The 57,671-nt window shown below is 71.3% G+C and carries 48 protein-coding genes (2 of these 48 only partly in view); 22 read left to right on the forward strand and 26 right to left on the reverse strand.

All coding sequences use genetic code 11. The annotated features are described in order from the left end of the window. The 5 genes from KZX17_RS05415 to KZX17_RS05435 all read right to left on the reverse strand — a co-directional run. A protein-coding gene (locus tag KZX17_RS05415; RefSeq protein WP_248170235.1) for an exodeoxyribonuclease III crosses the window boundary here: on the reverse strand, positions 1-741 show its 5' portion. It extends 99 nt beyond the left edge of the window; only the first 741 of its 840 coding nucleotides appear in the window; it begins with the start codon at positions 739-741; the stop codon falls past the left edge of the window. A 79-nt stretch (positions 742-820) separates the two neighbouring features. Continuing rightward, positions 821-1,801 carry an ABC transporter permease gene (locus tag KZX17_RS05420; protein WP_248170234.1) on the reverse strand — a complete coding sequence of 327 codons (981 nt, stop codon included), beginning with the start codon at positions 1,799-1,801 and terminating at the stop codon, positions 821-823. Then, positions 1,798-2,820 (reverse strand): ABC transporter permease, encoded by a 1,023-nt coding sequence (locus KZX17_RS05425; RefSeq protein ID WP_248170233.1) that lies wholly within the window; start codon positions 2,818-2,820, stop codon positions 1,798-1,800. The genes KZX17_RS05420 and KZX17_RS05425 overlap by 4 nt, the downstream gene beginning before the upstream one ends. Beyond that, entirely contained in the window at positions 2,817-4,370 is a 1,554-nt protein-coding gene (locus KZX17_RS05430; protein WP_248170232.1) for a sugar ABC transporter ATP-binding protein, read from the reverse strand. The genes KZX17_RS05425 and KZX17_RS05430 overlap by 4 nt, the downstream gene beginning before the upstream one ends. 18 nt (positions 4,371-4,388) lie before the next feature. Then, positions 4,389-5,480 carry a substrate-binding domain-containing protein gene (locus KZX17_RS05435; RefSeq protein ID WP_248170231.1) on the reverse strand — a complete coding sequence of 364 codons (1,092 nt, stop codon included), beginning with the start codon at positions 5,478-5,480 and terminating at the stop codon, positions 4,389-4,391. 215 nt (positions 5,481-5,695) lie between these two features. On the opposite strand from KZX17_RS05435, the gene KZX17_RS15175 reads away from it, so the two are divergent. The 11 genes from KZX17_RS15175 to pyrE are packed head-to-tail and all read left to right on the forward strand — an operon-like array spanning position 5,696 to position 17,164. Further along, entirely contained in the window at positions 5,696-6,826 is a 1,131-nt protein-coding gene (locus KZX17_RS15175; RefSeq protein WP_248177332.1) for a Gfo/Idh/MocA family protein, read from the forward strand. Positions 6,827-6,866: 40 nt separating this feature from the next. Further along, positions 6,867-7,781 (forward strand): sugar phosphate isomerase/epimerase, encoded by a 915-nt coding sequence (locus KZX17_RS05445; protein ID WP_248170229.1) that lies wholly within the window; start codon positions 6,867-6,869, stop codon positions 7,779-7,781. Positions 7,782-7,785: 4 nt separating this feature from the next. Then, positions 7,786-8,547 (forward strand): SDR family NAD(P)-dependent oxidoreductase, encoded by a 762-nt coding sequence (locus KZX17_RS05450; protein ID WP_248170228.1) that lies wholly within the window; start codon positions 7,786-7,788, stop codon positions 8,545-8,547. Next, positions 8,544-9,668: an aldose 1-epimerase family protein gene (locus tag KZX17_RS05455; RefSeq protein WP_248170227.1), complete on the forward strand. Its 1,125-nt coding sequence runs from the start codon at positions 8,544-8,546 to the stop codon at positions 9,666-9,668. Before KZX17_RS05450 ends, KZX17_RS05455 begins: the two co-directional genes overlap by 4 nt. Further along, the gene (locus tag KZX17_RS05460) at positions 9,665-10,906 is read left to right on the forward strand and encodes a CaiB/BaiF CoA-transferase family protein (protein WP_248170226.1); all 1,242 of its coding nucleotides are present in this window, start codon (positions 9,665-9,667) and stop codon (positions 10,904-10,906) included. Before KZX17_RS05455 ends, KZX17_RS05460 begins: the two co-directional genes overlap by 4 nt. Further along, positions 10,903-12,015, forward strand: a complete 1,113-nt coding sequence (locus KZX17_RS05465) for a hypothetical protein (protein ID WP_248170225.1) — start codon at positions 10,903-10,905, stop codon at positions 12,013-12,015. The genes KZX17_RS05460 and KZX17_RS05465 overlap by 4 nt, the downstream gene beginning before the upstream one ends. Beyond that, complete coding sequence (locus tag KZX17_RS05470) at positions 12,012-12,800, forward strand: enoyl-CoA hydratase/isomerase family protein (protein ID WP_248170224.1); 789 nt, start codon at positions 12,012-12,014, stop codon at positions 12,798-12,800. The genes KZX17_RS05465 and KZX17_RS05470 overlap by 4 nt, the downstream gene beginning before the upstream one ends. 14 nt (positions 12,801-12,814) lie before the next feature. Next, complete coding sequence (locus KZX17_RS05475) at positions 12,815-13,996, forward strand: fumarylacetoacetate hydrolase family protein (RefSeq protein WP_248170223.1); 1,182 nt, start codon at positions 12,815-12,817, stop codon at positions 13,994-13,996. Next, on the forward strand, positions 13,993-15,069 hold the full coding sequence (locus KZX17_RS05480; RefSeq protein WP_248170222.1) for a LacI family DNA-binding transcriptional regulator: 1,077 nt from the start codon (positions 13,993-13,995) through the stop codon (positions 15,067-15,069). Before KZX17_RS05475 ends, KZX17_RS05480 begins: the two co-directional genes overlap by 4 nt. Continuing rightward, on the forward strand, positions 15,066-16,589 hold the full coding sequence (locus KZX17_RS05485; RefSeq protein WP_248170221.1) for an aldehyde dehydrogenase (NADP(+)): 1,524 nt from the start codon (positions 15,066-15,068) through the stop codon (positions 16,587-16,589). The genes KZX17_RS05480 and KZX17_RS05485 overlap by 4 nt, the downstream gene beginning before the upstream one ends. Next, on the forward strand, positions 16,586-17,164 hold the full coding sequence (gene pyrE / locus KZX17_RS05490; RefSeq protein ID WP_248170220.1) for an orotate phosphoribosyltransferase: 579 nt from the start codon (positions 16,586-16,588) through the stop codon (positions 17,162-17,164). The genes KZX17_RS05485 and pyrE overlap by 4 nt, the downstream gene beginning before the upstream one ends. On the opposite strand, the gene KZX17_RS05495 is transcribed toward pyrE, so the two are convergent. After that, entirely contained in the window at positions 17,165-17,311 is a 147-nt protein-coding gene (locus KZX17_RS05495; protein WP_165971326.1) for a hypothetical protein, read from the reverse strand. 75 nt (positions 17,312-17,386) lie between these two features. Between KZX17_RS05495 and KZX17_RS05500 the strand changes: the two genes are divergently transcribed. The 4 genes from KZX17_RS05500 to KZX17_RS05515 all read left to right on the forward strand — a co-directional run bounded on the left by KZX17_RS05500 (position 17,387) and on the right by KZX17_RS05515 (position 25,451). After that, positions 17,387-18,340, forward strand: coding sequence for an SDR family NAD(P)-dependent oxidoreductase (locus KZX17_RS05500; protein ID WP_248170219.1), 954 nt, complete (start codon positions 17,387-17,389; stop codon positions 18,338-18,340). A gap of 205 nt (positions 18,341-18,545) precedes the next feature. Next, positions 18,546-22,937: an LPXTG cell wall anchor domain-containing protein gene (locus KZX17_RS05505; RefSeq protein ID WP_248170218.1), complete on the forward strand. Its 4,392-nt coding sequence runs from the start codon at positions 18,546-18,548 to the stop codon at positions 22,935-22,937. A gap of 74 nt (positions 22,938-23,011) precedes the next feature. Beyond that, positions 23,012-24,502 carry a SpaH/EbpB family LPXTG-anchored major pilin gene (locus tag KZX17_RS05510; protein ID WP_248170217.1) on the forward strand — a complete coding sequence of 497 codons (1,491 nt, stop codon included), beginning with the start codon at positions 23,012-23,014 and terminating at the stop codon, positions 24,500-24,502. A gap of 13 nt (positions 24,503-24,515) precedes the next feature. After that, on the forward strand, positions 24,516-25,451 hold the full coding sequence (locus KZX17_RS05515) for a class C sortase (RefSeq protein WP_248170216.1): 936 nt from the start codon (positions 24,516-24,518) through the stop codon (positions 25,449-25,451). On the opposite strand, the gene KZX17_RS05520 is transcribed toward KZX17_RS05515, so the two are convergent. The 3 genes from KZX17_RS05520 to KZX17_RS05530 are packed head-to-tail and all read right to left on the reverse strand — an operon-like array spanning position 25,441 to position 27,784. Next, entirely contained in the window at positions 25,441-26,085 is a 645-nt protein-coding gene (locus KZX17_RS05520; RefSeq protein ID WP_374206642.1) for a metal-dependent transcriptional regulator, read from the reverse strand. The two genes, KZX17_RS05515 and KZX17_RS05520, sit on opposite strands and share 11 nt — an antisense overlap. Positions 26,086-26,128: 43 nt before the next feature. Next, positions 26,129-27,415, reverse strand: a complete 1,287-nt coding sequence (locus tag KZX17_RS05525; protein ID WP_248170214.1) for an Nramp family divalent metal transporter — start codon at positions 27,413-27,415, stop codon at positions 26,129-26,131. A 42-nt stretch (positions 27,416-27,457) separates the two neighbouring features. After that, complete coding sequence (locus tag KZX17_RS05530) at positions 27,458-27,784, reverse strand: hypothetical protein (protein ID WP_248170213.1); 327 nt, start codon at positions 27,782-27,784, stop codon at positions 27,458-27,460. Between the two features lie 60 nt (positions 27,785-27,844). On the opposite strand from KZX17_RS05530, the gene KZX17_RS05535 reads away from it, so the two are divergent. Next, a complete protein-coding gene (locus KZX17_RS05535) occupies positions 27,845-28,483 on the forward strand; it encodes a TrmH family RNA methyltransferase (RefSeq protein ID WP_248170212.1) in 639 nt (212 codons plus the stop codon). Positions 28,484-28,605: 122 nt separating this feature from the next. On the opposite strand, the gene KZX17_RS05540 is transcribed toward KZX17_RS05535, so the two are convergent. The 7 genes from KZX17_RS05540 to KZX17_RS05570 all read right to left on the reverse strand — a co-directional run bounded on the left by KZX17_RS05540 (position 28,606) and on the right by KZX17_RS05570 (position 37,510). Continuing rightward, positions 28,606-29,925, reverse strand: coding sequence for an MATE family efflux transporter (locus tag KZX17_RS05540; protein WP_248170211.1), 1,320 nt, complete (start codon positions 29,923-29,925; stop codon positions 28,606-28,608). 214 nt (positions 29,926-30,139) lie between these two features. Continuing rightward, positions 30,140-31,384 carry an alpha-hydroxy acid oxidase gene (locus KZX17_RS05545; RefSeq protein WP_248170210.1) on the reverse strand — a complete coding sequence of 415 codons (1,245 nt, stop codon included), beginning with the start codon at positions 31,382-31,384 and terminating at the stop codon, positions 30,140-30,142. A 13-nt stretch (positions 31,385-31,397) separates the two neighbouring features. Continuing rightward, positions 31,398-32,849 carry a rhamnulokinase family protein gene (locus KZX17_RS05550; RefSeq protein ID WP_248170209.1) on the reverse strand — a complete coding sequence of 484 codons (1,452 nt, stop codon included), beginning with the start codon at positions 32,847-32,849 and terminating at the stop codon, positions 31,398-31,400. A 130-nt stretch (positions 32,850-32,979) separates the two neighbouring features. Beyond that, positions 32,980-35,016 carry a bifunctional aldolase/short-chain dehydrogenase gene (locus KZX17_RS05555; RefSeq protein ID WP_248170208.1) on the reverse strand — a complete coding sequence of 679 codons (2,037 nt, stop codon included), beginning with the start codon at positions 35,014-35,016 and terminating at the stop codon, positions 32,980-32,982. A 26-nt stretch (positions 35,017-35,042) separates the two neighbouring features. Continuing rightward, positions 35,043-35,891, reverse strand: coding sequence for an alpha/beta hydrolase fold domain-containing protein (locus tag KZX17_RS05560; protein WP_248170207.1), 849 nt, complete (start codon positions 35,889-35,891; stop codon positions 35,043-35,045). A 90-nt stretch (positions 35,892-35,981) separates the two neighbouring features. Continuing rightward, on the reverse strand, positions 35,982-37,148 hold the full coding sequence (rhaI, locus tag KZX17_RS05565; protein WP_248170206.1) for an L-rhamnose isomerase: 1,167 nt from the start codon (positions 37,146-37,148) through the stop codon (positions 35,982-35,984). After that, positions 37,145-37,510, reverse strand: a complete 366-nt coding sequence (locus tag KZX17_RS05570) for an L-rhamnose mutarotase (protein ID WP_248170205.1) — start codon at positions 37,508-37,510, stop codon at positions 37,145-37,147. Before KZX17_RS05570 ends, rhaI begins: the two co-directional genes overlap by 4 nt. A gap of 133 nt (positions 37,511-37,643) precedes the next feature. On the opposite strand from KZX17_RS05570, the gene KZX17_RS05575 reads away from it, so the two are divergent. Continuing rightward, complete coding sequence (locus tag KZX17_RS05575) at positions 37,644-38,645, forward strand: LacI family DNA-binding transcriptional regulator (protein WP_248170204.1); 1,002 nt, start codon at positions 37,644-37,646, stop codon at positions 38,643-38,645. Between the two features lie 260 nt (positions 38,646-38,905). Here the strand turns inward: KZX17_RS05575 and KZX17_RS05580 are convergent, their stop codons facing one another. The 7 genes from KZX17_RS05580 to KZX17_RS05610 form a co-directional block, all read right to left on the reverse strand. Next, positions 38,906-39,928, reverse strand: coding sequence for a hypothetical protein (locus KZX17_RS05580; RefSeq protein WP_248170203.1), 1,023 nt, complete (start codon positions 39,926-39,928; stop codon positions 38,906-38,908). Beyond that, on the reverse strand, positions 39,925-41,007 hold the full coding sequence (locus KZX17_RS05585; RefSeq protein WP_248170202.1) for a phosphotransferase family protein: 1,083 nt from the start codon (positions 41,005-41,007) through the stop codon (positions 39,925-39,927). Before KZX17_RS05585 ends, KZX17_RS05580 begins: the two co-directional genes overlap by 4 nt. Continuing rightward, positions 41,004-42,839 carry an ABC transporter ATP-binding protein gene (locus KZX17_RS05590; RefSeq protein WP_248170201.1) on the reverse strand — a complete coding sequence of 612 codons (1,836 nt, stop codon included), beginning with the start codon at positions 42,837-42,839 and terminating at the stop codon, positions 41,004-41,006. The genes KZX17_RS05585 and KZX17_RS05590 overlap by 4 nt, the downstream gene beginning before the upstream one ends. Beyond that, complete coding sequence (locus KZX17_RS05595; RefSeq protein ID WP_248171649.1) at positions 42,836-43,966, reverse strand: glycosyltransferase family 4 protein; 1,131 nt, start codon at positions 43,964-43,966, stop codon at positions 42,836-42,838. Before KZX17_RS05595 ends, KZX17_RS05590 begins: the two co-directional genes overlap by 4 nt. Then, positions 43,966-45,204 carry a glycosyltransferase gene (locus KZX17_RS05600; protein ID WP_248170200.1) on the reverse strand — a complete coding sequence of 413 codons (1,239 nt, stop codon included), beginning with the start codon at positions 45,202-45,204 and terminating at the stop codon, positions 43,966-43,968. The genes KZX17_RS05595 and KZX17_RS05600 overlap by 1 nt, the downstream gene beginning before the upstream one ends. Then, the gene (locus KZX17_RS05605) at positions 45,194-46,375 is read right to left on the reverse strand and encodes a glycosyltransferase family protein (protein ID WP_248170199.1); all 1,182 of its coding nucleotides are present in this window, start codon (positions 46,373-46,375) and stop codon (positions 45,194-45,196) included. The genes KZX17_RS05600 and KZX17_RS05605 overlap by 11 nt, the downstream gene beginning before the upstream one ends. A 134-nt stretch (positions 46,376-46,509) precedes the next feature. After that, on the reverse strand, positions 46,510-46,944 hold the full coding sequence (locus KZX17_RS05610; RefSeq protein WP_248170198.1) for an RbsD/FucU family protein: 435 nt from the start codon (positions 46,942-46,944) through the stop codon (positions 46,510-46,512). Between the two features lie 153 nt (positions 46,945-47,097). Between KZX17_RS05610 and KZX17_RS05615 the strand changes: the two genes are divergently transcribed. From KZX17_RS05615 to KZX17_RS05630, 4 genes are read left to right on the forward strand one after another with little or no spacing between them, the layout of a single operon-like run. Beyond that, positions 47,098-47,748 carry a DUF2291 family protein gene (locus tag KZX17_RS05615; protein ID WP_248170197.1) on the forward strand — a complete coding sequence of 217 codons (651 nt, stop codon included), beginning with the start codon at positions 47,098-47,100 and terminating at the stop codon, positions 47,746-47,748. Then, complete coding sequence (locus tag KZX17_RS05620; protein ID WP_248170196.1) at positions 47,745-49,301, forward strand: sugar ABC transporter ATP-binding protein; 1,557 nt, start codon at positions 47,745-47,747, stop codon at positions 49,299-49,301. Before KZX17_RS05615 ends, KZX17_RS05620 begins: the two co-directional genes overlap by 4 nt. Continuing rightward, positions 49,298-50,437, forward strand: a complete 1,140-nt coding sequence (locus tag KZX17_RS05625) for an ABC transporter permease (protein ID WP_248170195.1) — start codon at positions 49,298-49,300, stop codon at positions 50,435-50,437. The genes KZX17_RS05620 and KZX17_RS05625 overlap by 4 nt, the downstream gene beginning before the upstream one ends. A 57-nt stretch (positions 50,438-50,494) precedes the next feature. After that, positions 50,495-51,475 (forward strand): D-ribose ABC transporter substrate-binding protein, encoded by a 981-nt coding sequence (locus KZX17_RS05630; protein ID WP_248170194.1) that lies wholly within the window; start codon positions 50,495-50,497, stop codon positions 51,473-51,475. 59 nt (positions 51,476-51,534) lie between these two features. On the opposite strand, the gene KZX17_RS05635 is transcribed toward KZX17_RS05630, so the two are convergent. Further along, positions 51,535-52,503: a PfkB family carbohydrate kinase gene (locus KZX17_RS05635; RefSeq protein ID WP_308194686.1), complete on the reverse strand. Its 969-nt coding sequence runs from the start codon at positions 52,501-52,503 to the stop codon at positions 51,535-51,537. A gap of 73 nt (positions 52,504-52,576) precedes the next feature. Here KZX17_RS05635 and KZX17_RS05640 point away from each other — a divergent pair, with 73 nt between their 5' ends. Further along, positions 52,577-54,880 carry a rhamnogalacturonan lyase gene (locus KZX17_RS05640; protein ID WP_248170192.1) on the forward strand — a complete coding sequence of 768 codons (2,304 nt, stop codon included), beginning with the start codon at positions 52,577-52,579 and terminating at the stop codon, positions 54,878-54,880. 191 nt (positions 54,881-55,071) lie between these two features. Here the strand turns inward: KZX17_RS05640 and KZX17_RS05645 are convergent, their stop codons facing one another. Both KZX17_RS05645 and KZX17_RS05650 read right to left on the reverse strand, forming a co-directional pair. Then, complete coding sequence (locus KZX17_RS05645) at positions 55,072-56,376, reverse strand: cellulase-like family protein (RefSeq protein WP_248170191.1); 1,305 nt, start codon at positions 56,374-56,376, stop codon at positions 55,072-55,074. Next, a protein-coding gene (locus KZX17_RS05650) for a DUF5107 domain-containing protein (RefSeq protein ID WP_248170190.1) crosses the window boundary here: on the reverse strand, positions 56,373-57,671 show its 3' end. Its footprint extends 1,926 nt past the window's final position; only the last 1,299 of its 3,225 coding nucleotides appear in the window; its start codon lies beyond the right edge, outside the window; the stop codon is at positions 56,373-56,375. Before KZX17_RS05650 ends, KZX17_RS05645 begins: the two co-directional genes overlap by 4 nt.

Below are 57,671 nucleotides of genomic sequence, written 5' to 3' on the forward strand. Positions count from 1 at the left end.
GCGGTGGATGGATGCCCCGACCACCCCGTCCGCGAGGGCCGGTGAGCCCAGGATGAAGTCGATGCGGAGGCCCTCGTTGCGAGGGAAGCGGAGCTGCTTGTAGTCCCAGTAGGTGTAGCCGGTCGGGACGAGCGGACGGACGGTGTCGACGAGCCCGGCGTCGAGCAGCGACTGGAACGCTGCGCGCTCCTCGGGCGAGACGTGGGTCGTCGCGCCCTCGACCACCGTCGGGTCGCCGTTGTCGGCATCCGTCGGGGCGATGTTGAAGTCGCCGACCAGGGCGAGGGGCAGGCCCGGCTGCGCGGCGAGCGTGTGCTGGGTGTAGGCGCGCAGCGCCTCGAGCCAGTGCAGTTTGTAGGTGAAATGCGGGTCGTCGAGGCCGCGCCCGTTGGGGACGTACAGGCTCCACACCTTGACGCCCCCGATGGTGGCGCCGATCGCCCGCGCCTCCTGCGGGGCATCCGGACCCTCGTGGCCCTTCAAGAACCCGGGCATGTCGGGGAAGGCGTACTCGACCTCGGTGATCGGCTCACGGCTGGCGATCGCGACGCCGTTCCACTGATTCAGCCCGTGCGCCTCGACGCGGTACCCGGCCGCTTCGAACGCCTCGTACGGGAACTGCTCGGGCTTGCACTTGATCTCCTGCATCGCGAGCACATCGATGTTCTCGCGCACGGCGAAGTCGACGGTGCGCACGACCCGTGCGCGGATCGAGTTGACGTTCCAGGTGGCAAGGCGCATGGGTGCAAGCCTATTTGCGAGCGCGGACACAGCAGAGCGCCCCGTCCGGATCCCTCGGACGGGGCGCTCCAGGTCACGATCAGGCGCGTCGTGCGCGGCCGTAGATCGCGACGACCAGCAGGATGATCGCGCCGTACACGATGTCCTGCACGCTCGACCCCAGGTTGAAGACCACCACGAGTGTCGAGACTTGCCCGAGCACCAGCGCGCCGGCGAACGTCCCGACGACGGATCCGCTGCCGCCGAAGATCGACGCCCCTCCCACGACGACCGCCGCGACGGATGCCAGGAGGTACGGCGACCCCATCATCGCCTCCGCCTGCTGGTAGTAGCCGACGATGACGATGCCCGCGAACGCCGCCAGCGCTCCGCTGGCCATGTAGCCCCGGATCCGGATCCACGCCACGGGCTGGCCGGCCAGGCGAGCGGTGTCCTCGGAGGATCCGACAAGGTAGAGGGAGCGGCCCCACCCCGTCGTGCTGAGGACCAGTTGCAGCACGATCATCAGACCCACCGCGAGCGGGAGCACCGCGGCGAAGGAGACGCCGAGGACGGTGATCTTCGCCGACGTGATGGCGGTGACGAAATCGGGGACGACGGTGAGCTCGGCGAGGCTGAAGTTCAGCAGCACCAAGCCGAACAGGAGTCCGTTCATGGCGATCGTCGTCACGATGGGCGTCAGACCGATGCGAGCGACGACGACGCCGTTGACGAAGCCGATCACCGTGCCGGCCAGCAGCGCTGCGATGAATGCGCCGACCGGTCCGAGCGCGGCGTTCCACGTGAGGAAGGCGAGCGCGGAGAACGCGATCGTGTTCGGGACGGAGAGGTCGATGCCGCCTTGGATCACCGCGAGGGTCTGTCCGAACGACGCGATGGCGAGGATGGCCGCGAACGTCGCGGTGCTGATGAAGCCCTCGATCGTGAACAGTGAGGGTCGGATCGCACCCCCGATGACGAACAGTGCGATGAACGCGAGGAACACCCAGGCGCTCGTGGGCACCGCGGACAGGCGGGCGAGTGGGCTGCGCGTCCGCGGTGCGTCGACGACGGCGGTCATGGCCGTCCTCCCTTCGAGAGAGCGCTGCGTGCGGCGATGACGCGCACGAGCACGGGGATGGCCACGACGGCGAAGATGATGAGAGCGTTCACGACGTACTGCCAATACGAGTTGACGCCGGCGAAGAACAGCAGGTTGCCGACGAGCCCCAGGGTGCACGCTGCGACGACGGTGCCGAGGACGCTGCCTCGGCCGCCGGCGAAGCTCGCCCCGGAGAGCGCGACCGCGGCGATCGACGTCAAGAGGTAGGGGTCGCCGCTTCGAGGATCGCCGGTGACGGTGGAGCCGGCGAGCAGCATCGCTCCGAATGAGACGAGGATGCCCGAGAAGACGAACGTGCCGAGGATCGTGGCCCGCGAGTTCAACCCGGCGGCCTGCACGGCATCCCGGTTGGAGCCCACGCCGTAGATCTGACGGCCGAATCCCGTGCGCTGGAGGACGAACCACACGGCGACGGCGATGAGGAGGAGCCAGACGACCGACATCGGGACGAACGGGATCAGCTCGCCGCTCGTGATGAGGAAGACGGACTGGTCGAGTGCGCCGCCCGGTCGGTCGAGGATGGTCCGGGCGATCGCTCCGATGATGAACGCGCTCGCCAGGGTGACCGCGATCGCCGGCAGCCGCCCGAAGGCGACGAGGAAGCCGTTGAACAGGCCGCACGCAGCTCCGGTCGCGATGCCGACGAGGAGGGCCGCCCACCCCGGCAGGTTCGCCAGCTGCGTCGCGAAGACGACGTTGCACAGGCTCGCGATCGCGCCGATGGAGATGTCGATTCCGCCGATGAGGACGATCAGCAGCTGTCCGAGGGCGATGACGGCCAGCGGAACGACGAGGTTCGCGGCCGTCTGCAGCTGGAAGCGGGTCAACAGCCCGGGATTGATGGCGAGGTAGATCGCGATGAAGGCGACGAAGGCCACCACCGGTGGGAGTGCCCCTTCGTGCAGCGACCGCCGGGTCCACTGCGGGAGCCGTTCGGGCGCCCGCGAACGGGTGGGGGTGAAGATGGTTCCGGTCATTCCGAGGACCTCATTCCGACAGCTGCGCCGACGACGGCGTCGGCGGTGATCTCGGAGCCTTCGAGCTCCTGGGTGACGGTGCCGCGGTACAGCACGGCGACCCGGTGGCACATGTGGACCAGTTCCTCGACCTCGGTCGAGAACCAGACGATGCCCACGCCCTGACGCGCGAGCGCCACCATCGCGGCGTACAGCTCCTGCTTGGCACGGACGTCGATGCCCCGCGTCGGGTCATGGAGGATGAGGAGCGTGCGGTCGCGATCCAGCCACCGTCCGAAGACGAGCTTCTGCTGGTTGCCGCCGGAGAGGTTGCCGGCGGGCTCAAGCGGACCACGAGTCCGGACGCTGAGCGAGTCGAGGACGGCTCGGATCCAGCCGCGGTCACGTGCGAGCAGGGCCCGGCCACCGAGACCGAACGCGCGGGTCCAGGGCGCCTCGAGGTTCTCCCCGACGCCGAGCTCGAGCGCGAGCCCTTCCCGCTTCCGGTCTTCCGGCACGTAGCCGACGCCGGCTTTGACGGCGCGGAGAGGCGTCAGGGATCGGATGTCCCGACCCCCGATCCGCCATGTGTCGGCGGACGCGGGCGCAGCGCCGAACAGTGCCCGCAGAAGCTCCGTCTGGCCGTGCCCCTGCAAGCCGCCGATGCCCAGGATCTCGCCCGCCCGCACCCGAAGAGTGACATCGGAGAGCCGCGCGGACCGGAGCCCCACGACCGTGAGCACATCCTCGGCGTCGCTCTCGACCGGAGAGACGTCGGGGAACTGCTTCGCGGCGGCGCGACCCGCCATCATCGAGATGAGCTCGTCATCGGTCCAGCCGCCCTTCTCGAACGTGCCGACGGCGGTCCCGTCGCGGAGGACCGTGCCGCGATCCGCGATCTCCCGGATCTCACGGAGCCGGTGCGACACGTAGATGACCGCGCCGCCGCGAGCGGTGATCTCGCGGATCCGGTCGAAGAGCCACTCCACGCCGGGAGGCGTGAGCGCGCTCGACGCCTCGTCGAGGATCAACAGCTTCGGCTCGGCGGCGATGGCTCTCGCGATTTCGACGAGTTGACGGTCGGCGAGCAGCAGCGTCCCCACGCGAGCCTGCGGGTCGATGTGCGTCAGTCCGAGCCTGGACAGGAGCGCTGTCGCCCCCGCCACCGCTGTGCGGGGCGCGAAGGGCCGTGCACTCGGAAGATCGGGGAGCGCCAGGTTCTCGGCGACGGTCCACTCGGGCACGAGCGCGATCTCCTGGTAGGCGCAAGCGATCCCCAGGGCGCGGGAGCGCGCGATGCTCCCGCCCCGAAGCGCCTCGCCGTCGATGAGCACGTCGCCGGTCGTGGCTGCGACAGCGCCCGACAGGATCTTCGACACGGTGCTCTTGCCTGCCCCGTTCTCACCGACGAGGGCATGGACCTCGCCCGGGCGGCACTCGAAGCTCACGTCGGCGACGGCGCGCACCGGGCCGTACGACTTGTGGAGGTCGCGGGCCACCAGGAGTGGGGCGACCTCCGCGGAGGCCGCCGTAGGGGCGACCTCCGCGGGAAGTGCGGTCTGCTCGTTCATTCGATGCTGTCCGCGTCGTCAGTTCTGGTAGAAGGCGAGGACCTCGTCGAGCGTGAGGTCGAGCCCGGGGAAGTCGTAGCCGAGCTGGAAGTTGTCGGGCATGTCGGGCAAGCAGAAGTCCTCGGCGTTGTCGGCGGTGATCTCCAGCGGCGCGTAGAACTGCTCCTTCTCGATGTCCTCGCCTTCGAGGAGCAGCACCGCCTGCTCGAGGCCCTTCGCATAGATCGCGGGCTGGCCGAAGATCATGTTGCCCACGAGTCCCTCGGGGGCGTACTCGACCAGCGCGCACGCTTCGCCGTTGTAGCCCGAGCCACCCACGACCGGGACGAACGGGATGCCGGCGTCCGCGAACGCGGCCGGCACTCCCTGGCCGCCGGTGAGGAAGGAGTAGACGCCGCCGACTCCCGGCTCGGACTGGAGGATCTGCGACATGGCCTGCTGCGCGTCCGCCTCGTTCCAGCCGTTCGTGCCCTGCGCGACGATGCTCGCACCGCCTCCTGTCAGGACTTCCTCGACGGCGGGCATGGAGGAATCGTTGAGGGGGACCCCGGCGAGGCCCTCCAGCACGGCGACCTCCTTGTCATCGCCGAGCTGCTCGAGCAGCCACTCCGCGCCGATGGTCCCGGCGTTGGCCCAGTCCGTCGACACCGTGTAGACGTAGTCGTTCGAGTAGGGCCCGCCGTTCGCGATGACGGGGATGTCTGCGGCCTGTGCCTGAGCGATGGCGGCGTCCGCGCCGGTCGCCGATGCCGGATCGAACAGGATGGCGTCGACGCCCTCGGCGATGAGATTCTGGATGGCCGCGTTCTGCTGGGCGGCGTCGTTGTCGTTCGTGCGGACGATCTTGACCTCGACCTTGTCCTTGTACTCCGGTCGCTCGGCGAGTGCCTGCAGTGCGGCGAGACCCATCTCCCGCCAGGCCTGGCCGCCGAGAGGCTGCTGGAAGCCGATGACGAACTTCTCGTTCGAGGTGCCGTCCCCGCCGGCATTGCCCGCGGAGTTGCCCGTGTCGGCGGGCGCGGAGGTGCAGGCGCTCAGTGCGAGTGCGGTGGCGCCGACGACCGCGAACAGCATGGTCGAGCGCCGGATGGTGGCAGTGCGTCGTTGCATGTGATCTCTCCCTTGAAATCGGATTGCGAGCCTCGTTCGGGGCTGATCCCTCGGCGTCTTCGCCATCCCCGGACCGTTCCGAGAATTCGAGTTGACGAATCGAGAACGAGGTCGTTACCGTGTGGATGGTAGCGCTGCCAGTAGCGCTAACACAATGCAAAGATGCAAGAACATCCCGAAGGGCCGCGACGATGCGGCAGTGAGGAGAACGAGCCGTGATCGCGAGAAGCGTGACCCGGGAGCGATTCGCTCCCGACGTCGAGATCCGGGTGCGCTCGCACCGGATCGGCGTCATCGGTGCGGGCATGATCGTCGCCGATGTGCACCTCGAGGCCTACCGGCTGGCGGGCTTCCCGGTGCACGCCATCGCCTCGCGGACGCCCGAGAACGCTCGTGCGGTCGCCGAGCGGTACGGCATCGCGACGGTGCATGACACCCCGCGAGACCTCATCGAGGACGCGGATGTGGAGATCGTCGACATCGCCTTCCCCCCCGACCAGCAGCCGGCGCTGATCCGCCATGCGCTGGCACAGCCCCACGTCAAGGCGGTCCTCGCGCAGAAGCCGCTGAGTCTGGACCTCGACGAGGCGCTCGCCCTCCGGGACGAGGCTGCCGCCGCCGGGAAGATCCTCTCGGTAAACCAGAACATGCGGTACGACCAGTCCATCCGGGTGCTCTCGCAGATCCTCGAACGGGGCGAGCTCGGAGATCCGGTGTTCGCCTCCATCGACATGCGGGCCATCCCGCACTGGCAGAGCTTCCTCGAGGGATACGACCGTCTCACGATCGCGAACATGAGCGTCCACCACTTGGATGCCCTGCGGTTCCTCTTCGGGGACCCGGAGCAGATCTACACGGCCGCTCGATCGGACCCGCGCACAGGGTTCGACCACCGAGACGGCGTCGTGGTCTCGACCCTCACATTCCCGAGCGGCGTGCTCGCCGTCTCGGTCGAGGACGTCTGGTCCGGTCCGCGCGAAGAAGGTTTCGAATCGGACATCTGGATCCGGTGGCGGGTGGAGGGCACCCGGGGTGTGGCGCAGGGGACGATCGGCTGGCCCACGGGAGAGCCGTCGACCCTGACGTACGCGTCCGCCCTCACCACCGACGGCGCGTGGGTGACCCCCGAGTGGGACACGCACTGGTTCCCGCACGCCTTCATCGGCGTCATGGAGCAGGTGCAGTACGCCGTCGAGATCGGCACGGAGTCCGAGCTCACCGTCGCCGACAACGTCCGCACCATGGCCCTCGTCGAAGCGGCGTACCGCTCGCTCGATGAACAGCGACCCGTCCGACTCGACGAATTCGACCTCAGCTCACCCGACGCCGCGGAACGCCGCGGCTGATTCCCGAACCCCGACACACGTCACGCAAAGGAGCACGACCATGATCCAGATCGGCATCTTCAGCGGGTACTTCCCGTACGACCTCGAGACCACCGCGCGGAAGATCCGCGACCTCGGCTTCAACACGGTGCAGCTCGACCTGCACTTCAAGGACATCGACCTGTCGGCCGGGCAGATCACAGCAGAGAAGGCGAAGCGGGTCCGGGACACCTTCCGCGACCACGACCTCCCGATCTGCGCGATCTCGGGCTACACGAACATCGTCCACCCGGACCCCGATCATCGCCGGAAGAACGTCGAGTACCTGAAGGAGATCATCCGCAACGCGCGGAGCTTCGGCACCCCGTACGTCATCAGCGAGTCGGGCACCTTCAACCCGGACAGCGAGTGGGACAGCGACCCGCACAACCGCTCCGAGGACGCGTACGACCAGGTGCGCAGCGTCCTCTCGGAGCTCGCGCAGGAGGCGTACGACCACGGCGCCACCTTCCTTCTCGAGACGTACGTCAACAACGTCATCGGCTCGGTGCGCGAGACCGTGCGGGTGTTCAACGACATCCGCACCCCGGGTCTGGAGCTGCTCATGGACCCGACCAACTACTTCGACGCGCACAACATCGACGACATGGACTCCGTGCTCAACGAAGTGTTCGACACCCTGGGTGACCGGGTGCGGATCGCGCACGCGAAGGACGTCGCACGTGCTGGCGCAGACAAGAGCGAGAAGCACGCCGACATCGGCGACGATGACGCCCTCGCGTCGCACACGTTCCGCGGGGTGGGTGAGATCGAGCTGCCGGCAGCGGGTCTCGGTGCGCTGAACTACGACCTGTACGTTCAGCGTCTCGCCGAGCGGAACCCGAACGTCCCGCTCATCATCGAGCACCTCGACGAGTCGGACGTCCCGCGCGCCAAGCAGTTCATCACCGACGTCCTCAAGCGGCACGGGGTGTGAGCGGATGACCTCGAGCACCTCACCCGGCCGTCGGTCGGCGATCGTCACCGGTGCGGGCGGCGCCCTCGGGCGCGGCATCGCGCTTCGTCTCGGCGCGGACGGCTATGCCGTCGGCGTGATCGGCCGCGACCGGCAGACCCTGGACGAGACGGCGCGAGAGCTGGCCGCCGCCGGTATCGAGCACGAGGTGCTCGAGGTCGATCTGCGCGACGCCGCGGCGATCTCCGCCGCGGTGGACGCCGCGGAGCAGCGGCTCGGCCCGCTGCACGCGATGATCAACAACGCAGCGATCTACCCTGCGACGCCGTTCCTCGAGATCCCGCTCGCGGAGTACGAGGACGTCGTCCGGGTCAATCAGACCGCCTACTTCGTCGGGGCGCAGGCCGCCGCGAGAACGATGTCGCCGCGAGGAACGGGGTCGATCGTCAGCATCGGGTCGATCACCTTCCACGGCGGCTGGGCGAACCTCGCGAGCTACGTGTCCACGAAGGGCGCGACGGTCGGACTGACGCGCGCCCTGGCCCGTGAACTCGGACCCTCCGGCATCCGTGTCAACGCTGTCTCGCCGGGCGCCTTCCCGACGAAGGCGGAGGAGATCAACGGGGATGCCGAGGCGTACAGCGCCTCGGTCATCGAGAAGCAATCGATCAAGCGCCGTGGGACCGCCGCGGAGCTGGCCGCGGTGGTGTCGTTCCTCGTGAGCGACGACGCCGCATTCGTGACCGGGCAGACGATCAACGTCGACGGTGGATGGGTGATGGAGTGAGCGACAACGATCCGACGCGGGGACTGCCCCGACTGTCGCACCATGAGCTGGCCCGCCGTACCGGCGATCTCGCCGCCATCGCGGGCGTCCGCGAAGTCGTCCTGGCCAACGGCCCGGAGGCGGGCGTGCGAGCGCTGCAGCTCCGCAATGCCAGCGGGCTCGAGGTCGAGATCCTCATCGACCGCGCATTCGACATCGGCGATGTGCGTCTGGCAGGCGTCCCCATCTCATGGCGGTCCGGGAATCAGTACCGGCACCCGGCGCTCCACGAGGTGGAGTCGGAGGACGGGCTGTCGTGGCTGCGCACGCTCGACGGGTTCCTCGTGAGCGGTGGCCTCGACCACACCCTCTTCGGGGGCGAGTACGACGCGACCCACTACAACTACCCGCCGAAGGAGACCGTCCGTCACGGGCTCCACGGTCGCCTGAGCTCGCTCCCGGCGCGGCTGCTGTCCGTCGAGGAGGACTGGAACGAGGACGGCGGTGAGCTGCGCGTCACCGGTGAGGTGGTGCAGGCGACCGCATTCGGCGAGCACCTGCGTCTGCGTCGGACCGTGGCCATCGGCATCCACGGCACCTCGATCGGCATCGATGACACGGTCGAGAACCTCGGATTCGAGCGGACACCGCACATGTTCCTCTACCACCTCAACGTCGGCTGGCCGGTCGTGGACGAGGGGACTCGGTTCCTCGGCCGCGTCGAGGGGCACCGGTGGTCGTCGGACTCGACCGCCGACCAGGGTGTCCCGTACGACGTGCTGCCGGAGCCGCAGCGCGGGTTCGTGGAGCAGGTGTGGGAGCACGATCTCACCCCGGGAGCCGACGGCCTGCACCGCGTCGGCCTCGTGCGCGCGGACGGCGCGCTCGGCGTCGAAGTCGCTTGGGATGCCACGACGATGCCCGCGTTCTTCGAATGGCAGAACCTGCGCGACGGCCAGTACGCGGTCGGGCTCGAGCCGTCCAGCCACCATGTCGCCGGTGAACAGGCGGCCCGGGACGACGGATCGATGACGTGGCTCGAGCACGGCGAGACGCGTGAGTATCGCACGGAGATCACGATCCTCCGCGGTTCGGCTGAGGTCGCCGCAGCCGAGGCGCGCATCCAGGGCGGTGCGCGATGACCGGGGGCGTGCTGAGCGGCATCCGCGTCGTCGACTGCTCGATCGCGATGGCCGGTCCGTTCGCCGCGCAGCGCCTCGGGGATCTCGGAGCGGACGTGGTGAAGGTCGAGCCGATCACGGGGGAGTGGCAGCGACACGCATCGGCGGGAGGCGCCAACGGCAACCGCATCAACGTCTCGTTCCTGTCCCTCAACCGCAACAAGCGTTCGCTCGCGCTGAACCTGAAAGACGACGACGGCCGGGCCGTCATCCATCGACTCGTGGCCGAGTCGGACGTCTTCCTGCAGAACTACCGGCCCGGCGTCGCAGCTCGCCTCGGGGTCGATTACGAGACGCTGAGTGCCATCAACCCGTCCCTCGTCTACGTGTCGATCTCGGGGTACGGCGAGGACGGACCCTACCGGGATCGGCCAGGTCAGGACTTGCTGCTGCAGGCGATGTCGGGCGCCATGCTGTCGACGGGCGCCGCGGGGCAACCGCCCCAACCCGCCGGTCAGTACATCGCCGACGCCGTCACCGCCTCGACGGCGTTCGAGGCTGTGCTCGCCGCGCTCCTGCACCGCGAGCGGACGGGCGAGGGGCAGTTGGTCACGGTCAACATGCTCGACGCCCTCACGACCCTGCAGATGCAGGAGCTGTCCGTCTTCACGGTGGGCGGGGTCCCGCAGGAGCGCAGCGCGCAACCGCACGCACACATCTACATCCGATCGCCGTACGGCACCTTCCGAACCTCGGACGGCTGGATGGTGATCGCGTTCCCGCCTCTCGACGTGCTGAGCGCGATCATCGACGATCCGGCTCTCGCGGGCCTCGACGACGAGAAGGCCGGATGGGAGATGCGCGACGAGCTCTTCGCCCGGACCGCCGAGCGCATCGCCACCAGGCCGACGGCGCACTGGATGGAGCAGTTCGACAGGGCCGGGGTGTGGGCAGGGCCGGTGTACTCGTACCAGGACCTGGTCGACGACCCGCAGATCGCCCACAACGGCACCTTCATCGAGTACGACCACCCCACTGAAGGGCGGGTGAAGACGCCCGGCTTCCCCTACCGGTTCGCCAAGACCCCTCCCGCGATCCAGCGCGGAGCGCCACAGACGGGCGAGCACTCCCGCGAAGTGCTGACCGCGATCGGCTACGAGGGTGACGACGTCGACCGTCTCGTGCGGTCGGGTGTGGTCGGGCAGCTCGACGAGCCGCGAGGCGCGACGAACCACTCCGACGGTGGCGAGCACCGATGACCGCCTACCGCGGTCTCACCTGGGACCACCCGCGAGGACGCCGCGCGCTCGAGCAGACGGCCGAGCAGTGGCGCGCGCGCGGCGTCGACATCACGTGGGACGCGCAGCCGCTCGAGGGGTTCGAGGGGCATCCCATCGACGACCTCGCCGCACGCTACGACCTGATCGTCCTCGATCACCCCCACCTCGGTGACGCGGTCGCGTCGGGATCGCTGCAGCCCCTGGGGCATCTGCTCACGGGTGAGCAGTTCATCGGTCCATCGATCGACTCCTACACGCTGCACGACGAGGTGTGGGCGCTGCCCCTGGATGCCGCGACCCAGGTCTCGGCCAGGGACGCGGCCCGCGTCGACACGGCGCCGCGGACCTGGGATGACGTGGCGGACCTCGCTCGCGGCGGCGGTGTTGCGCTGTCGCTCGCCGGCCCCCACGCACTGCTCAGCCTGTTCTCCGTCGCGTCGGCGCTCGGGAGGGCGCCGAGGGACGTGCCCGGGCTCCCTTGGCTCGACCATGACGTCGTCGCCGAGGCATTCGAGGTGCTGGCGAAGGTGCACCGCTCGACGGAGCCCGACACCGAGGAGCTCAATCCGATCGCCATGCTCGCCCGCATCGCCGACCGGTCCGATCCGCTGTCGTACGTCCCCCTCGTCTACGGGTACGTCACCTTCTCCGGCGGATCGGCACCCGTCAGCTTCGGGGACGCCCCGCGCATGACGGCGCACGGTGTTCCCGGCTCGATCATCGGGGGCACGGGGGTGGCGGTCAGCGCCCGCACCGCGATCGATGCGCCGCTGGCGGGGTACCTCCGGTGGCTCATCTCGGACGACACCCAGCGCCGCATCATCCCCGTCCGTTCAGGCCAGCCGGCGTCGCGCGCCGCCTGGACCGACCCACTCGTGGACGCTGCGGCATCCGGCTTCTATTCGCGCACCATCGCGACGATCGAGCATTCGAGCGTGCGACCCCGTGCGGTTGGATTCCCTGCGGCGCAGCACCGTGCCTCGGCAGCGGTGCGTGACGCGCTCGCCGGCCGGACGTCGGTGGAAACGCTGCAGGAGCGGCTCCGCAGCGAGAGTCACGTCGTGGACATCGAAAGGACCCCCTCATGAGCGTCACCGACCTCGGCATCGACACCGTGACCGTCTCGTTGGAGGGGGCCGTGCTCGAGATCACCCTCAATCGCCCCGAGAAGCTGAACGCGGTCACCCCGGAGATGTCGTACGCCCTCGAGGCCATCGCCCACGCGGCCAACGATGACGATCGCGTCCGGGTGGTCATCCTGACCGGCGCCGGGGAGCGCGCGTTCTGCGCGGGCAGCGACATCCGGACGCTCGACGGGTATGCGACCCCGTGGGAGTTCCGCAACCGAACCGACTACTGCGACGCGCTGCGAGAGCTCCGAAAGCCCGTCATCGCGGCCGTCAACGGGTATGCGTTCGGCGGCGGGCTCGAGACCGCGCTGACGTGCGACATCCGACTCGCCGCGGAGACCGCCGTCTTCGGCGCCCCGGAGATCAAGCTCGGGTGGATCGGCGGGGGCGGCATGAGCGCCTTCCTCGCCGCGTCCGCCGGTCCGAGCAACGCAGCGGTCATGCTGCTCACGGGCGACCCGATCGACGCGACGACCGCACTCCGATGGGGGCTCGTCAGCGAGGTGGTCGCGCCGGCCGATCTGCTGCCCCGGGCTCGCGCGCTCGCCGCCGTCGTCGCGTCGCGCCCGCCGTTGGCCGCGCAGACGGCCAAGGCCAACCTCCGAGCGGCGTACAACATGCCGCAGGATGCCGCGATCGCCTACGAGCGCGATCTGCAGACCGTCACCTTCGCCACCGCCGACGCCGCGGAGGGCCGTCGCGCCTTCGCAGAGAAGCGACCCGGCGTCTTCACCGGCCGCTGAACACACGAGGAATCATGACCGTCTCCACCCATCTCGCCGACGTCGCAGACTCGCTCCCGACCGACCACGAGCACGCCCTGCTCATCGGACGCGTGTGGGACCCCGCCGCCCAGGGTCCGTCGCCGGTCCTCGTCACCGCCGGCGAGGTCCGCGACCTCTCCGGAACGTTCGCCACCGTCAGTGAGATCACCGCGCTCGAGGACCCTGCCGCATCCGTGCGAGCGGTGGACGCACCGGTGATCGGTCGGACCGCCGCCGTCCTCGCAGCGTCGGCGGCAGCGGCATCCGACGTGCTGCGATTCCTGTCGCCCGTCGATCTGCACTGCGTGAAGGCTGCCGGCGTCACCTTCGCGGTCTCGATGATCGAACGTGTCATCGAGGAGAAGGCGAGGGGGGATGCCGCCGCGGCCGACGGCCTGCGCGACACGATCGTCGAGCTCCTCGGTGGGGACCTGCGAAGCATCGTCCCGGGCTCGCGGGCGGCTGAGGACCTGAAGGCCTACCTCGTCGGACGAGGGTTGTGGAGCCAGTACCTCGAGGTCGGCATCGGGCCCGACGCGGAGATCTTCACGAAGACGCCGGTCCTCGCCTCGGTCGGCACCGGCGTCCAGGTGGGCGTGCACCGATCCTCGACCTGGAACAACCCCGAGCCGGAGGTCGTCCTCATCGTCGCTCCCGACGGGCGAGTGGTCGGCGCCGCCCTCGGCAATGACGTGAACCTGCGCGACATCGAAGGCCGGAGCGCCCTCCTGCTTCCGAAGGCGAAGGACAACAACGCCTCGGGGTCGCTCGGACCGTTCATCCGATTGTTCGACGAGGGCTTCGGCATCGACGACGTGCGCACGGCGCGGGTGGAGGTGACCGTCGACGGCCTCGACGGGTTCCGGCTGCAGGCCGAGAGCGACATGACGCAGATCAGCCGGGACCCCCTCGACCTGGCGCGCCAGCTCGTCGGCCCGCATCACCAGTACCCCGACGGCGCCGCCCTCTATCTGGGGACGCTCTTCGCGCCCGTCCAGGACCGAGACGAACCGGGCCGCGGGTTCACGCATCATCCGGGCGACATCGTCCGGATCAGTTCGCCCCGGCTCGGTACCCTGGTCAACGAGGTGGCCTACAGCGACGAGTGCGCGCCGTGGACCTTCGGCATCGCGCAGCTCATGGTGAATCTCCACCGGCGGGGGCTGCTGCGGTGACCGACGAGAGGATCATCACGACGACCGGACGACCTACGCGCCGCTCGACGCAGAGCGTCACGCTGAACGAGGTCGCCATGCACGCGGGGGTCTCCCCCCAGACGGTCAGTCGCGCGATCCGCCGCCCCGATCTCGTGTCGCAGGACACCCTCGAGCGGGTGCTCGCGTCGATCTCGGCGACCGGGTACGTGCCGAACCTCGCAGCCAGCAACCTCGCGTCCAATCGCAGCTACACCGTCGCCGCCATCATCCCGGCGATCAACGCATCCGTCTTCGCCGACGCGCTGCAGGGTCTCGACGAGGTCCTCGCCGAGCAGGGCTACCACCTCTTCATCGGCTCGACCGAGTACGACCCGACGACGGAGGAGGCGCTCATCCGCGCCTTCCTCGGGAGGCGCCCGGACGGGATTTTCATCGTCGGCACGGTGCACACGCCGGCCGCGCGGGATCTGCTGGCCCGTGCGCGGGTACCCATCGTCGAGACATGGAACTGGACGGACGACCCGATCGACGGCCTCGTCGGGTTCTCGAACGCCGACGCCGTCCGCGCCGTCGTCGAGTACGCGCACGAGCAGGGGTATCGGCATCCCACCTTCGCGGGTCGCTTCGCAGACGGCGACTCCCGTGCGATCGATCGGCGTGACGCGTTCACCTCCGTCGCGTCGCACCTGTACCCCGGGGAGACGCCCAGAGTCCTCGATTCCGGCGACCTCGGGGTCAGCATGGACGCCGGCAAATGGCTGCTCGACCAGGCGCTCACCCGCCATCCGGAGACGGATGTCCTCATCTGCGCGAGCGACGTCTTCGCAGCCGGCGCCGTGTTGGAGTGCCAACGGCGCGGCATCCGGGTGCCCGAGGACTTCGGCATCACCGGGTTCGGCGGGTTCGAGATCGCTCGCCACCTCGTCCCCACCCTCACCACCGTCGCCATCCCGAACCGACGGATCGGCACCGTCGCGGGCGAGATGCTGCTCGCCCGCATGGCCGACGGCTCGACGCCCGCGCCGCGCATCGATCTCGGATTCGAGATCGTGGCGGGGGAGAGCACGCGAACTCGAACGGAAGACGCATGATCACCACCACCGACCCGCGCACAGGACGTGAAATCGACACGGCGCTGCAGCCGACGAGCGAGGAGGACGTCGCTGTCGCAACCCGCGCGGCGGCGGCCGTGGCAGCCGACCTCGCCGACCATCCGCGCGACTGGCGGGCGGACCTGCTCGACCGGATCGCCGACGCGCTCGACGCCGACCGCACCGGTCTCGTCGCAACGGCGGACCGCGAGACGGGCCTGGGCGATGCGCGCCTGAGCGGGGAGCTCACCCGCAGCGTCGTGCAATTCCGCATGTTCGCGGATGCGGTGCGGGAGGGGTCCTACCTCGAAGCCATCATCGACCACGCGGCCACGACCGAGCTGGGCCCCGCCCCCGACGTCCGACGAATGCTCGTGCCGCTCGGTCCCGTCGCCGTCTTCGGCTCGAGCAACTTCCCGTTCGCATTCTCCGTGGCGGGCGGCGACACCGCGTCTGCGTTGGCGGCCGGCTGTCCCGTCATCGTGAAGGCCCACTCGGCGCACCCGCTGACGTCGGCTCGGTCGTTCGACGCGATCTCGCGGGCGATCGCCGACGCCGGAGCGCCGGAGGGGACGTTCGGCATCGTCTACGGTCAGCGCGCGGGGGCCGCGCTCGTCGCCGATCCGCGGATCACCGCGGTCGGCTTCACGGGCTCGTTGAGCGGGGGGATGGCGCTCCAGCGCATCATCGATGCGCGGGAGCAGCCGATCCCGCTCTTCGGCGAACTGTCGAGTCTCAATCCGCTCTTCATCACACCGGGTGCAGCCGCGGCGCGGGCCGACGCGATCGCGGGTGATCTCTTCGGATCGGTCACCGGTTCGGCCGGGCAGCTGTGCACGAAGCCGGGCGTCGCCTTCGTCCCGAGCGGACCAGCCGGTGACGACCTCGTCGACGAGCTGGCACGGCGGGTGGCGGAGTCCTCCTCGCAGGTGCTGCTGAACCGCCGCATCCACGACTCGTTCCGTGAGATCCGCGACCGTGTCCTCGCGGTGCCCGGCGCCCGCGAACGCGCCAGAGGTTCGGAGCACGAGGCGGACGGGTTCGCCGTGGCGCCGACGCTCGTCGAGACGACAGCCGGCGACCTGAGCGCCGAGCTCGTCGAAGAGGCCTTCGGCCCGCTGGTCGTGGTCGTGCGCTACCCGGATCCCGACGGGCTCGTCCAGGCCGCATCCGTCGTCCCGAAGTCGCTGACCGCGACGCTGCATCACGAGCCCGACGAGATCGAGCTCGCGCGTCGGCTCTCGGCCGACCTCGCACCGTGGGCCGGGCGACTCGTGTTCAACGGCTACCCCACCGGCGTCCGCGTGGCCTGGGCGCAGCAGCACGGCGGCCCGTGGCCCGCGACCAACTCGCAGCACACGTCTGTCGGGATGACGGCGATGCGTCGCTTCCTCCGTCCGCTCGCATGGCAGAACGCAGCTGCCGAGCTGCTCCCGGCGGAGCTGCAGGACGGTCCTGTCGGTATCCCGCGTCGGGTCGACGGCGTGCTGACACTCCCCGCCGTAGACTCGACCCCGTGACCGTCGCCTCCACGCCCGAGCTCGAAGCCGACCGCCAGCGCCTCATCTCGCTGATCCAGGAGGAGGCCGTCTTCCACGGCGACTTCACCCTGTCGAGCGGCAAGAAGGCCTCGTACTACGTCGACATGCGCAAGCTCACGCTCGACCACCGCGCGGCCCCCGCGATCGGGCGCATCATGCTCGACCTCATCCGCGACGTCGACGGCATCGTCGCGGTCGGCGGGCTCACACTCGGCGCCGACCCGATCGCGAACGCAGTGATGCACGAGTCGTCGCGCACCGACGCTCCGCTCGACGCCTTCGTCGTCCGCAAGGAGCCGAAGGACCACGGTCGCGGTCGTCAGGTCGAGGGAGCGGATGTCGCGGGTACGCGCGTCGTCGTCGTCGAAGACACCTCGACCACCGGACAGTCGGCCCTGAAGGCCGTCGAAGCCCTGCGCCGTGAGGGCGCGGAGCCCGTGGCCGTCGCGGTCATCGTCGACCGGAAGACCGGCGCGCAGGCCGCCGTCGAGGCCGAGGGCCTCACCTGGCTCGCCGCGATCGACCTCGACGACCTCGGGCTGCAGCCGCAGTAGTCATTTGGGTTCGAGGTCGTCCCACGGGTTGCGGTCGTCCTCGTCGTCGCGTCGGCGGCGCACCATCTGCACCACCACGATCACCAGCGACGTCACCATCGTCAGCCCGACGACGGCGAACAGCAGGTTCTGCTCGAGTCCGCTCATGAATCCACTGTGTCATGCCCCGCAGGGGCGTCGGCGGGATGCCGCGGAAGCCCCTGCCCGCGTAGGGTCGACGGTGTGGCGCGCGACGACTGGGACCCCGAGCATCTCCCCGACCTGAGCGGGCGCCGCTACCTGGTCACCGGCTCGAACGCGGGCGTTGGCTTCTTCTCCTGCTTGCAGCTCGCCGGTGCCGGCGCGCATGTGATCATGACGGCGCGGAACCCTTCGAGGCTGTCCCGTGCGCGCGCCGCGGTGCTGGCGCAGGTGCCGGATGCCGACCTCGAGACGCTGGCCCTCGACACCAGCAATCTGGGTTCGGTGCGCGCCGCCGCCGCGACCGTGCGGGGACGGGTCGGGCTGCACGGCGTGCTCTTCAACGCCGGCATCGTCCACCCCCCGAAGACCCGAGAGCTCACGCGAGACGGTCACGAGCTCGTCATCGCGACGAACGCTCTCGGCCACTACGCGCTCGCCGGGGCGCTCCTGCCCGCCCTCGCCGCCGCGCGCGGCCGGATGGTCTGGCTCGGCTCGGTCTCGACCACGCTCTTCCCCTACGACCCCGTCGACCCCGAACTCGTCCACGGGTACACCGCCTGGCGTGCCTACGTGCAGTCCAAGGTCGCGACGAGCGCGCTCGGCTACGAGGCTGACCGCAGGCTGCGCGCGGCATCCGTCCCCGTGGCGAGCCTCGTCGCCCACCCCGGATACTCGCTCGGCGGACGCACCCGCCGCATCGCCGGGGTCAGCGCGCCGTCCAGGCGCAAGCGCTTCGTGGGCGGCTTGCAGGCCATCGTGGCGCAGTCGAAGGAACGCGGCGCGTGGGCGCCCGTGCGAGCCCTCGTCGACCCCGACGCCGAGGGCGGCCAGTTCTGGGGTCCGTCGCACACATACACCGGGATGCCTGCGCTCGCCACGCCGTCCCGGGTGACCACCGACCCCGACGTGGGCGCCCGGATGTGGCACTACGCCGAGCACGCGACACGCACGGAATGGCCCTATCTCAAGGGGCGCCGGCTGCGCGTGCGCTGACCGTCCCCTCTCGGGAGGGAGGCGGGTAAACGCTGTCCTCCGAAGAGGGGACAGTGCCGCGCGGGGTCGTCTGGTTAGGCTCGAAGCGTTCGGCAAGGTGATGGACGAAGTCCGGCATCCGGCCGAGCATTCCTCAGTCTCGACCTAGTCCTCGTGGACCGCTGCTCGGTCCTCGCTTCGCCCCGACTCCGGATACGGCCACCACATGACCGACGTTCGTCGCGCCCGCGCATCGCGGGCGAACGCACCCCGCCGCGTGCGGGTGCCGGTCGCGCTCGCGCTCAGTGCGGTCCTCGCACTGTGCGCGCTGGGGACCCCGGCGGGCGCGGCGGCGGCGTCACCCCCTGCGGAGCCGCCGTCCACCCCTGCGGAGCAGCCGTCCACGCCTCCGGAGCAGCCGGACGGAACGGTCGCCGAGCAGGACGTTCCCGCCGCGCCCAGTCCGACGCCGAGTGCGACCCCTGCGCCGAGCCCGACGGCGGAGACCGAACCCGCCGAGGACGCGGTCGACCGGGCCCCGACCCCGGAGGCATCCGAAGACCTGGGCGAGGCCGCGGATGACGGAGCCGCCGATGCCGTGAAGAAGGACGGGGAGCGGCCCGACGCCGCCGTCGAGGACGAGCGGGACGCCCCGCCCTCGGCAGGGGCGGAAGGGGATGCCGCGGCGGACGCGCCGCCGGCGGCCCCGTCCGCCCGCGCGCCGCCGGCTGGACGCGTCGGCATCCTCGCCGCCGGCGTGCCGGAGGCGCCCCGACAGGTCTGGGGCGAGTCGTTCGAGCAGGGCCTCGCGACGACGGCTCCGAGCGGGCTGACCGCGTACGCGTCCGGCCGCTACACCGCCTCGAGCGGCTGGTCGTCGGGCACCAGCTGCACGGGCGTGCTGGTGAACTTCACGGCCGCGTACCCCAACGCATCCTTCTGCCCCACCCAGACCGTCGGCGTCGTGGGACAGTCCTCCCTCGCAGCCCGGGAGACCCGCCGCATCGCCGACGTCCTCGGTCAGCTCGCCGCCGGTGTCCCCGGCGGCACCACGAACAGCCCCGCGAACGGCTCGACCACCGGCGCATCGGGTTCTCAGTCGAATCACGCCCTCGTCGGAATGCCCGCCACGACGGTGTCGGGCGGCACGACCGTCGCCCAATCGGCGTCACCGATCGGTGCCACCGCGTCGGGGTCCCGGTTCTACGCCCTCCGCTTCGACGCGGCGGGCGCGCAGTGCACGTCGGCGACCGCGGCGCTCAGCATGTCGTTGTTCTCGGGGTCGACCACCCTGCTCGCCGGCTTCCCCTCCGCGGTGGTTCCCTGTGCGGCGAGCGGGAGCGTCTTCTACACGTCGCCCGCCCAGGCGACCCTCCCGACGCTCGGCGGCGTCCTCGACCCCGCGATCTCCGCCTCGGCACGGGCCGCGACCTACACCGGCACGACCACCGCGCTGCTGACGCCCGCGCAGATCGCGGCAGCCCAGGTCCGCGTGACGAACGCGACCACCGGCAGCGGGGGCGCATTCGGCGTCGACAACCTCCGCGTGCTCGACGTGTCGCCCGCGCTGGATGCCTCGTTCTCGCCGTCACCCGCGATCGCCACCACGCCGACGACGCTCACGTACACCGTCACCAACACGTCCGACCTGCTCGCGAAGACCGACTGGAGCTTCTCCGCGAACCTGCCGACCGGCCTGGTCGTCGCGCCGGCACCGGGCGTCGGCGGCACCTGCACCAACGTCGCGGGAACCGCCTTCGCCGTCACGGTGGCCGCGGGCTCGGGCTCGATCGGCGTCGCCGGCGGCGACCTCGCTTCGGGGAGCGCGTCGTGCACCGTGACCGTGAACGTCGTCGCGGCGGCAGCGGGTACGTTCTCGAGCGGCACCGTGACGTCGAACGGACTCGTCGTCTCGCCGGCGGCGTCGCTGACCGTCCAGCCGGCGACCACGATCACGGTGCGGAAGGACATCACCGCCCGGAACGCCCCGGGCGACCAGTTCACGCTGTCGGTGCGGAACGGCTCGACGGTCCTGGGGTCGGCGACCACCTCGGGGACCGCGGTCGGAATTCAGCCGGCGCAGGTCGGACCCCTCACGGTCACCGCGGGAGGCACCGTCACGATCCACGAGACGCCGACCACCGGTGCAGGACTCGGATACTCCGCGAGCTACGAGTGCGTGCGCGACGGCACCGTGATCGCCGCGGGCACCTCGCCCTCGGGCTCGCTGACGCTGCCGACCGAGCAGGGCGCCCAGGTGGTCTGCACGTTCGTGAACACCCCGCAGGCGACGCAGCTCCAGTGCGACACCAACCACTACTACGCCCTCACGGGCGACGGCGCGCTGGTGCAGGGCGACATCGTGACGGGTGCGTCGGCGACGGTCGGGACCTGGAACACCGGCACCAACGCGAACGGCCTGGGCATCTCGCCGGGCGGCACGGTCGCGTACGCACTGCAGCGGTCGACGGATGCCACCGATGTGTCGGCGATCCTCAAGTGGACGCCGACCGCGGGGTTCCAGACGCTCGCGGGCACGGCGTACACGACCGTCGTGGCGGGGGCGGAGACGACCGGCTCGCTCGTCGCGGGGGCGGTCGACCCGCGCACCGGTCGGTACGTCTTCGGCAAGTACAGCGGCTCGGCATTCCACCTGTGGAGTTTCACCGAGTCGGCTCCCACCGCGTCGCGCTTCTCGTACCTCGGCAGCTTCGCCACGACGGGGTCGCCCGACGGCAACGGCGATCTCGCATTCGACTCGCGCGGCAACCTGTACGTCCTGGGGGCGGCCGTCGACGCCAACGGCCAGAGCTCGGCCGTGATCTTCACGATCACCGCCGAGAGCATCGCCGCGGCGAACGGCGGCACCTTCGCCGTCGGGTCGACGAACTCGCGGACACTGACCGGGCTCGACGCCACGCCCGCCTTCGGCGCAGCGAACGGCCTCGCATTCTCGCCGCGGGGGACGGCGTACGTGTCGAGCGCCACTGTCGCCTACGAATTCGACGCCACGACGTGGGCGCGCATCCCCGGTTCGTCCCGAACCACCGTCGCCCACACCGACCTCGCGTCGTGCACGTCTCCGTCATCCATCACCGTGCTGAAGAACGTCATCGGACGCGCCGCCGCCGCCGACCAGTTCACCCTCTCGCTCGCGAACGGCGGGGTCGCGGTGGCGAGCACGACGACGGCAGGCTCCGCGACCGGACGGCAGGGCCGGCAGATCGGCCCACTCCCGGCGAGCGTGGGTGCGGCGTTCACGTTCACCGAGACGATGGCGACCGGGTCGACCTCGACGATCGGCGTGTACACCGTGGTCAACGAGTGCTGGGCGGACGGCGTCCGGCTGAGCAACGCCGCATCCCCCTCGGGGCAGGTCACCATCCCCAACCGGCAGAGCGTCAACGTCGTGTGCACCATCTTCAACTCGCCGCGCCCCGCGACGAGCGTCACCCTCACCAAACTGGTCGCGGATCCCGTCTCGGGAGCGACCTCGGCGGCAGCCGACTGGACGCTGGGCACCTCGGCGCTCGCGACCGTCGGCACGGCGACGGTGCTCCCCTCCGAGGCTCCGCGCCAGCAGACGGATGCCTCGGGGCGGGCGGTGTGGAGCGTCCTGTTCGGCTCGACAGCGTCCCGCGCGACGCTCACCGTCAGCGAGGAGCAGCGGACGGGGTACGTCTTCGACCGCGGCTCCTGCACCGTGAACGGCACGGCGACGCCGGTGACCTTCACCACGGCCGGCAGCGTCGTCTCGGCTAGCCTCCCCGGCATCGCGTCGGGCGGTGCCGTCGCGTGCACGATCGTCAACCGTCCTGCGGCGAACCTCACCCTCACCAAAGTTGTGTCGTTCGGATCCGCGCTCCCGAGCGATTGGGTCCTCTCCGCGACCGCCCCCACAGGATCGACCGCCCTGGCCGGTCCACGCGGCCGGAGCGGAACGGGGGCGGTGTCGTCCGTTCCGGTGACACCAGGAATCGCGTATCGGCTCTCCGAGACTGGGCCGCGGGCGACCTACGTCCAAACCGGCGCCTGGCGCTGCGTCGACCAGACGGGCTCGGCGATCGCGGTGACGTCGTCCTCGGACGTCACCCTGCCCGCTGGGGCGAACGCCACCTGCACCGTCACCAACGCGACAGCGGCGATCACGGTGGTCAAAGAAGTGGAGGGGGCAGCCGACGGCTTCCGCCCCGCGGACTGGACGATCACCGCGACCCCGGACGTCCTGACCGGTTCCTCGCTGCCGACCGAGACCCGCGTCGGCGCGGCCTTCGCCGCGGGAGGGAACCCGGCGAGCACCTTCGATGTCCGCCCCGGCCATCGCTACACCCTGAGCGAAGACCCCACCCGTCCCGGCTCTCGCCTCGCCTACCAGACCCTCCGACTCGAGCGCCTGACCGGATCGACGTGGACACCCGTGACATCGCCCTCGATCGTGGCGCCCGCGCCCGGACAGAGTGCGGTGTACCGCTTCGTCAACGCGCCGGTGCAGCCGACCACCCTGCCGCTGACCGGAGGCGCCGGGGCCGACGCCTTCACGCTGGCCGGCGGCGGCATGCTCGCGCTGCTCGTGATCTTCGCCTTCCTCCGCGCGAAGCGAAGGAGGGAGCCGATGTGACCCTGCCCACCCATCGCCGCCGTCCGGCGGCAAACCATCCCCGCACCACCTCGCCATCTCAGACAGGAGAACCCATGTCCAGCATCCGCAAGCGGGTGAGCGCCGCGCTCGGCGCCCTCGCCATCGGGGCAGCCGCGGCACTCGTCGCGGTCACCCCCGCCCACGCCGAACCCGGCAACATCGACCCCGACATCCCGCGGTCGCTCACGGTGCACAAGTACGCGCTCAGCCCGTCGAGTCCGCAGCAGATCGGCACGGGACAGGAGCTCGCCACGCCGCCGGCAGGCACGCCGCTCGCCGGCGCCGAGTTCACCGCCGCACTCGTCGCCGACGTCGACCTCGGGACGCCTGCCGGCTGGTCGACGGCGTCGAACCTGACGCCGGCCGCGGCGGCAGGCCGCCTCTCGGGGACGACCTTCACGTCGACGCCGTCGGCGCCGGGAACGGGCATCGCGACCTTCCCGAGCGACATGCCGATCGGTCTGTACCTCGTCACCGAGACGGTCCTTCCCGACGAGGCGACCAACCCGTCGGCGCCGTTCCTCGTGACGCTGCCGTTCCCGACGGGCCCGGGCGGTGCGCCCGCGAACGAGTGGATCTACGACGTCCACGTCTACCCGAAGAACGCCGTCACCGACGTGACCAAGACGCGGATCCCGGCCCCGGCGAACTCCGCCGAGGCGCGAAACCCCGACCTCATCCGATGGGCGATCGCATCGGCCATCCCGACGCTCGCCGCGGGCGACAGCATCGATGTCTTCGAGTTGGCGGACACCATCCCGTCTCAGCTCGAGTACGTCGATGCCCCGCCCACCGGTGTCGCTCCGACGAACGTCGTCGTCACCAACCCGGCGGGTCTCCCGCAGACCTTCACCGAGGGCACCGACTACAACCTGGTCGAGGAGGGCAGCACGCTGACCCTGGAGTTCACGTCCGCGGGCCTCACCCGGCTCACCGGGTTGCAGGGCGGGGTCGTGACCTTCAACGTGCTGACGCGTGCGGTGGCCATCCCGGCCGACGGTCGCATCGTCAACACCGCGACCGGCACGATCAACGGGGCGACCGAGACGGTCACCGGCGTCACGCCGATCGGCCAGCTCACGGTCTTTGCGTTCGAGGGCCCGGCGAACGACCGCGTGCCGCTCGCCGGCGCGGTCTACCAGGTCTTCCTGAACGAGCAGGACGCGATCCGCGGGGTGAACCCGATCCTCATCGACGGGATCTCGGAGTGGTCGACGGGCGCCGACGGGTACGTCGAGATCCCGATCATCACCCCGGGAAACTACTGGGTGCGCGAGATCACGCCGCCCGCCGGTTTCCAGCTGCCCTCGCCCGACCGCATCCTCACGCAGGTCGTCGCAGGCGAGACGTCGACCGTGCCGCCGATCGTCAACTACGTCGAGTTCGCCCACAGCCAGGTGCCCGCATGGGCGCTGCCGCTGACGGGTGGCGACGGTGCCCGCTGGTTCGGGATCGGCGGCGGGGCGCTGCTGGTGACGATGCTCGGCGCGGCGCTGCTGCTCTCGCGTCGTCGCGCGGCCGCCGCGCGCGCCACCGCGGCCTAGGTCGACACCGGTGATGACGGCGACGGAGCTCCCCACACGGGGGGAGCTCCGTCGTCGTGCGCGGTGGCGGTTCTCGGTGGTGTCGCTCCTGATCGGCGTCGGCGCGCTGGTCGCTGCAGGACTCCTGCTCTACCCGTCGGCTGCGGCCTGGTTCAGCCAGTACGAGCAGTCGCAGCGCATCGACGGGTATGCGGACCAGGTCGAGGATCTCGGCGCGGCCACGATCGAGCAGAAGCTCCAGGACGCGCGCGAGTACAACGCCGGACTGGCGCAGTCGGGTGCCGAGATCGGAGCGAACGAGCGACTGCCGATCGCCGATGCACCCGACCAGGGGGAGGCGTACGCCTCCCAGCTGAGAGGTGCGGACGGTGGTCTCATGGCGCGGCTGCGCATCCCCGCGATCGACCTCGATCTGCCGATCTATCACGGGACGAGCGAGCCGGTCCTCCATGCCGGCGTGGGTCACCTCGAGGGCACGGCGCTGCCCGTGGGCGGCGACACGACGCATTCCGTCCTGACCGCGCACCGCGGACTCGCCTCGGCGGAGCTGTTCACCCACCTCGACCGCGTCGGCCTCGACGACACCTTCACCGTCGAGGTGTTCGGCGAAGTCCTGTCCTATCGGGTCGTCGAGACGCAGGTCGTCGAGCCCGAGGACACGCAGTCGCTGCTGCCGCGGGTCGGCGAGGACCTGATGACCCTCGTGACGTGCACGCCGCTCGGGGTCAACAGCCACCGCATCCTCGTCACGGGTGAACGCATCATCCCGACCCCGCAGAAGGACATCGACGGGGCAGGCGAGCGCCCCGACATCCCCCGATTCCCCTGGTGGGCCGTGGCGGCGGGCGGTGCGATCCTCGTCGTCGGCGCCTACGTCTGGTGGTCCGGGCGTCCGGTCCGTCCGCGGGTCGACGCGACTCCGTCCGGCGGCGAGTCGCTCAGGCGGTGAGCCAGACCGCGCGCGCCGCCGCGGGCGGCAGGTCGACGGTCGGGCCCCCGTCGATCCGCACCGCGTCGCGCCCGGTCGCCGTGACGGTGTGTCCGACGTCGATGCCGAGCTCCTCGAACGAGCGCAGCAGTGCAGGGTCGCGGTCCGAGATGCGGAGCACCCGCCCGGTGTGCCCGATCGAGGCCTCGGCGAGGAGCACGAACGGCTCGCGTTCGACGCTGCCGTCGGGTCCCGGGATCGCATCCCCGTGCGGGTCGAAGCGGGGGTGTCCGAGGCGTGCGTCGATGCCGGCGAGCAGCCGGTCGCTGATCGTGTGCTCGAGGACCTCGGCCTCATCGTGCACCTCGTCCCAGGCGTACCCGAACTCCCGCACGAGCCACGTCTCGATGAGTCGGTGTCGGCGGATGACCGCGGTGGCGCGGGACGCACCGGCATCCGTCAGCGAGATCGGACCGTACGGACGGTGCGACACCAGGCCCTGCGCGGCGAGCTTCTTCACCATCTCGGTGACCGACGACGGCGCGAGCCCCAGCTCGGCCGCGAGCACCGACGGGGTGACGGGATCGGTCTGCCACTCGGTGTGGTGGTAGATCGTCTTCAGGTAGTCGTCGACCGTGGACGCGGAGGCGGGCACGGAGCCCAGGGTATCCGCCTGCCGGATCATCCGCCGAACAGGGTCATCCGCCGAAGAGGGTCAGCCACAGCAGCAGCCCGTTGAGGGTGACGAGGAACACCGATGCGAGGATGCCGGCTGCCGTCGTCCACGCCCGGTTGCGGTACGCGCCGAGCAGCCCGCGGTTCGCGGTCAGCGCGACGAGCGGGATGAGCGCGAACGGGATGCCGAAGCTCAGGATCACCTGGCTGAGGATCAGCGCGAACGTCGGGTCGACGCCGATGGCGAGGATCGCGAGGGCCGGCACGAGCGTCACGAGGCGACGGGCGAGCAGGGGGATGCGGATGCGCAGCAGTCCCTGCATGATCTCCGCGCCGGCGTACGCGCCGACGGCGCTGCTCGCGAGGCCGCTCGCGAGCAGACCGACCGCGAAGAGCGTCGCGACGACCGGCCCGATCCCGCCCTGCAGTGCGGCGTAGGCACCCTCGAGGCTGTCGGTGCCGGGGACGCCGGCGAGGTTCGCCGCCGCGAGCAGCAGGATGCAGAGGTTCACCGTCCCGGCGATCGCGAGGGCGATCGTGACGTCCCAGCGGGTGGCGCGCAGCACCCGTCGGGTGTCGATCGCGGCGTCGGCGGCCGCGGCGTCCGTCTGCGTCCGTCCGTCCGCGGGGCGGAAGCGGTCGCGGGCCAGTGAGCTGTGCGCATAGATCGCGTGCGGCATGATCGTCGCGCCGAGGATGGATGCCGCCAGCAGCACCGAGTCCGCGCCGTCGAAGCGGGGAAGGAGTCCGAGGGCGACGCCGGCGGCCTCGGGCGGGCCGATGAAGACGCCGTAGGTGAAGCCGAGGGCGATGATCGCCATGAGGCCGATGATGACGAACTCGAAGCTGCGGGCCCCGCGGCGCGACTGGATGAGCAGCAGTGCGATCGACACGGCACCCGTGATGAGGCCGCCCCAGACGAGCGGTACGCCGAAGAGCAGCCACAGGGCGACGGCGCCGCCGATGATCTCGGCCACGTCGGTCGCCATCGCGACGAGCTCGGCCTGCAGCCAGTACGCGCGCCGCGCGGTGTTGCTTCGGATGCGGGTGCCGATGACTTCGGGGAGGCTCTGTCCGGTGACGATCCCGAGCTTCGCCGACAGGTACTGGATGAGCCACGCCATGACGTTGCCGACGACGACCACCCAGACCAGCAGATAGCCGTACCGGGCCCCTGCGGTCATGTTGCTCGCGACGTTGCCGGGGTCGAGGTAGGCCACGCCGGCGACGAGGGCCGGTCCCAGCAGCCACGCGACGCGGCGTCCCGTCCGGGCGGGCGTCGCGATCGGCGGTGCGGCTGTTTTCGGCATACCGAAAACGCTAGCAGTGTTTTTCGGTATGCCGAAAGATCCTCAGGGGCGTGGTGGGAGGCGCAGCGGGTCGTCGGGGAGCGGGGGACCGTACTGCGCTGTCGGGCGGGTCTCGATGGACGGATGCGTCGGAGCGGACCGGCCGAGCTCGATGTCCGAGTACGGGTCGGAGGCGTACAACTCCGGAGCGCTCCGCCGAATGCGCCGGGGCCGCGGCGCGAGGATGGCGATGAGGCCGAGGGTCGCGACGAGTCCGGCGGGCACCGCCCAGGCCGGGAGCGACCACTCGAGCAGGATCGAGGCGAGATACAGGACGAAGGCGCCGACCGCCACGACGAGGGGCGCGAACCTTCGGAGCCAGATCGCCATGGCTGACCGTACCGCCGCCCGCTCGCGTCGTCCAGAGATCCGCACGGCTAGCCTGGTCCGGTGCCCGATCCGATCGACCCCGAGCCCGAGCCGCAGCTTCCGGTCGGCGTCGGGCCGTGGCCGGGAGGCCCGGAGGCCTGGCCGGACGACCCGCGGTACGACCGCGACCTGCTCGAGCACGGGGACCGGCGCAACGTCGTGGACCGCTACCGCTACTGGACGATGACGGCGATCGTCGCAGATCTCGACGAGCACCGGCATCCGTTCCACGTCGCCATCGAGAACTGGCAGCACGACATGAACATCGGCTCGATCGTCCGGAGCGCGAACGCGTTCGGCGCCGCCGAGGTGCACATCATCGGCAAGCGGCGATGGAACCGCCGCGGAGCAATGGTCACCGACCGCTACCAGCACGTCCGCCACCACGAGGACGTCGCAGCGTTCGTCGCGTGGGCGGATGCCGCCGGTCTGCCGGTGCTCGCGATCGACAACGTCGACGGCTCGGTGCCGGTCGACCGGGCCGACCTGCCCGAGCACTGCGTGCTGCTGTTCGGGCAGGAGGGGCCGGGGCTGTCGCCAGAAGCGCTCGCCGCGGCATCCGGCGTCGTCGAGATCACCCAGTACGGGTCGACCCGGTCGATCAACGCGTCGGCCGCGGCCGCCGTCGTCATGTTCGAATGGTGCCGCCGCTACGCGTGAGCTTTGCGCGGTCGCGCGCGGATCTGCGTTCGAGCGGACGTACCCGCCCGAAACCGTCCGCGTGACGGCGGATCTCCGCGCGGAGGCTGATCCGCCGCCGCGGTGAGGCGCGGGTGCGTCGGTCAGACGGCGACGCGGAGCCACTCCGATCGACGGACGCGCCAGCCGAGCGTGCCGAGGCGGGCGAGCATGAACACGCCGAAGAAGCAGACGGCGAGCCATGCGAGTCCCGCGGCGCCGCCCGGATGCAGCGCGCCGACGAGCAGGAGCGCGGGGACGTACGGCGCGAGCGTGAGGCCGCCCGCGATCGCGAGGTACTTCGCGTCGCCCGCCCCCATGAGCACCCCGTCGAGGACGAAGACGATGCCGCAGACCGGCTGGGCCACAGCCAGCACGAGCAGGGCCGGTTGGATGAGCGCCGCGAGACCGGCATCCCCCGTGAATGCGAGACCGATGACGCCCGACAAGGCCGCGATCACGGCACCGACGAGCACCCCGAACCATGCGCCCCACGCGACCGTGCGCCCGAGGACCTGCCGGACGAACGGCTCGTCGGCCGCTCCGAGACCGCGCCCGATGAGCGCCTGCGCGGCGATCGCGAGGGCGTCGAGGGCGAACGCGGCGGTCGAGAAGATGGTGAAGGCGACCTGCCAGCCGGCGAGCTCCTCGGTGCCGAGGGCGGTCGCGACCGCCACGGTCGCGAGCAGCGCGACCCGCAGCGAGACGGTTCGCAGGAACAGCCAGCCGCCCGAGCGGGCGGACCCGCGGACGCCCTCGCGGTGCGGGAGGACGGATGCCTGGTGCCGCTGCGCGAGCCGGCCGATGACGACGGCGTACGCGGCGACCATGCCCCACTGGGCGACGACGGTGCCGGCGGCGGACCCCGCGATGCCCCACCCGAAGCCGTAGATGAACAGCCAGTTCAGCAGCGCGTTCGCCGCGAAGCCGAGGCCCGCGATCCACAGGGGGGTGACGGTGTCCTGCATGCCGCGGAGCAGGCCCGTCGCGGCGAAGACGATCAGCATCGCGGGCAGGCCCCACATCGACAGGCCCAGGTAGGCGACCGCCTGCTCGGCGACCTCCGGAGTCGGGTCGAACAGGGCGACGAGGGTCGGGGTCGCGAGGGAGCCCGCGAGGGCGAGGATCGCCCCGAGGCCGAGCGCGAGCCACAGGCCGTCGATCCCGACGCTGACGGCGCTGGTCTTGTCGCCGGCACCGAACCGGCGGGCGACGGCGGGAGTCGTCGAGTAGGCGAGGAACACCATCAGCCCGACGATCGTCTGCAGCACGGCGCCGGCGATGCCGAGCCCCGCCAGCGGCACCACGCCGAGGTGTCCGATGAGCGCGGCATCCACGATGAGGAACATCGGTTCGGCGATCAGCGCGCCCAGCGCGGGAACGGCGAGGCGCAGGATCTCGCGGTTGAGCGTGGGCGCAGGCACGCGTTTCAGCCTAGAGGGGGCCGCGGACGCGGTGCGGGAGCGGGCGGTGGGTGCCGCAACTCCTCCGATCCGCAGCCGACGGCCGCCCGATGGGCGGAGCCGGGCCGATCCAGCACGAGACTGAGGAGTTAGGGCCGCCCAGCGGCGGAAGACGGAAGAGACCCGCGCCGCCGGATCGGCATTCGGCGGCGCGGGTCGGTCGGAGCGCGCGGACTCAGACGTCCGTGCGGGGCATCGGCGCGAGGCGCGTCAGCTGGGTGACGTGGCGGGGTTCGAGCTCCTGGATCGATGAGACGCCGAGCAGGGTCATGGTGCGCTCGATCTCGGTGCGGAGGATCTGGATCGTCTTGTCGACGCCCGCCCGTCCGCCGGCCATCAGGCCGTAGAGGTACGCGCGGCCGATGAGCGTGAACTTCGCCCCGAGCGCCATCGCGGCGACGATGTCGGCGCCGTTCATGATGCCGGTGTCGACCATGACGGTCGCGTCCTTGCCGACCTCGCGGACGACGTTCGGCAGCAGGTGGAACGGGATCGGCGCGCGGTCGAGCTGGCGCCCGCCGTGGTTCGACAGGATGATGCCGTCGACGCCGTGGTCGATGAGGCGCTTCGAGTCCTCGATGTTCTGGACGCCCTTGATGACGATCTTGCCCGGCCAGATCTCGCGGATGACCTTCAGGTCCTCATAGCTGATCGTCGGGTCCATCGCGGCGTTCAGCAGGTCGCCGACCGTGCCTCCGGTCGCCGACAGCGACGCGAACTCGAGCTTCGGGGTGGTCAGGAAGTCGATCCACCACCACGGCCGTGGGATCGCGTTGACGATCGTGCCGAGGGTCAGCTGCGGCGGGATCGAGAAGCCGTTGCGCTTGTCGCGCAGGCGCGCTCCGGCGACAGGGGTGTCGACGGTGAACTGCAGCGTGTCGAACCCGGCTTCGGCGGCGCGCCTCGCGAGCCCGTACGAGATCTCGCGGTCGCGCATGACGTACAGCTGGAACCAGTTGCGCCCGTTCGGGTTCGCCGCCTTGACGCCCTCGATCGAGGTCGTCCCGAGGGTGGAGAGGGTGAACGGGATGCCGGCGGCCCCCGCCGCTCCAGCGCCGGCGACCTCACCCTCGGTCTGCATGAGGCGGGTGAAGCCGGTCGGCGCGATGCCGAACGGCAGGGCCGACGGTCCGCCGAGGATCTCGACCGACGTGTCGACGTCGGCGGCGGGCCGCAGCACGTCGGGGTGGAACTCGACGTCCTGGAACGCCTGCCGTGCGCGGGCGATGGAGGTCTCGCCCTCGGCGGCGCCGTCGGTGTAGTCGAATGCGGCCTTCGGGGTGCGGCGCTTCGCGATCTTCCGGAGGTCGGCGATCGTGTACGCGGCATCCAGTCGTCGTTTCGTGCCGTTGAGCTCGGGCTTCTTGAACTGCATGAGCTCGAGCAGCTCGACGGGCTTCGGGAACTGGCGTTGCACCATGGTGGGATCCTTCTCAGGCCCGCGGCTCGTGGCGGCGGGGACGGTGGGTGAGGGCGACGAGGTCGCGGAGGGATTCGAGGGAGCCGGTGAGGATGCCGGCGGCCCGCGCCTGCACGAGGATATTCCCCAGCGCGGTGGCTTCGACAGGCCCGGCCAGCACGGGGACGCCGGCGCGGTCGGCCGTGCGCTGACAGAGCAGCTCGTTGAGTGCGCCGCCGCCGACGATGTGGATGACCCGGGTGTCGACGCCGCCGATGCGGCCGGCCTCGTGGGCGGCGTCCGCGAACGCTTGGGCGAGGGATTCGATGATGCTGCGGGCGAACTCGGCGCGGGTGCGCGGCGGTGCGACGTCGTGCTCGTCGCACCACGCCACGATGCGTGCGGGCATGTCGCCCGGCGGGAGGAAGCGCGGATCGTCGACGTCGAACACGGCGACGTCGCCGGTGACCTCCTCGGCGGCATCCAGCAGCGTCGGCAGATCGATGGCGTGCCCGTCGCGCTGCCAGCCGCGGACGGCCTCGCTGAGGATCCAGAGACCCATGACGTTGCGGAGCAGTCGGATGCGGCCGTCGACGCCGCCCTCGTTCGTGAACTTCGCCTCGCGCGCGGCGTCCGTGAGCACGGGCCGTTCGACCTCGACGCCCACCAGGCCCCACGTGCCGCACGAGATGTACGCGGCGTCGGGCGACGACATCGGGACGGCGACGACGGCGGATGCCGTGTCGTGCGACCCGACGGCGGTCACCGTGGTCTGCGCGCCGAGGATCTCGGCTGCGCCCCCGGCGAGCGTGCCCAGGGTCTCGCCTGGCGCGATGAGCGGGGCCAGCAGGTGACGCGGGAATCCGAGCGCGTCGATCAGGTCGGCATCCCACTCGCCTGTGTCGGCGCGCAGGAGCCCCGTCGTCGAGGCGTTGGTGCGCTCGGTGCGGGCCTGTCCGGTGAGCCAGAACCCGACCAGGTCGGGGATGAGCAGGGCGTGCTCGGCGAACGCGAGCAGCTCGGCGTCCTCGGCGGCGAACTGGTACAGCGTGTTGAACGGCAGGAACTGCAGGCCGTTGCGCGAGAACAGCTCGGCGTGAGGATGCGTCGCGTGCACCGCCTCGACCCCCCGCGCCGTGCGCTCGTCGCGGTAGTGGAACGGCTCTCCCAGCAGGCGCGACCGCGCGACCAGGCCGTAGTCGACCGCCCACGAGTCGACGCCGATGCTGGCGATGCCCGGGTGCTCACGCAGCGCGTCGCGCAGGCCCGTGAGCACCGAGCCGTACATGCCGACGAGGTTCCAGTGCAGGCCGTCGGCCAGGCGCACCGGGTCGTTGGCGAACCGGGCGACCGTGGCGGTGTCGAGCCGGTCGGCCGCGACGTGCCCGACGATGACGCGCCCGCTCGTCGCCCCGAGGTCGACCGCGGCGACGGTACCCGATGCGGCGCGCTCCCGCGCGGCGCGGGTACCCGATGCGGTGCTCACGCGATCACCGCCGAGCGCGCCGCTGCACGCCTGTCCACATCCTGTTCTCCGGACGAGAGCACACGTCGCGAACCGGTCACGACGTGTGCGCTCGTTGCGAGAACATGCTGTGGATGCCGGGGGGCGGCGCTCATCGCAGGAAGGCGGCGGCGACGCCGGAGTCGACGGGGATGTGCAGGCCGGTCGTGCGCGAGAGCTCGGGGCCGGTCAGCACGTAGACCGCGTCGGCGACGTTCTCGGGGACGACCTCGCGCTTGAGGATCGTGCGGTTCGCGTAGAACTGCCCGAGGTCCTCTTCCTTCACACCGTAGGTCGCGGCGCGGTTCGCGCCCCAGCCGGCGGCGAAGATGCCCGACCCGCGGACGACGCCGTCGGGGTTGATGCCGTTGACCCGCACGCCGTGCTCGCCGAGCTCGACGGCCAGCAGGCGCACCTGGTGGGCCTGGTCGGCCTTCGTCGCCGAGTACGCGATGTTGTTGGGGCCTGCGAAGACGGAGTTCTTCGACGAGATGTAGATGACGTCGCCGCCCATCTTCTGCTCGATGAGCGCCTTCGCCGCAGCCTTCGCGACGAGGAACGAGCCCTTCGCCATCACGTCGTGCTGCAGGTCCCAGTCCTTCTCGGTGGTCTCGAGCAGCGGCTTCGACAGCGACAGGCCGGCGTTGTTCACGACGAGGTCGATGCCGCCGAAGGCGAGCACGGTCGCGTCGATCGCGGCCTGGACACCGGCGGCATCCGCCACGTTCGCGGCGACGCCGATGGCGACGTCCGTGCCGCCGAGCTCGGACGCGGCGGCCTGGGCCTTTTCGAGGTCGAGGTCGGCGACGACCACGCAGGCGCCCTCGGCCGCCAGGCGCACGGCGATGGCCTTGCCGATGCCGGATGCCGCACCTGTGACGAACGCGATGCGACCCTGGTGCGTCTTGGGCTTCGGCATCCGCTGCAGCTTCGCCTCTTCGAGGGCCCAGTACTCGATGCGGAACTTCTCGGCGTCCGAGATCGGCGCGTAGGTCGACAGCGCCTCGGCGCCGCGCATCACGTTGATCGCGTTGACATAGAACTCACCGGCGACGCGCGCGGTCTGCTTGTTCGCGCCGTAGCTGAACATGCCGACGCCCGGGACGAGCACGATGAGGGGGTCGGCACCGCGGATGGCCGGCGACGAGGCGTCGGCGTGGGCGTCGTAATAGGCCTGGTAGTCGGCGCGGTAGGCCTCGTGCAGCTCGTGCAGGCGCGTGATCGACTCCTCGATCGAGGCGGATGCCGGCAGGTCGAGGATGAGCGGCTTGACCTTCGTGCGCAGGAAGTGGTCGGGGCAGCTCGTGCCGAGCTCGGCCAGCGCGGGCGCCTGCTCGGACGCCAGGAAGTGCAGGACGACGTCGCTGTCGGTGTAGTGCCCGACCATCGGCTTGTCGGTCGAGGCGAGCCCGCGGATGGTGGGTGCGAGGGCCGCCGCCTTCGCGTGGCGCTCCTCGTCGGGCAGCGCCTCGAAGCCGGAGCGGACGCCGCCGAACGGCTCGGCCTTGCCGTGCTGGTCGATGTAGGCCTGCGCGGTCTCGATGATCCACAGGCTGTTGCGCTCGGTCTCCTCGGAGGTGTCGCCCCACGCGGTGATGCCGTGTCCGCCGAGGATCGTGCCGATCGCCTGCGGGTTCTGCTCCTTGATCGCCGCGATGTCGAGGCCCAACTGGAAGCCGGGGCGACGCCACGGCACCCAGACGACCTTGTCGCCGAAGATCTCGGCGGTCAGGCGCTCGCCGTCTGCGGCGGTCGCGATGGCGATGCCGGCGTCGGGGTGCAGGTGGTCGACGTGAGCGGCATCGACCAATCCGTGCATCGCGGTGTCGATCGAGGGTGCGGCGCCCCCCTTGCCGTGCAGTGTGTAGTCGAACGCGGCGACCATCTCGTCCTCGCGCTCCACACCCGGGTAGACGCCGACGAGCGCGCGCATGCGGTCGAGGCGGAGGACGGCCAGGCCCGACTCGGTCAGCGTGCCGAGGTCGCCGCCGGAGCCCTTGACCCACATGAGCTCGACGGGCTCGCCCGTCACCGGGTCGGTGTCGGTGCCCTTCGCGGAGGTGTTGCCGCCCGCGTAGTTGGTGACCTTCGGGTCGGAGCCGAGGCGGTTGCTGCGCGCGATGAGGTCCGCGGCGGTGGGGTTCGTCATGGGTGTTCCTTCGGTGCGGGTCGGGATCAGAGGGCCGCGAGGCGCGCGGCGAAACGGTCGAGGGTGAGGGATGCGGCGGGGCCGTCGTCGGGCCGGTTCAGGTGGCCGTGGTCGGTGCCGGGCTCGACGACGTGCTCGACGTCACGGCCCGCGGCGGCGAGCGCGCGGGCGAAGTGCTCGCTCGAGACGCGGAGCTCGTCGACGTCGCCCGCGACGATCAGGGTCGGGGGGAACTCGGCCAGCTCGTCCCCGGACGCCCGCCCCGGGATCGCGGCCAGCGGCGCGTCGTCGACCGCGCCGCCGAGGTAGTTCTCGTACATGCCGAGGACCGCGGCGGCGCCGAAGCGATCGGCCTCGGGGTTCGCGTCGAGCGCGGCGCGGAGCGCGGCATCCGGCTCGGGCTGCTGGGCGAGCAGCGTCGGGTAGGCGAGGAGGACGAGGGCGGGCAGGCGCCGGTCGGTCTCGACGAGGCGCAGGACGGCGCCGACCGCGATGTTGCCGCCTGCGCTCGCGCCGCCGATCGCCAGCCGGTCGGGATCGACCCCCAGGGTGGCGGCTTCGGCGAGGGCCCACTCCCACGCCTTCATCGTGTCGTCGGATGCCGCGGGGAAATGCGCGCGCTCGCGACCGGTGGACGATTCCGGCACGGCAGTGCCCTCGGCGAGCGGAGCGAGGCGGTAGTCCAGCGAGAAGACGGTGGTCCCGGCATCCGCCAACGTCCGTGCGACCGCGTCGGCCTCGGGCATGTCGAGGTCGCCGCCGGCGAAGCCGCCGCCGTGCAGCCACAGCAGCCCGGGCGTCGGGCGCTCGAGGACCGCGGCCGGGTACACGCGGACGAGGCCGTCGGCCGCGCCGTAGGGGGAGGGCGTTGTCATGGGTCTTCCGTCGGTGGTCCGAGGCTCCCCTGTCACGATGTGCCGACGGTCGCGGCGTGTCGGGACAGGGGAGCGGAGGGGATGCCGGGGTCAGGCGCCCCAGCCGGCCTGGGTGCCGCCGACGCGGTCCTCGGCGATGCGGTGCTGGTAGCCCGAGGCGGCGTAGGCGGCCATCGGGTCGGCGGCGAGGCCGCGGGACTCGCGCCACTCCGCGAGCGCGGGGCGCACGTCGGTGTAGAACGCGTCCATGAGCACGGCGTTGGCGCCGAGGACGTCGTTCGCCTGCTGCGCCGCGTCGAGGGCCGCGCGGTCGACGAGCAGCGCGCGCGCCGTCATCTCCTGCACGTTGAGCACCGAGCGGATCTGCCCGGGGATCTTGTCCTCGATGTTGTGGCACTGGTCGAGCATGAAGGCGACGTCGGGGTTGTTGAGGCCGCCGCCGCGCACCACCTCGAACAGGATGCGGAACAGCTGGAACGGGTCGGCTGCGCCCACGATGAGGTCGTCGTCGGCGTAGAAGCGCGAGTTGAAGTCGAAGGAGCCGAGCTTGCCGAGGCGCAGGAGCTGCATCACGATGAACTCGATGTTCGTGCCCGGCGCGTGGTGACCGGTGTCGAGGCAGACCATGGCCTTGTCGCCGAGGGCAGCCACCTGCGCGTAGGACGTCCCCCAGTCGGGAACGTCGGTGTGGTAGAACGACGGCTCGAAGAACTTGTACTCGAGCACGAGGCGCTGGGCGTCGCCGAGGCGGGCGTAGATCTGCTGCAGCGAGTCCTGCAGGCGGTCCTGCCGGGAGCGCATGTCGTTCTGACCGGGGTAGTTCGACCCCTCGGCGAGCCAGATCTTGAGGTCGCGGCTGCCGGTGGCATCCATGATGTCGATGCACTCGAGGTGATGGTCGATCGCCTTGCGGCGGATGCGCTCGTCGTGGTGGGTCAGGGCGCCGAACTTGTAGTCCTCGTCCTGGAACGTGTTGGAGTTCACGGTGCCGAGCTCGACGCCGAGGTCCTCGGCGTGACGGCGGAGGGCGGCGTAGTCGTCGACCTTGTCCCACGGGATGTGGAGCGCGACGCTGGGGGCCAGGGCGGTGTAGCGGTTGACCTCGGCGGCATCCGAGATCTTCTCGAACGGGTCGCGCGGGGTGCCGGCCGTCGCGAAGACGCGGAACCGCGTGCCGGAGTTGCCGAACGCCCAGCTGGGCAGCTCGATGCCCTGGCCTTCGAGCTGCGTGAGGATCTCGGGGGACAACGTCGTCATGATGCGTCGCTTTCTGAAGGAGCGCCGGCGGCGGCCGCCAGCTGGTCGTGCAGGTTGAAGACTTCGGTGAGGGGCGTCGCCGCCTGGTCGGGGCGACCGGCGAGACCGACGAAGAAGCGGCCCATCTCGGCCTCCCAGCGGGCGGCGACGGGGGAGGCGGCGAGGTAGGCCTGCGCTGCCGCGTCGTCGTCGGTCTCGTAGTAGCCGAAGAGCCGGCCTCCGTCGCCGAGGAAGAGGGAGTAGTTGCGCCGACCGGATGCCTCGATCTCGGCCAGCATCTCGGGCCAGACGGGGGTGTGGCGGGCGACGTACTCGTCGACGAGCGCCGGATCGACCTGCAGCTGGAAGGCTACGCGGGTCATGTCACTCCTTCGTGAGGGGGTCGGGACGCTGCAGATCGTCTCGTCGAGGTTGTGATGTGAACGTTGCGATGTGAAACGATTCAACACCGCCAACACTAACGTGGGGGTGAAGCATCCGTCAAGGCAGGTGAACGTGGCAGTCAGTGTGAAGGACGTCGCGCGCGCAGCGGGGGTCTCGGTGGGGACGGTCTCGAACGTCCTGAACCGCCCCGCGCGAGTCGCGCCGTCAACGGTGGAGCGCGTCCACGCGGCGATCGCGGAGCTCGGCTTCGTGCGCAACGACGCCGCCCGGCAGCTGCGCGCCGGCCGCAGTCGCAGCGTCGGGCTGATCGTCCTCGACAGCGCCAACCCGTTCTTCGCCGAGGTCTCGCGCGGCGCCGAGGAGCGCGCCGCCGAGCACGGCGTCACCGTGCTGCTCGGTAACAGCGGGCAGGACTCCGACCGCGAGAACGCGTACCTCGACCTCTTCCGCGAGCAGCGCGTGAACGGCGTGCTGCTGACGCCGCACCACCTCGATGATCACCGCGCCGACGCGCTCGCCGAGGCGGGGGTGCCGGTCGTGCTCGTGGACGCCGAGTCCGACGGCACCCTGCCCTCCGTCGCGGTCGACGACGTGGAGGGCGGATACCTCGCCGTCCGGCACCTGCTCGACCAGGGGCGGCGACGCATCCTGTTCGCCGGTGGCCCGGCATCCATTCGTCAGGTCGCCGACCGCCTCGAGGGTGCGCGGCGCGCGCTCGACGGGGTGGAGGGCGCGTCGCTCGAGGTCGTCGAGACCGACGAGCTGACGGTGCTCGCGGGCCGGGAGGTCGGCGAACGATTGGCGCGGCGTGACGCTGCGGACCGCCCGGACGGCGTGTTCTGCGCGAACGACCTGCTCGCGGTGGGCGTGCTGCAGGGGGCGGGCATCCTCGGCGAGCTGCGCGTGCCCGCCGACCTCGCCCTCATCGGTTACGACGACATCGCCTTCGCGCAGTCCACGGTCGTGCCGCTGAGCTCGATCCGCCAGCCGGCGCGCGAGATCGGAGCGGCGGCCGTCGATGCCCTATTCGCCGCCCTCGCGGATCCGGATGCCGAGCCGCAGCGCGTGCGCTTCCGCCCCGAGCTCGTGGTCCGCGCCTCCACCGGCGGCTGAGTCGGCCGCGCTGCGGGCTCGCCGCGCCATGATGTCCACATCATGTGCTGTGGACGATCGCACACGCTGCGACCGGTGCGCGACGTGTGCGCTCGTCGCGAGCACATGATGTGGATGCCGGGACGCTGCGGCGCGCGCGCGCGCCGCGCGCGCGGCGCGAAAGCGCGTGCTCGTGCCGAGCGCGCCGGGTTCGGAGCGGCACACCGACGCGCGTTCGGCAACGACGCACGCGCTCGCGCCGGTTCCCCCCGACCGGCGCGTCACCCGCGCAGCGTGCGCTCGGCCCAGGCGCGCCAGCGCGGGCGGAAGAGGTACAGGCAGGCGAGGCGCAGCCGCGTCGCGGCGCCGTAGGCGACGAGGCGCTCGGGGTCAGCGCCGACGTCGGCGGCGGTGCGGTCGATCCACGTGCGGGCGACGTGCGCCCGATCCGGCGACCAGTGGCCCTGCGCGACGCGCAGATCCACGTGCGCCCGCAAATTCGCGAGGTCGAGCTCGGGCTCGGCGGCGCTGACGGTGTCGACGTCGAGCAGCCCGAGGCGGGCGCCGTCCCACAGCAGCTGCTTGTCGTGCAGGTCGCGGTGCGCGAGCACGAGCCGGGATGACGTATGCCGCAGCAGCCCTGCGGTGACCTCGTCGGCCTGCCGGTGGATCGCCGCGGCTGCGTCGGGCAGTGCGCGCGCCGCGTGCTCCGCCCATTCGCGGACGACGTCGGCCTCGGCGGTGGCGTCGTGGACCGGGGCACCACCGGCATCCGTCCCCGCGATCGCCGACCAGTCGTCGTGCCAGCGTTCCCACGCGGCGCGCCACTCCGCGTCCGTCACCGAGTCGTCGGCACCCAGCGCATGCAGCGTGCGACCGGGCACGGCGGTGAACCGGACGACGCCGCGCGCCTCGGCCGACGGATCCCGCTCGAGCGTCGGCACGACGAAGCGCGTGCCGAAGGCGGCAGCGCGATCGGATGCCGCGACCACCGCCGCGGCCTTCTTCGGCCGCACGACTTTGAGATAGGCCTCGCCGCCCGGCGCTCGCACGACGGCGCGCTTGCCGGGACGGTGCGAGACGACCTGCCCGTCGAGGCCGGTGAGGCCCGGCAGGGCGGGGTCGTCGCCGGCGTCGTCGACCGCGAGTCGCCCGGACGACCACCACGCGCCGCGCACCCGATCGGGGCCGTCGGTGGAGCGCAGCTCGACGGGCATCGGGCCCGCCGTCGCCGGCCACGCGCGCGCGACGCACCACTCGAGATCGCCCCGCCGGACGGTCTCCGGCAGGTCGAGCGCGGTCATGCGACGGCCTCCTCGGCGATGTCGATCGCGAGGTGCAGGCGCTCGGCCCAGTCGGCGCGACCGTGCCGGAACGGCTCGACGGCCCGCTGCAGCGCGGCCGTCGCGGTCCAGCGTGTCACCGCCGATTCGTCGACCGGCAGGTCGTACCCCGACCGCAGCGGCCCGGTCGACCCGCGCCCCGCGAGCAGCTCGGCGGCGGCGAAGTGCCCGAGGTCACGCTCCGGGTCGCCGTGGCCGGCGCGGTCGAAGTCGATGAACCGGACGTCCGCGTGGTCGACGAGCACCTGGTCCGCGGTGAAGTCGCCGTGCACGACGGCGCGGCGCACCCCGGCGGGCATCGCCCGCACGCGAGAGGCGAGCCGCTCGGCGCGCGCCCCGGCTGCCCGGTCGAGCACGCCGATGGCCGCGGCAGCGGTCGCGAGGTCGGCATCGCCGTCGGATGCCTGGCGCACATCGGCCGCGTCGACAGGAACCGCGTGCAGCCTGGCGAGCTCCCGCCCCGTGGTCACCGCCGCTTCCGGTGACGGAGAGGTGGCGAGGTCGCCCCGCCCCCACCACGGGGTGCGCTCCACGCCGTCCGACACGGCGGCCCCGGGCAGCACGGCGAGACCGGCGTCCGCGAGCAGGCGGGCGATCGCGCCGCCACCAGCATCCGTCGCGGCGATCTTCACCACGTCGTTGTCAGTCCGGACGACGAGTCGCCGGTGCGGGTTGTAGCGGAGCACGTGCCCGGCGGGCGCCGACCGTCGCAGCCGCTCCGCGAGTGCGCGATCGGCGACGAGCGGACCGGCGAGACTGCCCGGCGCCCCCGGCACGGTGGTGACGGAGGCCCCGACCCGCTCGGCTCGCATCCGTGTCTTCGCGAGCTTGGCGGCGTCGGCGTAGGCGGCGACCCAGCCGTGGGAACCCACGCCATCGCCGTTCGCGGCATCCCGGACCGCGACGACGACGCTCGTACCCGGCTTGTACCGCACGCGGGTGATCTCGACGCGCCGCCCGAGGGCGTCGGAGAGGCGGCCGGCGTCGAGGACGACGTCGAGCGGCAGCGCGGTGTCGCGGCGGGCGAGGTCGATGCTCATGCGCGGGCCTCCTCGTGCGCGACGGCGCGGCGCGCGGTGCGGAACCACTGCGAGAGCCGCGTGCCGGGGTCTGCCAGCAGCGCGCTCGGCTCGCCGTCCTCGATGATCCGCCCCGCTTCGAGCCAGAGCACGCGGTCGGCGCCGGTGACCGACGCCGGGTCGTGCGTGATCGTGAGGGTCGTCCGACCGGCGGTGAGCTCGGCCAGCGAGCGGTGGACGGCATCCTTCGACTCGGGGTCGAGCCCCGTGGTCGCCTCGTCGAGGATGACGATCGGCGCGTCGCGCAGCATCGCACGCGCGATCGCGATCCGCTGGCGCTGGCCGCCCGACAGCGTGTTGCCACGACCGCCGAGCACCGTGTCGTAGCCCTCCGGGAGCGCAGCGATGAAGTCGTGCGCGCGCGCACGGCGGGCGGCTGCCTCGACCTCGTCGTCGGTCGCGTCGAGCCGGCCGTGCCGGATGTTCTCGCGGACGGACGTCGCGAACAGCACCGTCTCCTGCAGGACGACCGACACGGCGCCGCGCACGCTCTCGAGCGTCGCCGCCCGCAGGTCGACGCCGTCGATCGTGACGCGTCCCCATGCGGGGTCCATCGACCGGCCGACGAGGGCGGCGAGGGTCGACTTGCCGGCGCCCGACGGACCGAGCAGGCACACCGACTCGCCGGCGCGCAGATCGAGCGAGAGGCCGCGGAACAGCGGCGCCCCGCGCCCGTCGGCGAGCATGACGTTCTCGAACGAGACGGCACCGGCGGTCGCGTGGAGCGGCTCCGCGTCGGGCGACTCCCGCACGTCGACCGGGGTGTCGAGCAGATCGGCGACGCGCTCGCCGGATGCGGCGGCGCGGGCGATGCGTCCGGTGTACTTCGCGAGGTCCTTCAGCGGCCGCATCGCGAGCTTCAGATAGGCGGTGAACACGACGAGGTCGCCGGGCGACATGCGGTTCTGCAGCACCTGCCATCCGCCCCCGATGAGCACGAGCGCGAGGGCGATGCCGACGATGACGTCGGTGCGACGCTCGAGGGCGGCGGCGAGCCGGCGCGCCTTGACCCCTTCGCGCAGGGCGACGTCGTTGCCGCGGGCGAAGACCGAGCCCCGCTCGCGCTCGAGGCCGAACGCCTGCACCACGCGGATGGCGTCGAGGGTCTCGGCGGCCGACTCGGCGAGGCGGCCCTCGCCCTTGCGGGTGGTCCGCGACGCCGCCGTGATCGCCTTGCCCGACCGGCGCGAAAGCAGCCAGTAGACGAGGGCGGATGCCGCGACGATGACCGTCAGCATCGGGTCGAGCCACAGCATGACGCCTGCGAGGGCGACGAGGGTGATGACGTTGCCGATGAGGGGGAGGCCGGCGCTCACGGCGACCTCCTGCAGGCGCCCGACGTCGCCGACGAGACGCTGCACGATGTCGCCCGACGGTGCCGTGGAGTGGAAGCGGATCGACAGCGCCTGCAGGTGGTCGAACACCCGCGCCCGCAGCGTCGTCGCGACGCGCGAGCCGACGAGCGCGAAGGCGACGGTGCTGAGGTACGAGCTGAGGGCGCGCAGGCACACGATGACCAGCAGTGCCGCGCCGCAGGCGATGAGCAGTTCCGTCGTCGCGGCGGGGATGCCGGTGGTCGCCGCTCCCGTCGCGCCGAGGCTGACCGCGAGCGAGTCGACGACGACCTTCAGGGGCCAGGGCTCGAGCACGCGGAACGCGACCTCGAGCAGCAGTACGAGGAGTCCGGCGGTCAGCAGCAGCGCGTGAGGGCGCAGGAACGGTCGGACGGTCGCGAGCGTCCGGCGGATCGGTCGCTGCTCGGGCGGACGGGTGCGTGCGGTGCGGCGGCTCATGCGTAGACCTCCCTGCGAGCGGCGTCGGCGGCCTCGAGGATGCGCGCGAGCACGCGATTCCAGTCGTGGCGGGCGACGGCATCCGCCCTCGCCGCCGCTCCCATCCGCAGCCGCAGCGCGGGGTCGTCGGCCAGACGGGCGAGGGCGTCCGCCAGCGCGGTCGCCGAGCCGGGCTCGACGAGCAGGCCGGTCACGCCGTCGTCGAGGATGTCGGGGACCTGCCCGACGGCCGATGCGACGACGGGCAGGCCGGCCGCAAGGTATTCGTAGACCTTGAGCGGCGAGAAGTAGCCCGCGCCGGCGGGATAGGGCGCGACGCCCACGTCGAGCCCGGCGACGAGGGCCGGGATGTGCTCGGGCAGGACTGCGCCGGCCCACTCGACCTCGATGCCGCGATCGGCGGCGCGCTGTCGCAGCGCGGGGCCCTCGGGACCGTCGCCGATGAGGGTGAGCGTCGCCCGTTCGCCGAGGGAAGCGACAGCGTCGATCACGACCTCCACGCCGTGCCACGGCTTGAGCGTGCCGACGAAGCCGACGCGGAGCGGCCCGTCGGGGCTCGGCGCGGAGGGGCGGATGCGGTCGGTGTTCACGCCGTTGGGGGAGACCATCGCGCGCGGCGCGCCGTGCGCGGTGGCCCACTCGGCGACGGGTGCAGAGACGCAGGCGACGACGTCGGCGGTCGCGAGCGCGTCGTGCGCGGCGGCCAGCGCCTCGACCTCGTCGACGAGCACGCGGTGCTCGCGCTGCTCCTCGATGAGCGGCGCGTTCCCCTCGAGGATGAACGTCGCCCCGGTCGTCGCGGCGGCGGTCGCCCCGCCGCGGCTGAAGAGCGAGAACCGTTCGTAGACGAGATCGCAGCCGTCGGCGACGATGCGCGCGGCGAGCTCCCGGGAAGCCGCGGCGATGTTCCGCTCGCGCTCGGCGGGGTCGCCCTTGCCGACGCGGACTTCCACGACGCGGACCGACGCGAGGTCGGCGGGGACGTGCTCGCCCCGCCGCGTGCAGTAGATCGTGACCTCGTCGCCGCGGGCGAGGAAGGAGCGGACGATCTCCTGGACGTGGACGGATGAGCCCTTCGTGCCGAAGACCGGGACGCCCGGGTCGACGCAGAGATAGGCGATGCGCATCACGCCACCTCCTCGAGCAGGCGGGGCCGAGCGGCCTCGGCGGTCAGGCGCGCGAGCTCCGCGGCCTGTCGCCGGGAGTCGAAGCGTTCCTCGACGAGGAGGCGGGCGCGTGCGGCGAGGGCCGCGGCATCCGTCGTCCCGTCGGCGATGCCGCGCAGGGCGCTCACGAGGTCGTCCACCGACCCGGCGCGGCACAGGACGCCGGTCTCGCCGTCGCGCACGATCTCAGGGATGCCGGTGACGTCGGTGGAGATGCACGGGATGCCGGTGGCCATCGCCTCGAGCAGCACGGTCGGCAGGCCGTCGGCGTTGCCGTCGGCGGAGACCACGCACGGGGCGGCGAAGACATCGGATGCGGCGAGCAGTCGCGCGAGGTCGTGCTGCGGGAGGGGGCCGAGCAAGGCGACGCTGTCGGTCAGGCCCGCGGCGTCGATCTGCGCGGCGAGCTGATCGCGCAGCTCGCCCGTGCCGGCGAGGTCGACCGTCACGTCGATGCCGTCAGCGGTCAGCTTGGCGACGGCCTCGACGAGCACCGCGAACCCCTTCTTCTCGACGAGGCGGCCGACGGCCGCGATCCGCAGCGGCCCGCGCCGCGCCGGGCGGGGCACGAAGGGGAAGCGGTCGAGCTCGAGCCCGTTGTACAGCCGGTGCGTGCGCTCGCCGCCGGGGATGGTCCCGCGGACGAAGTCCAGATTGAAGTCGCTGACGGTGACGGCGAAGGCCGAGTCCGCGAACTTGCGCGACAGGTCGGCGTGGTCGACGGCCTCGTGGAAGAGGTCCTTCGCATGCGCCGTGAAGGAGTAAGGGATGCCGGTGAGCCGCGACGCGAGCCGGGCGACCGTGGTCGCGACCGAGGCGAAGTGGGCGTGCAGGTGCGTGATGCCCTCGCGCCGCGCCGCGGCCGCGAGGAGGATCGCCTGCACGGCGTCGTCGACGTCGGCTGCGAGCAGGTCGCCGAGGTGACGGGCGATGGCTCGCCCGAGGACCGGGTCGGCCGCGGCATCCTGGATCGCGGCCCACAGCGCCGACGGCTTCGCCGGCCGCGCGAGGTGGAAGACCGGCGCCTGCACGCGGGCGAGCTCGGGGTGGAAGCGGGTGTCGTCGGTGGGTCGCAGGGCAAACACGGCGAGGTCCTCACCCCGCGCTTCGCGCGCGAGGATCTCTGTCACGACGAACGTCTCGGAGAAGCGCGGGTACACCTTCACGACGTACCCGATCCGGGGGGTCTCAGACCGCATGCTCCGTCAGCTCCTTCCTGCTGCGCGCCGCGGCGACGAGGTCCGCGGCGTGGTCTGCGACGACCGTCAGGCCGTCGAGGTCGATGCCCTCGCGCACCACGCGGGTGCCGACGGCGCGGGCGAAGAACGCCGACAGGGCCTCGGGGGTGGCCGCGGCGGCGGGCAGGGTCTCCACGGCGCCGAGCGAGGCGAGGGCCGTGGCGCGCAGGGGCTGCTCGACGCGGCGGTTGTCGCGCGGCACGATGAGCGCCGGCGTCTCGGTGCTCATGATCTCGGCGACGGCGTTGTAGCCGCCCATGCTCACGACGGCCGACGCGCGGCGGATGAGGGCGAGCGCGTCGGGCACCGACCGCGTCACCGTGGTGAGCGGACCGGCGGCGGCGCGGATCGCGCGGCGGTGGTCGTCGGGCATCTCGGGTCCGGTGACGATGACGTGGCGGATGCCGCTCGGCACCGCCGCGCGGGCGGCCGCCGCGGCGATCGCTCCGCCGTCCGACCCGCCGCCCACGGTTGTCAGTACGAAGGGCTCGTCGGCCACGGGGTGACCGCGGCCCGGCCGGCCGTGGCTGAGGTAGCCGGTGTGCCGCACCAGGGGCGCCAGGCCCGCGGGGAGCTCGCCGGTCCGCGTCAGGTCGTGCACGCGGGGGTCGCCGTAGACCCAGATCTCGTCGAAGGCCCGGCGCACGGCATCCGCCCCGCCGATCGCCGCCCACTCGGCGCGCGTCGCGGACGGCTCGTCGAGGACGTCGCGGAGCCCGAGGACGGTCGTGCACGACGGGCGGTTGCGGCGGAGCCAGCGCAGCGTCGCGTCGAGTTCGCGCTCGACGCCGAAGGGATGCCGGTCGACGACGAACAAGTCGGGTCGGAAGGCCGCCATGGCCGCCTCGACGCTGCCGCCGCGGACCGCGGTCACCCGCTGCAGGCCCGCGGTCAGGTGTTGGGCCGAATAGCCCTTCGGGCCCGTGGTGATGCTCGGGAGGATGAGCCAGTCCCACCCCGGCGGGGTCGGGAACGAGGTGGCTGCGGACTGGCCGCTGATGAGGAGCCCGGTCACCTCCTCGCCGACGAGCGCGGGCAGTCGCGAGGTCAGAGCGTGCGCGATGGCGAGGTTCCTCCGGACGTGGCCGAGGCCGACGGAGTCGTGCGAGTAGAGCGCGATGCGGATGACCATGGCGGAGCCTCCGAGGGGCCGTGGAGTGAACGGGGGATGATCACTCCACGGTCGTCGCCGGCTCTAAGGCGCATGTGAGGCGTGTGTGAGAAGGCGCTTACCTGTGGTTTCGCCTCCCGCGCGTCACGTCCGGTTCAGTCCGGAAAGACGACACCCTTCTGCAGGATGAAGCAGCCCCACGGCTGCTCCTCGAGGGTGTGGACGACGGCGAAGACGTCGCGGGCACGCTCGTAGAAGTCGAGGCGCGGCACGACCTCCCAGTCGAGCGGGCGGGGGTGCTCGCGGCGGGCGACCTCGAGGACGGCGTCCTGCTCAGCGGTGGTGCGGGCGGGGTCGTCGTCCACCTCCATCCGCGCGAGCGGCGCGTCGACGAACTCGTCGAGCGGGAAGACGCCGAGGATCGCGTCGATCGCCCGGACGACGCCGACCGGTCCGAGGCGTACGACGGGGCGCCCGGTTGCGGCGGCGGGGAAGTTTCGGTCGACCAGCAGCAGTTGGTCGCCGTGCCCCATGTCGTCGAGGATCCGCAGGAGCTCGCCGTTCAGCAGTGGGTCGATGCCCTTGAGCATGATGTTCCTTTCGTCGTCGGTGACGATTCGGCCGCATCGCGCTGGAACGTCTTGTGCGAATTCGGGCGGGCCGTTAGTGTCGAGCTTAATTGGTCAACCGGTTCGCCGAAAGAGCGGTTTCCGGAACCAGCCCGAAGTGCAAAGGAGCCCTCGATGCATGCTGCGCCCGCCCGGCGTCGCCTCTTCCGCCCCGCGATCGTCTGGTCGGTGCTGGCGCTCGTCGTGCTCGTCGCCGGCGGCCTGACGACGACCTTCGTCTCGACCGAAGAGGACAGCGCCGCCGCATCGGAGACGACATTCGACCCGGCGCACTATGCCGATGAGCGGTTCGACGACGAGATCGTCCCGCAGATCGAAGACGAGGCGGTGCCGCTCGCGACCCTCCTCACCGACCTCGACGGCGGTGCCGACCAGGCCGACTTCGGCAACGCGCCCGGCGAGGGGAGCTCCTTCAGCTTCCCGGTGTCGTTCTCCGGCGTCGCCGGCGCCCCGAACGGCTCGATCCTCCCGGTCACCGTCGAGGGCGTCTCGTCCGACGTCACGGTGCAGGTCCAGATCGGCCCGGCCCTCAACGGAACAGCCCTGCGCGACGTCACGGGCACCGTGTCGTTCAACGAGTTCACCAACCAGCTCGAGTTCCAAGAGGTGGCGACCGAGTTCAACAACCGGGTGCGCGACGGCATCCTCGCCGATGTCGACCCGGCATCCCTCGAGGGCGCGACGATCGAGGTCGTCGGCGCCTTCACCCGCGTGAACCCGGCGCTGGTGTCGGTGGTGCCCGTCTCGTTCGAGGTCGCGCCGTGACCACGGCCGTCGACACCTCGGTCGTGATGAGCGCACGCGGCATCACGAAGGTCTACGGCGCGACCCGCGCCCTCAAGGGTGTCGACTTCGACGTCCGGCGCGGAGCGGTCACCGTCCTGTTCGGCGAGAACGGCGCGGGCAAGTCGACGCTGATGAAGATCCTCTCGGGCGTCGAGTCGCCCACGAGCGGGACGCTGATCCTCGACGGCGAGGAGATCGTCCTGTCGGGGACGGTGGATGCGGCCCGCCGAGGCATCGCGATCATCCACCAGGAGCTCAGCCTGGCGCCGAACCTCAGCATCCGGGACAACATCTTCATGGGGCGCGAGCTGGTGCGCGGCGGCCTCGTCGTCGACGACCGGGCGCAGACCGAGAAGACACGCGAACTCATGGCGCGCCTCGCCGAGGAGCTCGACCCGGACACCCTCATCGAGGACCTGCGCCTGGGGCAGCAGCAGATCGTCGAGGTCGCGCGTGCGCTCGCGGGCGATGCTCGGGTCCTCATCATGGACGAACCGACCTCGGCGCTGAGCGGCAACGAGGTCGAGGTGCTATTCGCGCTCATCCGGGAGCTGACGGATGCCGGTGTCGCGATCGTCTACATCTCGCACCACCTCGAAGAGGCGCTCGAGATCGCCGACCACGCCGTCGTCTTCCGCGACGGCGACCTCGTCGCCACTGGAGACCGCGACGCCATCGACATGGGCTGGGTCGTCGGGCACATGGTCGGCCGCGCCGCCGACGACCTCGTGCCCGACCTGCTCGACACCTTCGGCGACGTGGCGCTGCGCCTGCGCGACGTCACCGTCGCCGACCCGTCGAACCCCGCCCGCCTCGCCGTCGACGGTGTCGACCTCGACGTGCGCCAGGGCGAGATCGTCTGCCTCTACGGGCTCATGGGCGCCGGTCGCACCGAGCTGCTCGAGGCCCTCATCGGCCGCATTCCGGTGCAGAAGGGCACCGTCGAGATCGAAGGGCGCACCCTCACCCGCGAGTCGGTGTCGGAGCGGATCGACCTGGGCCTCGCGCTCGTCCCCGAGGACCGCCAGCGCGACGGTCTCGTCCAGACCATGAGCGTCGGCGAGAACAGCTCGCTGTCGAGTCTGCTGCGGTACGTGAAGGGGATCTGGCTGCACAAGCGCGCCGAGCGCGAGGCGGTCGACCGGGGGATCGGCGACGTCCGCGTGAAGACGTCGAGCCCGGCGGCATCCATCACCTCGCTCTCCGGAGGCAATCAGCAGAAGGTCGTCATCGGCAAGGTGCTCATGACCACACCGCAGGTGATCCTGCTCGACGAGCCGTCGCGAGGCATCGACGTCGGCGCCAAGGCGGAGATCTTCGGCCTCATGGCGCGCGAGGCCCGGCGCGGGCTCGCGGTGCTGTTCGCGACGTCCGAGGTGAATGAGGCGCTGACCGTCTCGAACCGCATCGTCGTCATGTCCAAGGGGCGCATCGTCCGGATCCTCGATTCGGCCGGCGCGACCCGCAACGACCTCATGTTCGCCTCGGGTGAGGCGAGCGAAGAAGAACCGTCCGGGAGCGATCACCGATGACCACCACCACCGCACCGCAGCAGCAGCGCTCCCCGCAGTCGCCGCAGAAGCGCACCTTCCTGGGCCGCGACGTCGACGTCCTCTCGATCGTCCTCGAGGGGCGCGCCTTCATCGCGCTCATCGTGTTGATCATCATCTTCGCCCTGCTGTCGGACTCATTCTTGACCCTCAACAACCTGGTCATCATGACCAAGCACGTCGCGTACAACGCGATCCTGGCGATCGGGATGCTGTTCGTCATCCTGAAGGGCGGCATCGACCTCTCGGTCGGCTCGACGGTCGGCCTCGCCGGCGTCGTGGCGGGCACGCTGCTGCAGGGCTGGCAGCTGACCCTCTTCGACATCGTGGTGTACCCGCAGGTCTGGTTCGTCGTGATCATCGCGCTGGCCGTGGGGACGCTCGTGGGCTTCATCAACGGCGTGCTGGTCACGAAGTTCCACGTCGCGCCGTTCATCGCGACCCTCGGCATGCTCTACGTCGCCCGCGGCGCCGCGCTGCTGATCTCCAACGGCACGACCTACCCGCGCCTCGGCGGACGCGAAGACCTCGGCAACCAGGGCTTCCTCGTGCTCGGCGGCAACCTGCTCGGCATCCCGACCGCCATCTGGATCATGGTCGTCTTCGCCCTCGTCGCCTCGTTCGTCCTGCGCAAGACCCCGTTCGGCCGGTGGGTCTACGCCTCCGGCGGCAACGAGCGAGCCGCCGCGCTGTCGGGCGTGCCGGTGCGCAAGGTCAACCTCCGCGTCTACATGATCAGCGGGTTCTGCGCCGCGACGACCGGCCTCATCCTCTCGTCGCAGCTGACGAGCGCAGCGCCGCAGCTCGGTGAGACGTTCGAGCTCAACGCGATCGCGGCGGTCGTCATCGGCGGCGCCGCGCTGACCGGCGGCCGGGGCAACGTCCGCGGCGTGCTCATCGGCGCGTTCGTCATCGGGTTCCTGAGCGACGGGCTCGTGCTCGTCGGCGTCTCGACCTTCTGGCAGATCGCCATCAAGGGCGCCGTCATCATCCTCGCGGTGATGCTCGACCAGGCCCAGCAGCGCATCAAGCGCTCGAAGAACGCCGCGCTCGCCGCCGCGAACAAGAACACACCGGATGCCGGGGCCCCGGCCCCGACATCCGGCACCACCACCTGAGACCCGCCCGCCGTCGGCGGGCATGCACCACCAGAGAGAAACCCGAACAGGAGAATCATGCGACGCAGGATCATCGCCGCTGCTGCGGCCACCCTCATGGCAGTCACCTTCGCCGGATGTGCGTCCGGCGGCGAGGAGCCGAGCGGATCGGCGCCGGCACCCGGCGGCGAGGCGGGAGGGCTCATCGCCATCATCACCCCCGCGCAGGAGAACCCCTTCTTCAAGGCCGAGGCCGACGCGGCCAAGGCCGAGGCCGAGAAGCTCGGCTACGAGACCTCGGTCGCCTCGCACGACGACGACCCGAACAAGCAGAGCGAGCTCATCGACACGGCCATCAGCAACGGTGCGGCCGCGATCATCCTCGACAACGCAGGTGCGGATGCCTCGATCGGCCCCGTCCAGAAGGCCGAGGATGCCGGCATCCCCGTCTTCCTCATCGACCGCGAGATCAACGAGACCGGCATCGCGAAGTCGCAGATCGTCGCCAACAACGCCCAGGGCGCGGCAGCGGTCGCCGAGGAATGGGTCGCGGCGCTGCCCGACGGCGGCAAGTACATCGAGCTGACCGGCAAGGAGTCCGACACCAACGCCGGTGTGCGCTCCGAGGCGTTCGCGAGCGTCATCTCGCAGTACCCGAACCTCGAGCAGGTCGCGAAGGAGACGGCCAACTGGAGCCAGGACGAGGCCTTCCAGAAGATCGAGACGCTCCTGCAGCGCGACCGTGACATCCAGGGCATCATCGCGGGCAACGACACGATGGCCCTCGGTGCCGTCGCCGCCGTCGAGGCCGCGGGCCTGACGGGTGAGGTCGTCATCGCCGGCTTCGACGGCAGCCCCGACGCGGTCGAGGCGATCAAGGCGGGCACGCTCCTGGCCACCGGCCTGCAGCCGGCCGTGCTGATCTCGCAGCTCGCGGTGCAGCAGGCGGACGCCTTCATCACCAGCGGTGAGACCGGCGAGGACGAGAAGCAGTCGATCGACTGCGTCGTCATCAACGCCGACAACGCCGACAGCTACACCCTCTTCGCGCTGGAGTAAGCCCGCGCGACCACGACGACGCGGTGATCCTCGGGGGAGGTCACCGCGTCGTCGTTCGTTCAGGCGTCGGCGGCGTAGGTGTCGAGCGGGCCGAGGGCGGGCTGCGAGAGCGGATCCTCGACGGCGGCCGCGCCGACCTCGCAGGCGCGCGCCAGCGCCTCGGCGGGGTCGTCGCCGCGCACCAAGCCGATCGTCAGGGCTGCGCAGAACGCGTCGCCGGCGCCGACCGTGTTGACGACCGTCGCGCGACGGGCGGCGACGCGGGCGACCACCTCGCCGCGGCGGACCAGCTCGGCGCCCGCCGCGCCCAGGGTCACGGCGACGAGCTCCGCGTCGCGCAGCTGCGGGAGCGCCGCGTACTCGTGCTCGTTGACGATGAAGACGTCGGCGCGCTCGAGGATCGCGTCGCTGAACGGACGCGACGGTGCCGCGTTCACGACGACGAGTCCCGACGTCGCCGCGATCGCGCGTTCGATGACCGCGTCCGCGACCTCGAGTTGCGCGAGCACCGCGCCCTCGGTCGGCGCGGCGACGGCGTCCGCGTCGATCCGTGCGTTCGCCTCGGGGCACACCACGATCGAGTTCTCGCCGTCGGCATCCACGACGATGAGGGCCGTGCCCGAGTCGCCGTCGCTGAGCTGGACGCCGGCAGTCCCGACCCCCGCGGCGGTGAGCCCGTCGAGCAGGTCGCGACCGGCGGGATCGGTGCCGACCGCGCCGATCAGGTCGACCCGCGCACCGAGCCGCGCGGCTGCCGCGGCCTGGTTCGCGCCCTTGCCGCCTGGCTGCCGCACGAGCGCGCCGTCGGCCACCGTCTCGCCGCGCTCCGGCGCGCGCGCCACGCTCGCGACGAGGTCGACGTTGATCGCGCCGACGACGGTCAGGCGGGGGCGTTCGGCAGTGGTCATGATGCCTCGGTCTTCTTCGAGCGACGGTGGGTCGCGACGGTGCGCCGCGACGGTCGGCCGCGACCGCGCGGCCTCGTCGTCGAGTCTAGAGATGCGGCGACGGGGATCGGCGGCATCCATTGACACGATTCAGAAGCGGCGCCTAGGGTGGGCCGTGCGACTGGGGAAAGCGCATTCCATCACGAGTTCGAAGGTGAACAGCATGAGAAGACCCGTCCGCACGTCCGTCGTCGCCGCGCTCGCCGCGGCCACACTGATCCTCCCGGCACAGGCCGCGATGGCGCATCCGGGGCACGGCCCCGGCAAGCCGAAGCCGGCCGCCTCGCCGCAGCTCGAGAAGCTCGACCGGGGTCTCGTCGCGCTGCCTGGCGAGGGAGGCATCCACCTCACCTGGCGCCTGTTCAAAACCGAGGCGACGGGGGCTTCGGCCACCGGCCTCACCGGCACCGCCTTCGTCGTGAAGCGCGACGGCAAGCGCATCGCGACCGTCACCGACTCGACGACCTACGTCGACCCCGACGGCACCGACCGCTCGAAGTACACCGTCTCGCCGCTGCAGGGCAAGCGCGAGGGCAAGCCGTCCGAGAAGGTGACGGTGCAGGGGTCGCCGTTCCTCGACATCCCGCTGACGAAGCCTGCCGACGGCGTCACTCCCGCGGGCGAGGCGTACACCTACTCGGCGAACGACGTGTCGGTCGGCGACGTCGACGGTGACGGCGCGTACGAGTACGTCGTCAAGTGGGACCCGTCGAACTCGAAGGACGTCTCGCAGGTCGGCTACACCGGGCCGGTCTACATCGACACGTACGAGCTCGACGGCACGCTGCTGAACCGCATCGACCTGGGTGTGAACATCCGCGCCGGCGCGCACTACACGCAGTTCCTCGTCTACGACTTCGATGGTGACGGCAAGGCCGAGATCATGATGAAGACGGCGCCCGGCACGAAGAGCACGGAGTTCAAGAAGGGCAAGGCCAAGAAGGCCGAGTTCGTCACGATGCCGAAGGCCGACCGCAAGGCCGGCTACTCGCACTCCGACGACTACCGGCTGAGCGCCGAGGACTACGCCGCCCACCTCGCCGACGTCTTCCAGGGCTGGTCGGAGCGCGACGAGGTCGTGTCGGGTCAGTGGCCCGCCACGATCGAAGAGGCGCTCGGCACCGAGCCGACGCACGACTACCCGCTGTCGCGTGCCGACGCCGAGGAGCTCGTCGACTACTTCATCGACGTCTACGCCCCGTCGCGTTCGGCCCGCAACGTGCTGCGGAACTTCGAGGGCTTCATCGTCGACGGACCCGAGTACCTGACCGTCTTCGAGGGCAAGTCCGGCAAGGAGCTCGAGACCGTGCGCTACGAGCCGGGCCGCGGTGACGACGGCCTGCTCTGGGGTGATTACGCGATGTCGCGCATCGAGCCGGGCAACCGGGTCGACCGCTTCCTCTCGGGCGTCGCCTACCTCGACGGAACGCGTCCGTCGGCGGTGTTCGCCCGCGGCTACTACACGCGATCGACCGTCGCGACGTACGACTGGAACGGCAAGCACCTGACCAAGCGCTGGTTCGTCGACAGCGGGCACGTCCCGCTGACGAACCCGTTCAACGACGGGCCGCACGGGCGTGACGGCACCGATCCCGAATACGGCACGCTGACGACGCAGGGCTTCCACAGCCTGAGCGCGGCGGACGTCGACGGTGACGGCAAGCAGGAGATCGTCTACGGCTCGGCGACGCTCGACAACGACGGCAGCCTGCTGTACTCGTCGTTCGACACGATGCCCGAGGGCAGCGCGACGCCCGGCGAGGACGTGCGTCTCGGTCACGGCGACGCGATGCACGTCGGCGACTTCGACCCGAACCGCCCCGGCAAGGAGATCTTCACCGTCCACGAGGGCGGCGCGTACGCCCCGTACGGCACGGCGATGCGGGATGCCGCGACGGGCGAGGTGCTCTTCGGTGCCTATTCGGGCCGCGACACCGGGCGCGGCATGGTGGGCGACGTCCGACCTGACGTCGACGGCGTCGAGGTCTGGTCGAGCATGCCGGCGGGAACGGATGCCTCCGGCCTCCTCTCCGCCGACGGCGAGGCCCTGCAGCCCACGAACCCGGGCACGAACATGTCGATCCGCTGGGCCGGCGACCTGACGACGCAGCTCGTCAACGGCGCCCAGACCGTGACCCCCACGATCGACGACTGGACGCGCGGGACGATGCTCACGGCATCCGGAACCCTCACGAACAACGGCACGAAGGGCAACCCGTCGCTCGTCGCCGATGTGCTGGGTGACTGGCGCGAGGAGCTGCTCGTGCGGACAGTCGACTCGTCGGCGCTGCGCATCTACGTCTCGACCGAGCCGACCGAGCACAAGCTCTACACGCTCATGCACGACCCGCAGTACCGGGCCGAGATCGCGCGTCAGCAGACGACGTACAACCAGCCCGCGTACACGGACTTCTACCTGGCGTCCGACATGTCCTTCGCGGACGTGCCGCTGCGCTGATCGGGTGGGGTGAGCAGGGGCGGATGCCGGTGGCATCCGCCCCTGTTTTGTGCGTGTGTGCGTGTGGGCGTGCGTGCAGGGCGGGTCGGCGGGTGTCCACATCATGTGCTCCCGACGACCACACACGATCCGCACTGTTCACGACCGGTGTTCTCGTCCGGAGCACATGATGTGGCCAGGGGGTGGGGGGGTCAGCGCTCGCGCACCAGCCGGTTCACGCGCTGCTGCCACTCGCGCAGCTGCCACATGGGGTGGTGCGGGGCGGCGTTCGAGCTCGGGACGACCCCCCACACCCCGCGGTCGAGGGCGGTGCGGATGCCGTGTACCGCCAACTCGCGACCGGTCTCGGACTCCTCGAACCCGCCGTGCAGCGGCGTGTAGCCGACCCAGCCCTCGCCGATCACCGCGGGCACGCCCTGCCAGCGCGCCCACTCGGCGATCGCGATGACGCGTGACTCGATCTCGCGGTGCATGACCTCGGCGTAGCGCGGATACTCGGCATCGAGCCAGGCGTCCCAGGCTGCGGCATCCACCCAGTCGTAGCCGTAGATCATCTGGTCGGTGACGACCGTCGCGCGCAGCTTCCACTCGGCGGGGCGGCCGTAGTCGGCGGGCGTCGGGGCATCCGCCCGCAGCAGGGCGCGGAATTCGGCGTTGGGGAACCCCTCGCTGCCCTCCGAACGGATGTCGATGCGCTGCTGCAGGGCGTCGAGCACGCCGTAGCTGTAGACATGGAACTGCGCGGCGCCGAGCCCCGCCGGCAGTCGGTGCATCGCCAGGTGCGGCGGCTTGCCGTAGCTGGCCGTGACGAGCAGATCGGGATGCCGCGCCCGCAGCCGCTCGACCTCGGTCGCGCCGCCCTCGGCCAGTGCGGGGAGGATCGAGAAGTCGACCTCGTTGTGCAGCTCGACGAGGGCGACGAGGTCGCGGAAGCCGCGCTCGTCGATCCACGCGAGCATCCGGTCCCACGCGGCCCCGAGCACGGCGTACCGGTCGCCGAGCGGCACCGCGTCGATGGCGTCGAACCACTTCGCTGACGCGGCGAACGCCGGCGACTGCTGGTACTCCCAGCTCGCCAGTACGAGCACCAACCCGTGCCGCCGCGCCGCGACGAACAGTGCCTCGAGGTGCGCGTGCAGGTCGAGCGCGTAGCCGCCGGGGGTGTCGTACCAGCGCGTTCGCTGGCCGTAGTACCCGCCGGATGCCGCGGCTCCGAGCCCCTCGATCGCGAGGTCGCGGGCGAGGTCGTCGAGCCCGATGTCGCCGAAGAGCAGCAGGGGTGCCGCGCAGATGCGGATCGCGTTGTAGCCGAGCGCCGCGGCGTCGGCGCACGCGGCATCGAGGTCGGCGTACACGTCTCCCGCGCCGGCGCGGGTGTACCAGGAGAAGTCCCACAGCGTGATCGCGAGACGGTCGGGGAGGTGCGACGGCACCGCGCCTGTCGGCCCGTAGGGCGCCTCGGCGACGGTGCCCGAGCCCAGGTAGCGGTCGGTCATGCGTTCATCCTCTCTCGCGACGCCGCGCGGCCGGCCACGGCCAGCTCGCGCAGGGACGCGGCCTGCGCCCCGCGCCGGGCGGCGGTGTCAAGATCGAACACGAGCAGCTCCGGCAGGGACGTCGCGAAGTAGTCGACCTCGTCGGGTGCGGCCTCGATCTGGGCGGCACGAGCGTCGAGGGCGTCCCAGATCGCCTCGGCCGCGGAGGGCTCACCGAGGCGGGTGTGGGCGACGCCGATCCAGAACGTCGCCTCGTCGGCCGGTCGCGGGGCGACGGCGAGAGGCGTCGTCGCGCGGGCCCGCCCCCAGGCCGCGCGGGCGGCGGCGTCGTCACCAGCGAGACGGTGCGCATCGCCGAGGGCCACGAATCGCTCTGCCTGCGGGACGGCGGGATGCCGGCCCTCGCCGAGGTTCGCCGGAGCGTCGATCCCCGCCTCGAGGAGCGCGATGGCGGCATCCGCTCGGCCCTCGGCCGATGCGCGTCGCGCCAGGAGGCAGGCCGCGCGGTCGTAGGCGGCCAGCACGACCCCTTCGCCGCCCTCGAACGGACGGAACACGCGCGTCGTCAGGACCTGCCACGCGTCGTCGACCCGGCCGATGTCGAGCAGGAGTCCGACGTGGCTGACCGCGAGGTCGTCGCGGGCGTGGAGCGCGGCGGGGTGGCGCTCCATGAGCGCGAGGCGGGTCGCGGCATCCGTCCCCGTCAGCTGCGCAAGCAGGTCGCGCTCGAGGACGAGGCGCGGGTCGGGGCGGTGGGCGAGCGCGGTCTCGTACAGGTCGGCCGCTTCGGCGGGGTCGCCGCCGGTGCGGACGATTGCGAGGGCGAGGTTGCGCAGGACGACGGGGTCATCGGCGCCGAGATCCCGTGCACGCTCGAGTGCCGAGCGGGCGTCCGCGTCGCGACCGGCATCGAGCAGCCAGGCGCCGAGCATCCCCGCCGCGGCGGAGGACCCGGCCGCGGCGCCGACGACGAGGGCGTCGTGCTGATCGAGCCCGGCGGGGAAGGCCCCGCCCAGATCGAGGAGATCGGCAGCGGTGCGCTCGGTGGCGGCGAGGCCGGGGCGACCGGCGGCATCCGCCCACGCGGCGCGCAGGATCAGCCGGACAGGCTCGAGGTTGCCGAACCCGGCGTCGCCGGTGGCCTCGCGCTCGGTCGCGGCGAGGGCCTCGTCGAGCGCGCCGGCGCGGGCGAACTCGGCGCCGGCATCGAGCGCGGCGCGCGGGTCCGACGGTGCGGCGCCCGTGAGGCAGGTCGTGATCGGGTCGAGGGGGTCCGCCGCGCACAATGCGTCGAG

This window comes from Microbacterium sp. EYE_78 (genome assembly GCF_023149035.1).
GTDB lineage: Bacteria > Actinomycetota > Actinomycetes > Actinomycetales > Microbacteriaceae > Microbacterium.

Excerpts from the sequence above, each read along its gene's own strand:
- KZX17_RS05595 (WP_248171649.1), bottom strand. The coding sequence starts at position 43,966 with ATGCGCATCGCCTATCTCTGCGTCGACCCGGGCGTCCCGGTCTTCGGC.
- KZX17_RS05495 (WP_165971326.1), bottom strand. The coding sequence starts at position 17,311 with ATGAGCGGACTCGAGCAGAACCTGCTGTTCGCCGTCGTCGGGCTGACG.
- KZX17_RS05530 (WP_248170213.1), bottom strand. The coding sequence starts at position 27,784 with ATGGCGATCTGGCTCCGAAGGTTCGCGCCCCTCGTCGTGGCGGTCGGC.
- KZX17_RS05635 (WP_308194686.1), bottom strand. The coding sequence starts at position 52,503 with ATGGATGCCGCCGATCCCCGTCGCCGCATCTCTAGACTCGACGACGAG.
- KZX17_RS05590 (WP_248170201.1), bottom strand. The coding sequence starts at position 42,839 with ATGAGCCGCCGCACCGCACGCACCCGTCCGCCCGAGCAGCGACCGATC.
- KZX17_RS05600 (WP_248170200.1), bottom strand. The coding sequence starts at position 45,204 with ATGCGGTCTGAGACCCCCCGGATCGGGTACGTCGTGAAGGTGTACCCG.
- KZX17_RS05485 (WP_248170221.1), top strand. The coding sequence starts at position 15,066 with ATGATCACCACCACCGACCCGCGCACAGGACGTGAAATCGACACGGCG.
- KZX17_RS05510 (WP_248170217.1), top strand. The coding sequence starts at position 23,012 with ATGTCCAGCATCCGCAAGCGGGTGAGCGCCGCGCTCGGCGCCCTCGCC.
- KZX17_RS05465 (WP_248170225.1), top strand. The coding sequence starts at position 10,903 with ATGACCGCCTACCGCGGTCTCACCTGGGACCACCCGCGAGGACGCCGC.
- KZX17_RS05555 (WP_248170208.1), bottom strand. The coding sequence starts at position 35,016 with ATGACGAACCCCACCGCCGCGGACCTCATCGCGCGCAGCAACCGCCTC.
- KZX17_RS05570 (WP_248170205.1), bottom strand. The coding sequence starts at position 37,510 with ATGACCCGCGTAGCCTTCCAGCTGCAGGTCGATCCGGCGCTCGTCGAC.
- KZX17_RS05625 (WP_248170195.1), top strand. The coding sequence starts at position 49,298 with ATGACCACCACCACCGCACCGCAGCAGCAGCGCTCCCCGCAGTCGCCG.
- KZX17_RS05445 (WP_248170229.1), top strand. The coding sequence starts at position 6,867 with ATGATCCAGATCGGCATCTTCAGCGGGTACTTCCCGTACGACCTCGAG.
- KZX17_RS05430 (WP_248170232.1), bottom strand. The coding sequence starts at position 4,370 with ATGAACGAGCAGACCGCACTTCCCGCGGAGGTCGCCCCTACGGCGGCC.
- KZX17_RS05515 (WP_248170216.1), top strand. The coding sequence starts at position 24,516 with ATGACGGCGACGGAGCTCCCCACACGGGGGGAGCTCCGTCGTCGTGCG.
- rhaI (WP_248170206.1), bottom strand. The coding sequence starts at position 37,148 with ATGACGACGTTGTCCCCCGAGATCCTCACGCAGCTCGAAGGCCAGGGC.
- KZX17_RS05560 (WP_248170207.1), bottom strand. The coding sequence starts at position 35,891 with ATGACAACGCCCTCCCCCTACGGCGCGGCCGACGGCCTCGTCCGCGTG.
- KZX17_RS05645 (WP_248170191.1), bottom strand. The coding sequence starts at position 56,376 with ATGACCGACCGCTACCTGGGCTCGGGCACCGTCGCCGAGGCGCCCTAC.
- KZX17_RS05615 (WP_248170197.1), top strand. The coding sequence starts at position 47,098 with ATGCATGCTGCGCCCGCCCGGCGTCGCCTCTTCCGCCCCGCGATCGTC.
- KZX17_RS05585 (WP_248170202.1), bottom strand. The coding sequence starts at position 41,007 with ATGAGCATCGACCTCGCCCGCCGCGACACCGCGCTGCCGCTCGACGTC.
- KZX17_RS05460 (WP_248170226.1), top strand. The coding sequence starts at position 9,665 with ATGACCGGGGGCGTGCTGAGCGGCATCCGCGTCGTCGACTGCTCGATC.
- KZX17_RS05435 (WP_248170231.1), bottom strand. The coding sequence starts at position 5,480 with ATGCAACGACGCACTGCCACCATCCGGCGCTCGACCATGCTGTTCGCG.
- KZX17_RS05630 (WP_248170194.1), top strand. The coding sequence starts at position 50,495 with ATGCGACGCAGGATCATCGCCGCTGCTGCGGCCACCCTCATGGCAGTC.
- KZX17_RS05545 (WP_248170210.1), bottom strand. The coding sequence starts at position 31,384 with ATGGTGCAACGCCAGTTCCCGAAGCCCGTCGAGCTGCTCGAGCTCATG.
- KZX17_RS05610 (WP_248170198.1), bottom strand. The coding sequence starts at position 46,944 with ATGCTCAAGGGCATCGACCCACTGCTGAACGGCGAGCTCCTGCGGATC.
- KZX17_RS05505 (WP_248170218.1), top strand. The coding sequence starts at position 18,546 with ATGACCGACGTTCGTCGCGCCCGCGCATCGCGGGCGAACGCACCCCGC.
- KZX17_RS05450 (WP_248170228.1), top strand. The coding sequence starts at position 7,786 with ATGACCTCGAGCACCTCACCCGGCCGTCGGTCGGCGATCGTCACCGGT.
- KZX17_RS05425 (WP_248170233.1), bottom strand. The coding sequence starts at position 2,820 with ATGACCGGAACCATCTTCACCCCCACCCGTTCGCGGGCGCCCGAACGG.
- KZX17_RS05420 (WP_248170234.1), bottom strand. The coding sequence starts at position 1,801 with ATGACCGCCGTCGTCGACGCACCGCGGACGCGCAGCCCACTCGCCCGC.
- KZX17_RS05580 (WP_248170203.1), bottom strand. The coding sequence starts at position 39,928 with ATGACCGCGCTCGACCTGCCGGAGACCGTCCGGCGGGGCGATCTCGAG.
- KZX17_RS05475 (WP_248170223.1), top strand. The coding sequence starts at position 12,815 with ATGACCGTCTCCACCCATCTCGCCGACGTCGCAGACTCGCTCCCGACC.
- KZX17_RS05605 (WP_248170199.1), bottom strand. The coding sequence starts at position 46,375 with ATGGTCATCCGCATCGCGCTCTACTCGCACGACTCCGTCGGCCTCGGC.
- KZX17_RS05525 (WP_248170214.1), bottom strand. The coding sequence starts at position 27,415 with ATGCCGAAAACAGCCGCACCGCCGATCGCGACGCCCGCCCGGACGGGA.
- KZX17_RS05470 (WP_248170224.1), top strand. The coding sequence starts at position 12,012 with ATGAGCGTCACCGACCTCGGCATCGACACCGTGACCGTCTCGTTGGAG.